We start from the raw sequence: 55,656 nt of genomic DNA on the forward strand, positions 1-55,656 counted from the left end.
GCGCGTCAGGTCGGTGGTGTAGAGCGTCACCGGCCCGCTGCGGGCGATGGCCGGGGGCAGGCCGGGGGGCAGGGTGCCCGGCGGCACCACGTCCGGCACCGTGTTGCCGGACCAGCCGAACCACAAGCCGCCGCTGTGGCGCAGTGCGTCCATCACGCCGGCGGCGAGGCCGCCCGCGGTGGCTTCGCCCTCGGTGATCGGGGCGACACGGTTGGAAACCACGACCAGTCGCGACATGCGCGTGCCTCGTCCCTCAGACCGCGGGCAGCTCCGGCAGGAGGCCGGCCTGCTGCCGCCGCAGCAATTCCTGATAGGGACCGGGCCGGCTGGCCAGCTCCTGGGGAGCGCCGTCCTGCTCGATCCTGCCGGCATTCATCACGATGATTCTGTCGAAATTTTGCAGGGTCGAGAGGCGGTGGGCGACGGCGATGACGGTCCGGCCCCGCATCAGCCGGTCCAGAGCCGCCTGGACGGCCCGCTCGGATTCGCTGTCCAGCGCGCTGGTCGCCTCGTCGAGCAGCAGGATCGGCGCGTCCTTCAGCAGCGCCCGGGCGATGGCCAGGCGCTGGCGCTGCCCGCCCGACAGCCGGACGCCGCGATTGCCGACCAGCGTGTCGAAGCCCTGCGGCAGCGCCTCGATGAAGCCGAGGCATTGCGCCGCCTCGGCCGCCTGCCGCACCGCCACCTCGTCCGCGCCAGGCCGGCCATAGCGGATGTTCTCCAGCACCGAGCGGTGGAACAGCGCCGTGTCCTGCGGCACCACCGCCAGGGCGGCGTGCAGGCTGTCCAGCGTCACACCGCGCAGATCCTGCCCGTCGATCATGACACGGCCCGCGGCCGGGTCGTGGAAGCGTTGCAGCAGGGCGAGCAGGGTGGACTTGCCCGCGCCCGAATAGCCCACCAGCCCGACGCGCTGACCGGCGGGGATGGCGAGGCTGAGCCCGTCCAGCACGGCGGGCCGCCCGGGATAGGCGAAGCGCACCGCCTCGAAGGCGACAGCGCCAGGGACAGCGCCAGGGAGGGCATCCGGGAGAGCGTGACGGCGCAGCGGCACCGCGTCCGGCCGCTCGGCCAGGGCATGCGGGATCAGCAGCGTCTCGGTGGCCTCGGCCAGCCGCGCCATCTGCTGGGTGAGATCGACCGCCGCCACGGCGATGTCGCGCGTGCCGTTGAGGATGGTCAGCGACAGGGTGGCGAGCAGCGCGACGTCGCCGATGCTGGCGCGGCCCTGCTGCCAGAGGGCGAGCGCGGCGGCGAGCACGGCGGCGGTCAGCAGGGCGGTGAGCAGCGCATGAACCAGCCGCAGCCTCTCCATGTTGTAGAGGCTGGCCCGGTGCGCGGCGATCTCGGCGCCGATGAAGCCGGTCAGGCGCGCCTTCTCCCGCCCCAGCGCGCCGAAGGCGCGCACGGTGCCGATGTTGCCCACGACATCCACGAGTTCCCCGTCCACCATGGCGCTGCGCGTGGCGAGGCGGCGGTGCAGCGGCATGCCACGCCGCGCCAGGCGGTACATCAGCGCGGCGATCAGCCCGGCCAGCAGCCCGAGGGCGAGGGCCAGGGGCGGATGGACCGTCGCGGTGAAGCCGATGGCGATGAGAATCGCGCCGAGCGGTGGAACCACGTTCCAGGCCAGGGTGTTCTCCACCGTGAAGGCGGCCTGGGCGGTGGCGGAGACGCGCGCCGCCAGGGCGCCGGGAAGCCGGTCGGCGAAGTAGCCGGGGTCCTGGCCGGCCAGATGGCCGAACAAGTCACGGCGGATATCGCCGCCGACGGCGGTGAAGCTGCGCGCGGCCGCCCAGCCGGCCAGGCGCCAGAGCAGGCTGTCGGCCAGGATCAGGGCGCAGAGGAACAGGAAGGCGGGCCAGATTCCATCCAGGGACCCGACGGGCCCGGCGGCCAGCCGGTCGATGAGGTGCTTGAGCCCATACTGCGTCGAAACCGCGCAGAGGATGGCGGCCAGGACCGTCCCGAACACCAGGGCATGTCCCGCCTTCCGGCGGGCCACATAGTCGAGGAGGAAGGCCGTGGCCGAGCGCCGCAGGGGTGGGATCGCAGTCAAGACAGCCCACTTTTCGCCATATTGGATTTGTAGTTTACCGGCTGAGTACAGGTAGTCTCCCGTTCGGTCAAGTCAAACGGCGCCTGTTTCAAGTAACGGTAGTCTCCGTGCTGAGAAAAAGGGATCGCTAGATGCGTATCGCTCAAATCGCGCCGCTGTTCGAGGCCGTTCCGCCCAAGTTGTACGGCGGCACCGAGCGGGTGGTGTCCTCGCTGACGGAAGAGTTGGTGGCCATGGGCCACGACGTCACCCTCTTCGCCAGCGGGGATTCCGTGACGGCGGCCAGGTTTGCCGCCATGCGCGGCGAGGCGCTGCGTCTCGACCCGACGGTGAAGGACTGGGTGGCGCATTACATGCGCATGGTCGAGCAGGTGGCGCAGCGCGCCGGCGAGTTCGACGTCATCCACTCCCATATCGACTACTTCCCGCTGGGCCTGCTCGACCGTCAGCGCACGCCCTTCCTGACGACGCTGCACGGCCGGCTCGATCTGCCCGAGTTCAAGATGATCTACGAGACCTACGGCCACACGCCCTATGTCTCCATCTCCGATCACCAGCGCCTGCCGATCCCCGATCTGAACTGGGTGCGCACCGTGCTGCACGGCATGCCGAAGGACCGGCTGACGCCGCAGCCGGTCGACCAGAGCTACTTCGCCTTTCTCGGCCGCGTCTCGCCGGAGAAGGGGCTGGACAAGGCCATCCGCATCGCCGCCCGCGCCGGGGTGACGCTGAAGGTCGCCGCCAAGATCGACAGCGCCGACCGCGCCTATTACGAGCGGGAGATCGCGCCGCTGCTGGGCCAGGGCCATGTCGAGTTCATCGGCGAGATCAGCGACTGCCAGAAGCCCGATTTCCTCTCCGGCGCCCATGCCCTGCTGTTCCCGATCGACTGGCCGGAGCCCTTCGGGCTGGTGATGATCGAGGCCATGGCCTGCGGCACGCCGGTCATCGCCATGCGTCGGGGCTCGGTGCCCGAGGTGATGGAGGACGGGCTGACCGGCTTCATCGTCGAGAACGAGGACGAGGCGGTGGCGGCGGTCGCCCGCATCCCCTCGCTGGACCGCGGCCAGGTGCGGGCCCGCTTCGAGCAGCGCTTCACCGCCCGCCGCATGGCCGAGGACTATGTCTCCGTCTATGAGGAGTTGATCGAGGCCAGCCGCAAGCCGAGGCTGCGCGCCATCGGCGCCTGAGCCGCCCCTCCAAGGGGGGAGGAGGGGGCCAGGCTTGACCGTCCGGTGTGCGGCGCAGCATACCGGGCGGCCCGACCTTCGGACGTTGGATGCCCTCATGACCCCTTGCCTGAGCCGCGTGTCCCGTGCCGCCTCGGCCCCGCGCTGAGGCGCCGTCCTCTTGAGACAGGGCGGTCTCCCCAGCCTTCGCGGTCTTCCCCTGGTGGGGCAGTGGGCCGTGCTGCTCCTGGTCTCGGTGCCGGTGGTGCTGATGCTGGAGCTGCTGGGGCTGCCGGCCGCGATGCTGCTGGGCTGCATGGGCGCCGCCATCCTGGTCGCCATGGGGGATACCGGGCTGCGCCTCGGCCCCTGGCCCTTCGCCCTGGCCCAGGGGGTGATCGGCTGCCTGATCGCCCGTGCCATCACGCCGGACATCCTGAGGGAGATCGCGGCCGACTGGCCGGTTTTCCTGCTGGGCGTGTTCTCGGCCATCGGCGCCAGCAGCTTCCTCGGCTGGCTCCTGGCGCGGCGGCAGGTCCTGCCGGGCACCGCCGCCGTCTGGGGTTCGGCGCCCGGCGCGGCCTCCGCCATGATGGTGATGGCGGAGGCGCATGGCGCCGATGTCCGCCTGGTGGCGGTGATGATCTATCTGCGGGTCGTGCTGGTCGCTCTGGCGGCCACCCTGGTGGCGCGGTTCTGGGCCCTGCCGGTGCCCGATGTGGCGGCGGTGCCCTGGTTCCCCGCGGTCGACCCGGCGGACCTCGCCGCCGTCCTGGCGGTCGGGCTGGGCAGCGCCGCGCTGGGGAAGGTGCTGCCGATTCCTGCCGGCCCGGTGCTGCTGCCGATGGCGCTGGCGGCGGCGCTGCAATCGGCCGGGATGCTGACCATCGTCCTGCCCCCCTGGCTGCTGGCGATCAGCTATGCCGCCATCGGCTGGAGCATCGGGCTGCGCTTCACGCGGCAGATCCTGCTGCATGTCGCGCGGGCCCTGCCGCGCATCGCAGCGTCCATGCTGGCGCTCATCGCCTTCTGCGGCGCCTTCGGCCTGCTGCTCAGCGCCGTCATGGGGATCGACCCGCTCACCGCCTATCTCGCCACCAGCCCGGGCGGACTGGATTCGGTGGCCATCATCGCCGCCGCCAGCGGCGCCGACCTCGCCTTCGTCATGGCGATGCAGACGGCCCGCTTTCTCATCGTCATGCTGGTCAGCCCGGCCATCGCGCGCTTCGTCGCCGCGCGCCTGCCGGCGGCGACGAAGCGCGGGCCCTGAGGGGCGGCGCGCCGGGGGGCGGCTTCAGCCCTTGCCGGCCTTCCTCTCCTGCCACTGGGCAAAGCTGACGCGCGGGATATCGATCCTGTCGGTGGTGCGGGCATACCAGCCACGGCCGTGCATGCGGCCCAGCAGCTCCAGCTTCGGCGTGTCGATATAGTACTTCTCGGGGTTGGAGACGCAGTCGTCCCGCACATGCAGCGCCCGCACCCGGCCGAGGATCAGCCGGTGATGGCCGACCGGGACGATCTGGAAGGTCTCGCATTCCATCGCCACGGGACTTTCGCCGATGCGCGGCGGCGCCACCCGCGTGCTCGGCACGGCGGTGAGGCCGACCTCGGCCAGCTCGTCCAGCTCGGGCGGGAAATCGGCGGCCGTCGCGCTCATCGCCTCGCCCATGGCCTCGTTCACCAGGCAGACCACGAACTGGCCGGTCGCCTCGATATTGCTCAGCGTATCCTTGGCCGCCGGCCCGTCGGGGCGCGGGCCGCAGGAGAAGCCGACCACCGGCGGATCGTCGCCGAAGGCGTTGAAGAAGGAGAAGGGGGCGGCGTTCACCACCCCGGCCTTGTCCTGGCTGACGACCCAGGCGATCGGGCGCGGTACCACGGTCGAGACCATGAGCTTGTAGGCCTCGCGGGTCGGGATCCTGTCGAAGTCGAAGAGCATGCGGGCGTCCTGTTCAGGGAGGGGAGGGGGCCGTCAGGCGGGGTGCAGCGGCGCCGCGCCGCGCCGCAGCACGGCGTCCAGATTGTCGAGGCAGCGGAAGCCCATGGCGTCGCGGGTCTCGATGGTGGCGCTGCCCAGATGCGGCAGCAGCACCAGGTTGGGCGTGGTGTGGTAGCCCTCGAAGATGTGCGGCTCGCCGGCGAAGACATCGAGCCCGGCGGCGCGCAGATGCCCCGCTTCCAGCGCGGCGCAGAGGGCGGCGTCATCGACGGTGGTGCCACGGCCGGTGTTCACCACGATGGCGCCGCGCTTCAGCCGTGTGATGCGTTCCGCGTTCAGCCAGTGCCGCGTCGCCGCGCCGCCCGGGATGTGCATCGACAGCACGTCGATGGCGCCGAGGAAGCCCTCGTCGCTGTCGTGATAGACCGCGCCCTGCTCCTCCTGCGGGGAGAGGCGCCTGCGGTTGCGGTAGTGCACCGCCATGCCGAAGCCGCGCGCCATCCGGGCCAGGGCCTGGCCGATGCGCCCCATGCCGAGGATGCCGAGCGTCTTGCCCTCCAGCGTCACGCCCATGAGCTGCGTCGGCGCCCAGCCCGTCCATTCCCGCGCGCGCAGCATCCGCTCCGCTTCGCCGCCGCGCCGGGCAGCGGTCAGGATCAGCAGCATGGCGATCTCGGCGGTGGCGACGCTCAGCACGTCCGGCGTGTTGGTGACATGGATGCCGCGCGCCTTCGCCGCCGCCAGGTCGATATGGTCGGTGCCGACACTGAAGGTGGCGATGATCCTGACGCTGTCCGGCAGCGCCTGGATGGTCTCGGCCGAAAGCGGGTCGCCGGCGGCGCAGAGGATGCCCTCCGCCGCGCCGTCACGCGCCGCGGCCAGGATGGCGGGGCCGTCCATCACCGTGTCGGCCGGATTGGGGATGGTGGTGTAGTCGCGCTGGGCACGGGCCTCGACGGCCTCCGGGAAGCGCCGGGTCAGAAGCAGGACGGGCTTGCTCATGCGGGGTCAGCTCCAGAGCGGGTCGATGGCGGGATGGTCGGCGAGCACGGCGGCGATGTTGTCGAGGCAGCGGAAACCCATGGCGTCCCGCGTCTCCACCGTGCCGCTGCCGATATGCGGCGCCAGCGCGACATTGGGCAGGTCGATGAAGCGCCGGTCGAAGCGCGGCTCGCCCTCGAAGACATCGAGCCCGGCGGCGGCGAGGCGGCCCTCGCGCAGCGCCTCGATCAGCGCCGCCTCCTCGATCAGCCCGCCACGCGCGGCATTCACCACGATGGCGCCGGGTGGCAGCAGGGCGAGGGTCTCCCGGTTCAGGAGATGCCGGGTCGAGGGGAGCAGCGGGCAGTGCAGCGAGACGAACTGGCTGCGGCGCAGCAGCTCGGCGAGGTCGGGCACGTGATGCGCCCCCTCCTCCAGCGCCGGGGGCAGGGGGGCGACGTCATGATAGAGCACGCGCAGGTCGAAGCCGCGCGCCCGCCGCGCCACGGCCCGGCCGATGCGCCCCATGCCGATGATGCCGAGCGTCTTGCCCCAGACGCGGGTGCCCAGGAAGTCGCCCATCGAGCGGGGGCCCCAGGCGTCCTGCCGCATCATCCGGTCGGCCTCGGGCAGGCGGCGGGCGGCGGCGAGCAGCAGGGAGAAGGCGAGGTCGGCGGTGCAGCCGGTCAGCACGTCGGGGGTGTTGGTGACGACGAGGCCGCGCGCCTTCGCCGCTGCCACGTCGACATGGTCGAAGCCGACCGAGCAGGTGGCGGCGACCCGCACGCTGTCGGGCAGGGCGGCGATATAGGCGGCGTCCAGCGCGAAGCCGGAGCTGAACAGCAGCGCCTCCGCGCCCCGGCCGGCGAGCAGCTCCAGCGACTCCTCCCGCCCAATGTCGCGATCGTCGAACAGCACGGCGTCGTATTCCGCGCGTGCCCTGGCGGCCACGGCGGGCGGCAGGCGGCGGACGCAGACCAGCCGGTGTCGCGGCATGGCGGTGGCTCCCATGGTCTCTCTTTCCTCCCGAGGCTTGTCGTCCAGCTTACCCGCCGGCCGGCATCTGGCCAGAGGCGTTGGGACGGGAGGGCGCGGGACCGGAGAGGATTGTAAACGAAGGGGAGTTGTCAGGTGGCGGCGAAGCGTCCAGGGTCCGGCGCGAAACACGCGATGAGGAGCGGGACCATGGATCTGGGTCTGCAGGGGCGGCGCGCCCTGGTGATGGGGGCCTCGAAGGGGCTGGGCCGGTCGATTGCCGACGCGCTGGCGGCGGAAGGCGTGGCGGTCGCCGTCTCGGGCCGCAGCCAGGAAAGCCTGGATCGCGTGGCCGCGGAGCTGATGGCGCTGGGCGCGCCGCAGGCCGTCGGCATTCCGGCCGATGTCGCCGAGGGCGCGCAGATGGACCGGCTGGCCGATGCGGCCGTGGCGGCGCTGGGCGGCGTCGATATCCTGGTGCTCAACCATGGCGGCCCGCCAACCTGCTCGGCGCTGGAGATGAAGCAGGAGGACCTCGTCACCTGGTTCCAGCGCATCGTCCTCTCGCCGATCCGCATCGCCAACCGGCTGCTCCCCGCCATGCGCGAGCGGAAGTGGGGCCGCATCCTGGCCGTGGGCTCGACCGGCATGGTGCAGCCGCTGCCGGGTCTCGCACTGTCCAACACGCTGCGCGCCGCCATCGTCGGCTGGAACAAGACGCTCTCGGCCGAGCTGGCCGGCGAGGGCATCACCTGCAACATCCTGGCCCCCGGCGCATTCGCCACGGACCGCACGCGCGAGACCCTGGCGGCGGCGGCGCAGAAGACGGGCAAGAGCATCGAGGCCCTGGTCGCCGAGCGTTCCGCCGCCATTCCCGTGGGACGCTACGGCGAGCCCCGGGAGTTCGGCCCGATGGGCGCCTTCCTGGCCTCGGACCGCGCCGCCTACACCACCGGCCGCGTCCATATCATCGACGGCGGAGCCGTGCGCTGTGTCTGAACGGCTGAACCTGGTGCCGGATGTCGGCCTCGCCGCGCGGCTCTTCGACGAGCTGCGCGAGCGGAGCTTCGACGGCATCGGCATCACCCGCGAGGCCTATGGCCCCGGCGAGCGCATGGCGCATGAGGTGCTGCGGCGCGAGGCCGGGGCCCTGGGGCTGGAGGTCTCGGCGGATCCGGTCGGCAACCTGCACATGACGCTGCCGGGCGCCGATCGCGCGGCGAAGCGCCTGCTGCTCGGCAGCCATATGGATTCCGTGCCGAATGGCGGCAATTTCGACGGCGCGGCGGGGGTGCTCTCGGCGCTCGCCGCCGTCGCCGGGCTGAAGCGGGGCGGCTTCCGGCCGGCGCGCGACATCACCGTGATCGCGCTGCGGGCGGAGGAGGCGGGGGCCTGGTTCCCGACCTCCTATCCCGGCAGCCGTGGCGCGCTTGGGCGGCTGAAGGCGGCCGAGCTCGAGCTGAAGCGCCAGGACAGCGGCCGCAGCCTGGCCGAGCACATGCGTGAGGAAGGCTTCGATCCCGGCTTCGCCGCGCGCGGCGAGGCGGTGATCACGCCCGAGAACACCGCCGCCTTCCTGGAGCTGCATATCGAGCAGGGCCCGGTGCTGGAGGGCGAGGGCGTGCCGCTCGGCATCGTCACCGGCATTCCGGGCAGCCGGCGGCTGCGCCAGGGCCGTGTGCTGGGCGAGTACAACCATTCGGGCGCCACGCCCCGCCGCTACCGCCGCGACGCCGCCATCGCGCTGGCCGAGCTGGCCGTGGCGCTGGACGACCGCTGGGCCGCGCTGGAGACGGAGGGCCACCGGCTGGTCTGCACCTTCTGCACCCTGGCCACCACCGCCGAGGCGGGCTTCACCAAGATCCCCGGCGAGGCGACCTTCATGCTGGATGTGCGCAGCGTGAACCCGGCCAGTGTCGATGCCATCTTCGACGAGCTGGCCCGGCAGGTGACGGCGATCGCGGCGCGGCGCGGCGTGCGCTTCGAGCTTGGCCCCGAGACCGGCTCCGTGGCGGCGCCGATGGATGCGGATCTGCGCGCCGCCCTGGCCCGGGCGGCCGGCGCAGCGGGGGTGGCGAGCCTGGAGATGGCCTCGGGCGCCGGACATGACGCGGCCGCTTTCGCCGCGGCCGGCATTCCGGCGGCCATGCTGTTCGTCCGCAACCAGAACGGCAGCCACAATCCGCACGAGGCGATGCGGATGGAGGACTTCTCCGCCGCCTGCGGGGTGATGACGGAGTGGCTGCGCGAGGCCGCGGCCTGAGACGGGCCGGGGGGCGGCGGTGGCCGCCCTCCGGCGCCGGCTTCAGCGGATGGGCGGCGCGTACATCAGCCCTCCCTTGTTCCAGAGCGCGTTGAGCCCGCGCTCCAGCCCGAGCGGCGAATCCTGGCCGAGGTGCCGCTCGAAGATCTCGCCGTAATTCCCGACGGCCTTGATGGCGTGGTAGGCCCAGCGCCGGTCCAGCCCCATGGCCGGCCCGTGATCCCCCGCCACGCCGAGCAGGCGCCGCACCTCCGGGTTCTGGCTGTCCAGCATGGCATCCACATTGGCGCGGGTGATGCCGTGCTCCTCGGCCAGGATGAGGGCGAAGACGGTCCAGCGGACGATGTCGTACCACTGCCCGTCGCCCTTGCGCACCGCCGGGGTCAGTGGCTCCTTCGAGATGATGTCGGGCAGGATGACGTGCTCGTCGCGCGGCAGGCTGGTGATGAAGCCGGCGAGCTGGCTCGCATCCAGCGTATAGGCGTCGCAACGGCTGTTGGTGTAGGCGGAGCGGGTGTCGGTGGGGTTCTCGAAGACCACGGGGTTGACGCGCACCCCGTTGGTGCGTGCCCAGTCGGCCAGGTTCAGCTCGTTGGTCGAGCCGGCGCTGACGCAGATCGAGGCGCCGTCCAGTTCCACGGCGCGCTTCACGCCGCTGCGCTTCGGCACGATGAAGCCCTGGCCGTCATAGAAGGTCACGGGGCCGAATTGCAGCCCGGCGCTGATCTCCCGCGCATGGGTCCAGGTGAAGGTACGGGCGACGAGGTCCACCTGCCCCGATTGCAGGGCGGTGACGCGGGTCGCGCTGGTCAGCACCGTCCAGCGGATGCGGGCGTCGGGGCCGAGGACGGCCGCGGCGACGGCGCGGCAGATGTCGGGGTCCAGCCCCTGCTGCTCTCCCCGGCTGTCCGGCACGCCGAAGCCTTGCGAACCCTGGTTGGCGCTGCAATCCAGCAGCCCCTTGGCCCGCACGGCGGCCAGGGTTGATCCGGCGGGGGCAGGCTGTGCCTGGATCGGGGGAGCCAGCGCCATGGTGGCGAGGAGAGGCAGCGCCGCGAGGGCAGGCAGACGCAGTCGGAACATGAGGGCATCCCTGATGGAGAGCCCGTGTGGGTGGCGTCGGTTGATGAAGGCCAAGCAATGATCGGGCCAGATACACCCCGGATCCGCCCGCTTGGCCCGCGGCGGCTCCTCGTCTATGCCTGCGGGTCATGAATGCGGATCGGGAAGGCCCGGAGATCTGGGTGGACGGCGACGCCTGCCCGGTCCGGGAGGAAGTCTTTCGCGTGGCCGGGCGGCTCGGCCGCGTGGTGCACGTCGTCTCCAACGGCTCGCGCGGCATCCGCCTGCCGGACGTGCCCTGGGTGCGTCGGGTCATCGTGGCCGAAGGGGCCGATGCGGCGGACGACTGGATCGCGGAGCATATTGCCGCCCAGGATGTCTGCGTCACCGCCGACATTCCGCTGGCCTCGCGCTGCCTGGCGCGGCAGGCGCGCGCGCTCGCCCCGAACGGCCGCGTCTGGACACGCGACAACATCGGCAGCGCCCTGGCGGGGCGGGAGGTGGCGCGCCACCTGCGCGAGATCGGCGCCGCCACGCGCGGGCCCGCGCCGATGGCCGGATCGGACCGCTCGCGCTTTCTCGCCGCCCTGGAGACCGAGGTGCAGGCGGCGATCCGCGAGGCCGCCGCGCCGCCGATCACCCTTTGGCGCCCCCTGACGGACTGGGACTAGGCCATCCTCAGCCCGGCGTGGGTGCATCCTCCGGCAGCAGCCCCTTGGCCTTCAGCGCCGCCCAGAAGGCGGAGGGAATGCGGGCCCGCATCAGCGCCGCGTTCTGCCGCACGCGGTCCGGGTGCTTGGCGCCGGGGATGACCGCCGCCACCACCGGATGCGCGGCGCAGAACTGCAAGGCCGCGGCCCGCAGATCGACGCCAAGCTCCTGGCAGACGGCGGCGATGCGGTTGCGCGCCTCGACCTCTGCCGGCGCGGCCTCGACATAGTTGAAGGTGGTGCCGCCGGCGAGCAGCCCGGAATTGTAGGGCCCGCCGACGACGATATGGGCGCCGCGCCCGGCGCAGAGCGGGAAGAGCTCGTCAAGCCCGGCCAGGTCGATGAGGCTGTAGCGCCCGGCCAGCAGGAAGACGTCGGGGTCGGACTCCTTCAGCGCGCGGATGCAGGGCTCGGTGAGGTTGACGCCCATCCCCCAGGCCTTGATGAGTCCCTCCTCGCGCATGCGGATCAGTTCCCTGAAGGCTCCTTCGCGCGCGGTGGCGAAAGCCTCCTCCCAGGCATCGCCCAGATGGTCGGCGGCCAGGTCATGGACGTAGACGATGTCGATCCGCCCGATGCCCATGCGCTGCAGGCTGTCCTCCACCGAGCGGCGGGCGCCGGCGGCGGAGTAGTCCTGCACGCGGCGGAAGGCCATGGCGGAGCGGAAGGGATGCGCGATCTCGCCCTCGACGTCCGGCACCAGAAGGCGCCCCACCTTGGTCGAGAGCACATACTCGTCCCGCGGGCGCTGCCGCAGCATCTGCCCGAAGCGGAACTCGGACAGGCCGGCGCCGTAATGCGGCGCGGTGTCGTAGTAGCGGATGCCGCTGTCCCAGGCCGCCTCCAGCGTGGCCTGGGCGGTGGCCTCGTCCACCTTGTCGAACATGTCGCCCAGCGGGGCGCCGCCGAAGCCGAGCGGGCCCGGGGGTGCGAAGCGTGTCGTGGCCATGGGGTGACTCCTCTGCGGGACTTCCTGCGGTGCAGACACCCAGGCCGGCCCCCGGGTTGCGTCGCGGAGCGTCAGTCCGGACCGGCCGGCTCCAGGTGAATGCAGCGCATCACCATGTGGTCCACCGCCTCGCGCGTATAAAGCAGGGGCACGTACTCCCCGCGCGCCCAGTGCGGCGCCAGGTCGGCGTAATGCGGCGAGGCCGGGTCGCCCGACTGGCCGGGCGCGTTGATGCAGAGGCTGTTGTCCCAGGCGCCGACATCCATCACCAGCCGCACCGAGGCGCCGTAGTTGCAGCGGAAGTCGGAGGCCCGGTAGCCGGTGTGCATCGGCGTCTGCGCGCTGCCGCCGACGGGGTAGGGGCCGACATCGAGCCCGGCGAGGGAGCCCGCCCTCTCGCTGGCCAGCCCGGTCAGGGCATGGCTGAAATAGCCATGGTGGAGCCGCCCCCATTGCCACGTCTCCGGCGAGAGGCCCATGCGGCTCTCGCAATCGCGGAAGGCGGCGATCAGGCATTCGGCCAGCAGCGCGTCCCGCGCCCGGGCGGGATCGGGGCCGAAACGGTCATCGGGCTGCTCCAGCGCGCGCAGCAGGCTCTCCATGTCCTGCGGCACCAGCAGGGGGTGCAGCGACTCGTCCGGGACCAGCGCGGCCAGCAGGCGCGGCTTCAGGTGCCGGGTCAGCAGGACCTCGAAGAGCGCGGCGGCGGGGCTGTCGGCGTCCAGCCGGTGATCCCAGTCCTCCAGCAGGGTCTGCGCCGCCCAGAGCTCCGGCGCCCCGCCGCGGGGCAGCGAGAGCAGCTGGGCGCAGAGGCGGCGGGCCGGCAGCGAGGTCACGTCGGTCTGCAGCGCCGCCGAATCCTCCAGCGTCAGCAGCGGGCCGCGCGTCAGCGCCTCGCGGATGCGCCGGGCACGGGAGGCCTCGGTCCATTCATAGCCATAGGTCTTCTCGGCATGCGGCCAGTGCGGCGGCAGGTTCTGCTCATTGGCGCTGTGCACGAAGCCCTCCAGCGGATCGACGCGCCAGGGGTGCTCCGCCGGGTCGAGCAGGCCGGACCATTCGTAGCGGCCATCGCCCGGCACCGGCAGCAGCCCGTCCCAGTTCGGCCGCTGCGGCGCGTAGCCGGCCGGCGACCAGGCGATGGTGCCGCCGGTATCGGCGTAGACCATGTTCACCGAGGGCGTGCCCCAGCGACGCAGCGCGGCGCGGAACTCCTCGAGGCTGCGCGACCGCATGGCGGTGAGGCTGGCGAGATAGGGGGCCGAGCCGGGCAGGGACCAGACGCTGCGGATGGCGACCGCGCGCCGCGCCGCGCGGTCCTCGGCGATGACGGGCCCGTGCCGGGTGAAGCGGAGGGACAACTCCTGGTCGGGATGATGCTTCACGGCGAAGCGCTCGCGCAGCACCGTCATCGCCTCCTGGCCGTCGCCGTAGCGGTAGAGGTCAGGGTCCTCCGCCGCGGTCTCGTAGACGTAGACATCCTCCTGGTCGGCGCCGTGGATGGTCAGGGCGAAGGCGGCCGTGCCGTTATGGCCGATCGAGATGCCGGGCACCGCCGGCTCGCCGGCGCCGATGGCGTTGAAGCCCGGGCTCTCCAGATGAACGATGTAGCGCAGCGAGGGCGCGGCATGGGCGCGGTGCGGGTCGGAGGCCAGGATCGGCCGGCCGCTCTCGGTGCGGCTGCCATGGATCGCCCAGTTGTTGGAGCCCTCCATCTCGGCGCCCTGCACGACCTCGCCGAGATCGGTGATGCCGGTCCAGCGGCGCCACGCCTCGAGCGGCGCCGCCAGCCGCTCCGGGGAGAAGGTGACGGCGGCGGTGGCGAGCCTGAACTGCGTCAGCACCTCGGTGCCGAGGGCAGAGAGGTCGAGGCCCTCGGCGCGGACCGGCTCGCGCATCGGCTCGAGATCCTTGCGCAGCAGGTCGGTCGCCAGGTCGGCGCGCGACAGCACGATGGCGCGCAGCACCTCGGAGATCGCGTTGCGCGTCAGGCTGTGGCTGCGGATGCGCACGACATCCTCCGCCGCCCAGCGCGCCGGCCGCGTGCCCATGGCGACGAACTCGACGGGCAGGCGGTGCGGCTCGGCCTCGGTCAGCGCCACATAGGCGTTGATGCCGGCGGCGAAGGCCTCGCAGATGGCGCGGGCATCGGGAGCATAGGCGGTGAACTCCGCCTCCATGTCGCCGCGATAGAGAAAGAGGCGCGCGGCGCGGTCCTGCGCCAGGTAGCCGGGACCGAAATCCGCGGCGAGCAGCCCGAGGCCGCGCTTGCGCCAGAGGTCGATCTGCCAGAGCCGGTCGCGCGCCGCGTTGAAGCCCTGCAGCATGAAGAGGTCATGCTCGTTCTCGGCGCGCAGATGCGCGACGCCCCAGCGGTCGATATGGATGGAGGCCGGCTGCCGCAATCCTTCCAGCGCGATGGTCTCGTCCTGGCTGGCGGAATCGATCATGCTCCGGCACGTCCCTCACTGGTCGCGGAAGCCGGGGAGGCTAGAAGCCGTGGGCGCCGCGCGCAATCCACGCCGGCACAGATCGGCCGGGGTGGTATCGCATCGCGATGTCAGCGCAGGCCGCTCAGCGCGCGGGCGGCCTCGACCGCCAGCGGCGCGAAGCGGGGAACGAAGCGCGCCGCCGGCCATTCCGCGAGCGAACCGGCGAGGTGTATGGCGCCCACCGGCCGGCCGGCATGGTCGACGATCGCGGCGCCGACGACGATCTCGCCGATGAGCATCTCCTCCAGCACGATGGCGAAGCCCTCGCGCCGGGCCTGGTCTATGCGCGCCATGATGATATCGGGGTCGAGGATGGTCTTGGGCGTATGCGGGCGCAACGTGGTGCGCTGCAACAAGGATGCCACCGCGTCGCGCGGCAGCTGCGCCAGGCAGGCACGGCCCCCGGTGGTGCTGAAACTCGGCAGGCGACGGCCGACCAGCGTGGCATAGAAGGTCTCGCGCTTGCTCTGCCGCCGCAGCGCATAGACGATGGTGTCGTCATCGAACAGGCTCAGATCCACCCGTTCGCCGGTGTTGCGCTGCAACTCGTTGATCACCGGGCTGGCGCGCTCGATCAGCGGGCGGCTGCGCAGGAAATCGAAGCCACGGTCCAGGATCCGGCGGCCGGGCGTGTAGCCGCGGCCATTGGCACCGCGCTCCAGGTAGCCGAGCTTGAGCAGGGTGTGCGCCATGCGCTGCGCCGAGCTGCGGTCGATGCCGGAGAGATGCGCCAGCTCGTTCAGGCTGAGTTCCCCCGGCTGGCGCCCGAAGGCCTCCAGCAAGGCCAGCCCCTTCTGCAGCGATTGCACGAACAGCCGGTCCTCCGCCATGGCGCAGCCTCCTCCTGGCAGGGTCTTGAGGCTGGCGCGGGCCGGGCGCAAGGCCGGAGCATGGCAAATCCGCCGGCGGCGGCTGGATCGGAGGGCCGGGACGGGGCATGATCCCTGTCCTCTCCCCTGCACCGGTGAAGGATTGCCCGCATGGCGCTCCGCTGCGACCTCATCATCCGCGACGCGACGATCTTCGATGGCACGGGCGGCCCGCGACGGCTCGGCGATGTCGGCGTCAGCGGGGACCGCATCGTGGGCGTCGGCGACCTCGGCGGCGCCAGCGCCGATCGCGAGGTGATCGCCACCGGCAAGGCCATCGCGCCCGGCTTCATCGATGCGCACACGCATGACGACCGCGCCGTGCTCTGCGGGCCGCAATGCATGCTCTGCAAGGTCAGCCAGGGGGTGACCACCGTCGTCGTCGGCAATTGCGGCATCAGCCTCTCGCCGGCGCGCATGAGCCGGCGCCCGCCGCCGCCGCTCGACCTGCTGGGCGACGAGAGCTGGTGGACCTTCGACAGCTTCGGCGACTATGCCCGGACCCTGAAGAGTCAGGGCTGCGAGGTGAACACCTATGCCCTGATCGGCCATCAGACGCTGCGCATGGAGGCGATGGGCGGCGATGTCTACCGCCCGGCCAAGGATGCCGAGATCCTGCGCATGCAGACGCGGCTGAAGCAGGCGCTGGCCGAGGGCGGCTCCGGCTTCTCGACCGGCCTCTACTACCCGCCGAACGCCCAGGCCACGACCGAGGAGGTGATCGCGGTCGGCGAGGCGCTGCGCGCCTCGGGTGGCATGTACGTCACGCACATGCGCGACGAGGCCGACAAGGTCTGCGCCTCGATCGAGGAGACGCTGAAGATCGGCCGCCGGATCGGCGTACCGGTGCATATCAGCCACCACAAGTGCTCGATGCCGGAGAATTACGGCCGCAGCACCCAGACGCTGGCGCTGATCGGCGCGGCTGCGGCGATGCAGGAGGTGGCCTTCGACGTCTATCCCTATCCCGCCGGCTCCACCGTGCTGATGCCGGAGAAGGTGCGCGACGAAACCCGTGTCATCATCACCTGGTCGGTGCCCTATCCGGAGATGGCGGGGCGTGACCTCTCGGAGATCGCGCGGGGCTGGAACACCGATCTGCGTGCCGCCGCCGAGCGGCTGACGCCCGCCGGCGCCGTCACCTTCCAGATGGACGAGGAGGATGTGCGCCGCATCATGCGCCATCCGCTCTCGATGATCGGCTCGGACGGGCTGCCGCATGACGAGAAGCCGCATCCGCGCCTCTGGGGCACCTTCCCGCGCGTGCTCGGCCTCTACACCCGCCAGCTCGGCCTGTTCGACATGGAGACGGCGATCCACAAGATGACCGGTCGGGCGGCGCAGGTCTTCGGCATGGTGGACCGCGGCGAACTGCGCGAGGGCGCCTATGCCGATCTGGTGCTCTTCGACCCGGCGACGGTGATGGACAATGCCACCTTCGAGAATCCGGTGCAGATGAGCGTCGGCATCGAGGAGGTCTGGACCAATGGCGTGGCGACCTTCGCCAGGGGCCGGGAGACAGGGGAGAAGCCGGGGCGGGTGGTGACGCGCGGGCGCTGAGCCACCGGCTCCGGGCCCGCCGCGTCCTCAGGCAAGGGGGCCCGCCACTTCCTGCCCGCCCTGCCACACCGCGCGAATGCGGCGCGTCGCGCGGATATCCCGCGTCGGGTCGGCGGCCAGCACCACCAGATCCGCCCGCAGGCCGGGCCGCAGGGCGCCGCGATCCTCCAGCCCGAGCAGGGCCGCCGCCTCCTGGGTGGCGATGCGCAGAGCCTGGGCCGGCGTCAGTCCCGCCTCGACCATCAGTTCGAGTTCGCGGTGCTCGGCGAAGCCCTGGACCCGCAGCGGCGTCGCGCCGGAATCGGTGCCGTAGCCGATGCGGATGCCGGCCTCGTGCAGAAGCTTCAGGTTGCGCTGGTTCATCCGCACCGCGGCCCGGCGCGGGCCGGCCTTCTCCAGCTGGCTCCGCCGCCAGTCGGGGTCCTGCAGGCGGGCCATCAGAGCGGGATTGGCGGCGGCGCGGAAGAAGGGATCCTCCAGCAGCTCCGGCCGATCGGCGTAGATGTATTCGGCCTCGTCGATCTGGATGGTCGGAATGTACCATGTGCCCTGACGGCGCATCGCCTCGATCAGCGGCGGGTCGGCCTCGCGGTCGCGGATGCCGTGGCCCAGGATATCGACGCCGTTCTCGACCGCCAGCCGCGCCTGCGACAGGTCGTGGATATGCGCCACCACCTTGAGCCCGCGCGCATGGGCGGCGGTGACGGCGGCGCGCACCATCTCGGGCGGCATCTGCGGCAGGGTGCCGCCCAGACCGTCCACCCAGATCTTGATGAGATCCACACCCTGCTCCGCCATGGCATCGACGGCGCGGCGCATCGCCTCCACGCTGTCCGGCCGCGCCACCTGGTCCTCCGACAGCTGCATCGGCCCGGAGGGCGGGGCACCGTCGGGGACACCGATGCCGGGCCCGGCGCCCAGGAAGCGGGCGCCCGGCAGGCGTCCCTCCCGGCTCTCCTGCCGCAGCGCATGGAAGGGCGGCGGGTTGAGCCCGAGGGCGGCGACGTTGGTGACGCCGAAATTGCGGTACAGCTCCAGCTGGGCCTGCACGTTCTCCCGCGTGTAGAAGCGCCGGCCCGAGGCCCCGCCGGCCGTGTGGCCGATGTGGATGTGATCCGCCGTCATGCCGGGGAGCAGGCAATGCCCTGTGAGGTCGACGCGCCGCGAGCCCTCGGGAGGCGCCTCGCGGCCGATGGCGCGGATCAGCCCGTCCTGGATGAGGACGGTCGCCGGCTCCCCCAGGCGCTCGCCATCGAAAGGCCGCGCGCCCGTCAGGGCGGTGGGCGGCATGGGCTGGGACCGCGCGGGGCGGGACGAGGCCAGGCACAGCCCCGTCAATGCCAGCATGGAGGCGCGTCGGCTCAGATGCATGGGAGTTGCCTTCCTGTTGAATGAACCGCGGTTCATAATAGCCGGCAGGACGCTGGGTTGCGGATGGGGCGTAGCCCGGCGGGGCAGGCTCGGTCTATTCTGGCCGGCCAGAAACTCTAGTGAGGACGCTCAGTGTCATGACGGTGCGCGGGTGGCAGCCCGGAAGCTGGCGGGAGATGCCGATCCGGCAGGTCCCGGACTATCCGGACCAGGCCAGGTTGAATGCCATGGAATCCCGTCTGGCGAGCTTTCCCCCTCTGGTTTTTGCCGGTGAGGCCCGCAGGCTGCAGCAGTCCCTGGCCCTGGCCGGGCAGGGGCGGGCCTTCGTGCTGCAGGGCGGCGATTGCGCCGAGAGCTTCAACGATTTCCGCGCCAATACCATCCGCGACACCTTCCGCGTGCTGCTGCAGATGGCTGTGGTGCTGACCTTCGGCGGCTCGCTGCCGGTGGTGAAGCTCGGGCGCATGGCCGGCCAGTTCGCCAAGCCGCGCTCCTCGGACACCGAGACGGTCGATGGCGTGACGCTGCCCTCCTATCGGGGCGACATCATCAACGGGCCGGAATTCACCGCCGAGGCGCGGGTGCCCGATCCGGGGCGGATGGAATTCGCCTATATGCAGTCGGCCGGCACGCTGAACCTGCTGCGTGCCTTCGCGACGGGCGGCTACGCCGACCTGCACGAGGTGCACCGCTGGAACCTCGGCTTCGTCGCCCGCTCGCCGCTGGCCGAGCGCTACCAGGACCTTGCCGCCCGCATCGACGAGACGCTGCGCTTCATGGGCGCCTGCGGCATGTCGAACGCGCCGCAGGTGCGCGAGACGGAGTTCTATACCAGCCATGAGGCGCTGCTGCTGCCCTATGAGCAGGCGCTGACCCGGGTCGATTCCACCAGTGGCGACTGGTATGCCTGCTCCGCCCACTTCCTCTGGATCGGCGACCGCACGCGGCAGCCGGACGGCGCGCATGTCGAGTTCCTGCGCGGCGTGCGCAACCCGCTCGGCCTGAAGGTGGGCCCGACCACCGACGCGGCGGAGCTGGTGCGCCTGACCGAGATCCTGAACCCCGAGAACCGCCCCGGCCGGCTGACGCTGATCAGCCGCATGGGGGCGCAGAAGGTGATGGAGAAGCTGCCGCCGCTGCTGCGCGCGGTGAAGCGGGCCGGGCGCGAGGTGGTCTGGATCTGCGACCCGATGCACGGCAACACCCACACCGCCGGCGGCTACAAGACCCGCTCCTTCGACGCCATCCTGGCGGAGCTGCGCGGCTTCTTCGACGCGCACCAGGCCGAGGGCACCTGGGCCGGCGGCGTGCATGTCGAGATGACCGGCAGCGAGGTCACCGAATGCGTCGGTGGCGCGCACCGGCTGACCGAGGCCGACCTCTCCGCCAACTACGCCACCTTCTGCGACCCCCGCCTCAATGCCGAGCAGGCGCTGGAGCTGGCCTTCCTGGTCGCCGAGGAGCTGAAGGCGCGGCGGCCGGAGGGGGTGGCCTTCCCCTCCATCGCGGCGCAGTGAGCGAGGCCTCATGACCAAGCCCCCCGGGGCCGGGCCGTTGCACGGCTCGATGACGTCGGATGAGGCCATCGCCGGCCTCACCGACGCCTATTTCAACCGCACCAAGGCCATCGTCGCCCGCTTCGGCGATGCCCGCGTCACCTATGCCGTCTTCATGCGCCGGCCGGTGGTCTCGGCGCCGCGGCTGATGGTCGAATGGCTGGAGCGCGTGGCGGCGGCGCGCGGCATCGAGATCGGCATCGAGCTGATGCATAAGGAAGGTGAGTGGATCGGCGCTGGCGATCCGATCCTCTACCTGACCGGCTCCCTGGTGCAGCTGGGTGACCTCGAGACGCTCTACCTGCAGAAGCTCGGCCCGCCCTGCGTCGCGGCGCACAACGCCTATCAGATGTGCCTGGAACTGCCCGGCGCCGCCTTCCTGGCCATGGAGGCCCGGCACTGCGCCGGGGCCGAGATGCAGGAGATGATGGCCTATGCCGCCTCAGTCGGCAGCCGCGCGGCGCAGCGGGAGGGGGCCAAGGGCTTCATCGGCAATGCCAATGACGCCACGGCGCACTGGTTCGGTCAGGGGCGGGGCTATGGCACCATGCCGCATGCCCTGATCGGCTATGCCCGCAGCACCGTGCGCGCCGCCGAGATGTTCCACGAGACCTTCCCCGACGAGCCGCTCACCGTGCTGGTCGACTATTTCGGCCGCGAGGTGACCGACACGCTGGCGCTCTGCCAGCGCTTTCCGGATCTGGCGGCGGAGGGGCGGCTCTCGGTGCGGATCGACACCCATGGCGGCCGCTTCCTCGAAGGGCTGGACCCGGCGGCCTCCTACGCGGTGCTGGAGCGGCACGCGCCCGGCGCCATCCGCCGCTACCGCTCGGAGACCGAGCTGCGCCACCTGGTCGGCACCGGCGTCTCGGCGGCGGCGATCTGGCGCATGCGCGAGGCCTTGGACGAGGCGGGCTTCCCCCGCGTGCGGATCGTCGCCTCCTCCGGCTTCGGCGTCGGCAAGTGCCGGGTGATGCAGCAGGCCCGGGCGCCGATCGACGTGGTCGGCACCGGCAGCTTCATCCCCGATACCTGGAGCGAGACCTACGCCACCGCCGATATCGTCGCCTATGACGGCGTGGCGCGGGTCAAGCTGGGGCGCGAGTTCCTGCTGCACCGCCATGGGGAGCGGCAGCGGAACTCGGGAGGCTGAGGCCTCACGCGGCCAGGGTGTCCTCGCCCTGGCCCGCGGGCGCGCGCAGCAGCGCCTCGGCCCCGGCCAGCAGCCGCGCCTTCACCTCGGGCATGAAGGGGTTCTCCTCGGTGATGGTGCGGAACAGCGCCTCGCTGTCCTGCGAGACCATGCCGAGCGCGTCCATCAACCGATCGAAGCTGCGGGTCCGGTGTGGCAGTTCGGGCATGTCCAGCCCCTGTACCAGCCGGGCCAGCAGATGGGTCAGCCCCTGCACCCAGGCCATCTGCCGGTCATGCTCCTCGGCCGTCATCCAGACCACGGCGAGGCCGAGGCGGTGCAGCAGCCGCGCGGCGAGGCGGGCGGCGGCGCCGCCGGAGGGATCGACCACCACGCGCAGCCCGACGATCCCGTCCCGCGCGCTTTGCGGCCCGAAGAGGGGGTGCAACCCCAGGACGCGGACATGGCGCGGCAGCAGGGCGCGCAGCGTCGCCAGGGGGCGCGTCTTCAGCGAGCAGAGTTCGACCACCACGGCGCCCGGCCGCAGATGCGGCGCGATGGCACGGGCCGCCTCGGCCAGCCGGGCGACGGGAACGGCCAGCACCACGATATCCCGGCTCGCGGCCTCGGCCAGGGAGTCCGAGCCGGGCCAGGCGGGATCATGCCCGGCGACGGGGCCGAGACGTTCCAGATGCGGCCGGCAGAAGGCGCCGAAGGCACCGAGGCCGATCAGGCCGAAGCGGAGGCGGGGAAGGCGGGACATTGGCATCCTCGGCGGGCTGGCGCCGCCACCGGAAAGGCCAGGGGTCCGAAATGACACTGCCGCCCGGTGGGCGGCAGGGTGTCTCGTTCAAGGCAGGGACGACCGGGCCGCTCTCTATGCGGAGAGCCGGTAATAGGATCGCAGCGCGAGCGCGGCCGGGGTCATGGCCGCATCAAAGCCGCCGCGGGAAGGACCGTCAAGGGCAGGCGCGCCGGAGGCCTTCCGCCTGTGCAACGGCCTTGACGTGGCCGCCCGCCATGCGAGGCTTCGCGCCATGCGCATCCACGTCCAGAATCCCGCCGGCGAAACCCTGTTCCCGATCACGGAGGCGCAGTGGCGCCAGGCGCTGACCCGCCATCCGGACATGACCGGCCTGACCGTCAGCTTCGCCGATGACGATGCCGGCTTCGCCGCCGGCCTGGGCGAGGCGGACATCCTTCTCACCTGGGTTTCCGAGGTGGACCGGCGCCTGAAGGGCCAGCTGCCGCCGGAGCGCGCGCCCGGGCTGAAGGCGATCTTCTGCACCTCCGCCGGGGTGGACCGGCTGCTGCCGCTGGACTGGCTGCCGGCGCGGACGGCGCTGCTGAACAACCGCGGCACGCATGGGGCCAAGGCCGGTGAATACGGCATCATGGCCCTGCTGATGCTGGCCAACCATATCCCGACCTTCGCCCAGGCGCAGCAGCGGGGCGAGTGGCGCCCGCGCTTCGCCACCCTGCTGGCGGGGCGCACCGTCTGCGTCGTCGGCCTCGGCACGCTGGGCGGCGCCGTGGCGGGCTGGGCGAAGCGCTTCGGCATGACCGTAATCGGGGTCCGCAGCCGCGCGACGCCGCACGAGTCGTGCGACGAGGTCGTGGCGCAGGGCGATATGGACAGCGTGCTGCCGCGCGCCGACTACCTCGTGCTGGCCTGCCCGCTGACGCCCGAGACGCGCGGCCTGATGGATCGCCGCCGCCTCGCGCTGCTGCCCGCGGGCGCGCGGCTGGTGAATATCGGCCGTGGCGCGTTGTGGGACCAGGACGCGCTGTGCGACCTTCTGGAGAGCGGCCATCTCGGTGGGGCGGTGACCGACGTGGCCACGCCGGAACCCCTGCCGCCGGAGCACCGACTCTGGCGGACGCCCAACCTGCTGGTTACGCCGCATATGTCCTCGGACAATCCGGACACCTACAACGACATCAGCCTGGACATCCTGTTCGAGAACATCCGGGCGCATCGCGCCGGCCAGGGCTGGCCGAACCAGGTGCGGCCGGACCGCGGCTACTAGAGCATTTGTTTTTGCGGGCAGCTTCACCCGATCAGGCGCTTCCACCTGATCAGGATCTGCTCCGGGTGCCGCGCCGGGGACCGCCGGCCCCCGGTCGCCTCACTGCGGCGGGGCCGAGCGCGCGATCGGCGCCACGAATTGCGGCTCGGTGTCCCAGGGAAAGAGGATCCAGGTGTCCTGGCTGACCTCGGTGATGAAGGTATCGACCAGGGGATTGCCGGCCGGCTTGGCGTAGACCGTGGCGTAATGCGCCTTCGGCAGCAGCCCGCGCACGACCCTGAGGGTGGTGCCGGTGTCCACCAGATCGTCCAGCACCAGCCAACCCTCGCCATCCCCGGCGGCGGCGGGCGCCTTGGCCACCACCGGCTCGCCGCGCGTCTCCTCGTCGTAGGTGACGATGGAGACGCTCTCGATCAGCCGGCAGTCCAGCTCGCGCGCCACGATGGCGGCCGGGATCAGCCCGCCGCGCGTGATGGCGACGATACCCTTCCAGGGCCCCTTGGCGATGAGCCGCCAGGCCAGCGCCTTGCCGTCGCGGTGCAGCTGGTCCCAGGTGACGGTGTAGTAGCGCGGTGCCATGCTCAGAACATCCTGCCGCCGTTGGGCACGGCGATATCGGGCCTGAGCAGGACGACGGCGCCCTCGGTGTCAGGCAGGCCAAGGGTCAGCACCTGGCTCTCGAAGCCGGCGATGCGGCGGGGCGGGAAGTTCACCACGCAGAGCACCTGCCGGCCGATCAACTGGTCGGGCTTGTAATGCGCCGTGATCTGGGCCGAGGAACGGCGGAGGCCGAGCTCCGGGCCGAGATCGATCTCCAGCCGGTAGGCCGGCTTGCGCGCCCCCTCCAGGAGCTGCGCGTCGACCACCGTGCCGACACGGATGTCGAGGCGGTCGAAATCTTCGATCGTTGCGGTGGCTGCCATGGTCTCCGGATAGCGCGGCGGGCTGGGCGAGGGAAGTGGCAAGCCATCCCCCGCCGTGCCGGCGCGCAGGTGGTGGTGGCCGGCGGGGCGCGGTAAGCTGCTGTGCCTCAACGTCCGACGCGAAAGAGAACAATGCGCGACTACCCGACCCGCGATTTCCATGCCCCTGGCCGCAGCCCGGTCCTGGCGACCCATGGCATGGCGGCCACCTCCATGCCCGCGGCGACGCTGACGGCGATCGACATTCTCCGCCGCGGCGGCAACGCCATGGACGCCGCCATCGCCGCCGCCGCCGTGCTGGCGGTGATCGAGCCGCAGTCCACCGGCATCGGCGGCGACTGCTTCTGCCTGTATGCCCCGGCGGGCGGCGGCAAGGTCGTGGCCATGAACGGCTCCGGCCGCGCCCCGGCCGGCGCCACGCCGGAGAAGCTGCGCGCCGACGGCCTGACCGCCATGGTCAACACCTCGGCCCATTCGGTCACGGTGCCGGGGGCCGTCTCGGCCTGGGCCAAGCTCAACGCGGCGCACGGCCGGCTGTCGCTCGCCGAGATCCTGGAGCCGGCGGCGAAGCTCGCCGAGGAGGGCCACCCGGTGCACGCGCGCGTCGCCTCGGACTGGGAGGCGGCGGTGGGCAAGCTGGCGAAGCATCCGGCGGCCGCGCAGCACTTCCTGAAGGACGGCAAGCCCTTCCGCATCGGTGACATCTTCGCCCAGCCGGCGCTGGCCCGCACCCTCCGCGCCATCGGCCAGCAGGGCGCGAAGGCGTTCTACGAGGGCGAGGTCGCGGCCGACATGGTTGCGACCCTGCGCGCCGCCGGTGGCACCCACACCGAGGCCGACTTCGCCCGCGGCCTCGACGTCGCGGAGTTCGTCGAGCCGATTCAGACGCGCTGGCGTGGGCTCGACGTCTATCAGTGCCCGCCGAACGGTTCGGGCCTGCTGGTGCTGCAGATGCTCGGCGTGCTCGGTCAGTTCGAGACGCCCGAGCAGGGGCCGCTCTCCACCGAGCGCCTGCACCGCCACGTCGAGGCGGCGCGCCTCGCCTATCGCGACCGGGACGGCTTCCTGGCCGATCCCTCGCAGGTCGAGGTGCCGGTGGCGAAGCTGACCGGCGAGGACTACACCCGCAAGCTGCGCGCGCTGATCAGCGACGATGTCGCGATGCGCGAGCTGCCACCGGCCGGCATGGCGGAGATGCTGCCGAAGCACCGCGACACGGTCTATCTCTGCGTCGTCGATGTCGAGGGCAATGCCTGCTCCTTCATCAACTCGCTCTTCGAGAGCTTCGGCTCCGGCATCCTGGCCGAGAAGAGCGGCGTCATGCTGCAGAACCGCGGCTTCGGTTTCCGCCTGCAGGAGGGCCACCCGAACTGCATCGCGCCGAACAAGCGGCCGATGCACACCATCATCCCCGGCATGGTGATGGAGAACGGCCGCGCACTGATGCCCTATGGCGTCATGGGCGGGCATTTCCAGCCGATGGGCCAGACGCTTTTCCTCTCCAACCACTTCGAGTTCGGCCTCGACGTGCAGGCGGCGCTCGACCTGCCGCGGCTCTTCCCCTACCAGGGCAAGGTGCAGGTGGAGCGCGGCATCCCGGCCGCGGTGATCGACCGGCTGAACCGCATGGGTCACCAGTGCGAGTTCATCAACAAGCCGCATGGCGGCGGCCAGGCGATCCTGATCGATCACCGGCGCGGCGTGCTGATCGGCGGATCCGACCCGCGCAAGGATGGCTGCGCGCTCGGCTACTGAACTCCGGCGGGGCGCCCGGCGCGCCCCGCTTCCCGACCCGCTTTGCCCGAAGGACGTTCCGCGTGACCGAAGCCTGCGACCTCTCCGCCGTCACCGCCCGCCGCCTGATCGGCGAGAAGAAGCTCTCCCCCGTCGAACTGCTGGAATCCTGCATCGCCCGCATCGGCGCGGTGAACCATGCCGTGAACGCCATGGTGGCGATGGATGAGGACCGCGCGCGGCGCGAGGCCAAGGCGGCGGAGGCCGCGGTCATGCGGGGCGAGGCGCTCGGTCTGCTGCACGGCCTGCCGCTCGGCATCAAGGATCTCGACGATACCGAGGGGCTGGCCACCACCTTCGGCAGCCCGATCTTTCGCGACAACGTGCCGAAGCGCGATTCCACGATGGTGGCGGATCTGCGCCAGGCCGGCGGCATCGTCCTCGGCAAGACCAACACGCCGGAGTTCGGCGCCGGGGCCAATACCCGCAACGCCGTCTATGGCGCGACGGGCAATCCCTTCGACCCGGCCCGCTCGGCGGCCGGCTCCTCGGGCGGATCGGGCGTGGCGCTGGCCTGCGGCATGGTGCCGCTGGCCAGTGGCTCGGACACCGGCGGCTCCCTGCGCAATCCGGCGGCCTTCAACGGCATCGTCGGCTTCCGCCCGAGCCCCGGCGTGGTGCCGGCCGAGCGGCGGGCCCTGGGCTGGTCGGCCCTCTCGGTGCTCGGCCCGATGGCGCGCGACACCGGCGATCTGGCGCTGATGCTCTCCGCCATGGCGGCCGACCACGGCGTCGACCCGCTGGCCTACACGCTGCCCGACATCGACGTGCGGCGCGGCATGGCGCTGCATGAGGCGATCGACCTCTCGACGATCCGCGTCGCCGCCACGCCGGATTTCGGCTTCGCGCCGACGGAGCGGCATATCCGCGAGGTCTTCGCCGAGCGCGTGAAGGCGCTCGGCCCGCTCTTCGCGGGGGTCGAGGAGAAGCACCCGCAATGCGGCGGTTACGACGAGGCCTTCGCCATCCTGCGGGCCCTGAGCTTCCTGGCCGGACATGAGGAGAAGGTGCGCGCGCGCCCGCAGGATGTGGGCCCGAACGTGCGCGCCAATGTCGAGGAAGGCTGGGGCTACAGCGCCAGCGACGTGGCGCGCGCCTCGGTGTTGCAGACCCGGATCTACCGCGCCTGGCAGGCCTTCTTCGAGACCGGCGTGGATGTCATCCTCTCGCCGGCCATCACCCTCTCGCCGCGCCCGTGGAGCGAGCTCTATCCGGCCGAGATCGACGGCCAGCCGACCAAGAGCTACTTCCACTGGCTGGCCCTGGCCTATGCCGTGACCCTTCCGGCGCATCCGGCGATCAGCCTGCCGCTGGGCGTCGACCGCGCCGGCATGCCCTTCGGGCTGCAGATCGTCGGCGCGCGCGGGGCGGATGCGCAGGTCATCGCCGTGGCGGCGGCCATCGAGGCGGCCGTGAGCGGCGACGCCACCCTCGCGCGGCCGGTGCCCGATCTGGCGAAGCTGAAGGCGGCCCGGCCGATCCGCGAGATGCCGGGCTTCCTGAGCTTCGACTGAGGGGAGGGTGGGCGGGGCGCACGGCCCACCCTCAACCTCCGGAGGGTCAGGCGGCCTCGATGTTGCCGCGCCTCACCACATCGGTCCAGCGCGCGATCTCCTTGCGCTGGAACGCCTGGAACTCCTCCGGGCTGTTGCCCACGACGCTGAAGCCGATACGGTCCATCTGCTTCACGGTCTCGGGGTGCTTCAGCCCGGCGACGATGGCGGCATGCACGCGCTGGATCAGCGCCGGTTCCATCTTCGGCGGCCCGGCCATGGCCTGCCAGGAATAGACGACGAAGTCCTCGAGCCCGGCCTCCGCGGCGGTCGGGACGTCCGGCAGCAGCGGGTGCCGCTTCTCGGAGGTCACCAGGATCGGCTTGACCTGCCTGTCCTGGATGAAGGGCGTGATGAAGCCCAGGTTCTGGAAGGACAGCTGGACATTGCCGGCGATCAGGTCGGTCGTCGCGGGCGAGCCGCCGGCGTAGGGGATATGCGCGACATGGGTGCCGGTGAGCTGCTTGAACAGCTCCATGGTGAGATGATCGGACGAGCCGACGCCGCTGGTCGAGTAGGAATCCTGCGCCCCCGCGCGCTTCAGCCAGGCGATCAGGGCCTTCAGGTCGTTGGCCTGAACCTGCTTCGGATTGACCACCAGAACGTTCGGCGTGGTCACGGAGAGCGTCAGGTTGGTGAAATCCGTCTCCGGATCGTAGCCGAGCTTGGGCCGCAGCGCCTTATTGATGGCGAAGGTGCTGATCGGCGCTGCCAGCAGCGTGTGGCCATCCGGCGTGGCGCGGGCAAGCTGCCGCGCGCCAACCTCTCCGGCCGCGCCCGGGCGGTTCTCCACCACGACCGGCTGGCCCAGCGCCTCGGTCATGCGCTGCGCCACGGCCCGGCCGATGATGTCGGAGGAGCCGCCGGGGGCGAAAGGCACGATCATGGTGGTGGGCCGGTTCGGCCAGGCCTGGGCGTGAGCCTGGCGGCCCAGGATCAGGGCCGGCAGCGCGAGCGAGCCGGCCCGCAGCAGGGTGCGACGGTGCATTCTTCTTGATCTCCTCGGACGTGGAAGCGGGAGGCGGCGGCTAGCGCCCCTTCTCCTTCCTCCAGGCGGCGAAATCGGCGAGCGACTGCTCGTCGGTCGGCGGATAGAGGCCGAGGATGGAGCGGCCGCCGCGCACTTGCTCGGTGACGAAGTCCTCGAAGGCCGTCATCTCCGTCGCTTCCTGGGCAAGCTCGTCGGCCAGCTCGGCGGGGATGACGATGACGCCGTCATTGTCGCCGACGATGACATCGCCCGGGAAGACCGGCGCGTCGCCGCAGCCGATCGGCACGTTGATGTCGATCGCCTGGTGCAGCGTCAGATTGGTCGGCGCCGAGGGGCGGGTGTGGAAGGCCGGCATCTCGAGCGAGGCGATCTCGGCGCTGTCGCGGAAGCCGCCATCGGTGACGACGCCGGCGACGCCGCGCTTCATCAGCCGCGTCACCAGGATGCCGCCGGCCGAGGCGGCGCGCGGGTCCTTGCGACTGTCCATCACCATCACGGCGCCGGGCGGGCACTCCTCCACCGCCTTGCGCTGCGGGTGGGCGCGGTCGCGGAAGACGTCGATCCTGTTGAGATCCTCGCGCGCCGGCATGTAGCGGAGGGTGAAGGCCTCGCCCACCATGCTCTCCGCCATCGGGCGCAGCGGCTGCACCCCCTGGATCATCTGGTTGCGCAGCCCGCGCTTGAACAGCGCCGTGGCCAGGGTCGCGGTGCTGACCTGCTTCAGCTTGTCGCGGGTCTCGGGCTTGAGTTTGCTCATCGTTGGTTGCTCCGGGCGAAAGGGGGCGTCGCGGTCAGAAGATCGCCGGCTCGGGGACCGGCGGGCCGAACTCGGTCTTCAGGAAGTCGAAGTCGCAGCCCTCGTCGGCCTGGCGGATATGCTTCGAGAACATCCAGCCATAGCCGCGGCCGTAGCGCTCCGGCGGCGGCACCCATTCGGCGCGGCGGCGGGCCAGTTCCTCGTCCGGGACCCGCATGTTGATGCTGCGCGCATCGACATCCACCTCGACGATGTCGCCGGTGCGGAGCAGCGCGAGCGGGCCGCCGATATAGGATTCGGGCGCGACATGCAGCACGCAGGCGCCATAGCTGGTGCCGGACATGCGCGCGTCCGACAGGCGCAGCATGTCGCGCAGCCCCATCTTCAGCAGCTTCTTCGGCATCGGCAGCATGCCCCATTCCGGCATGCCGGGGCCGCCCTGCGGGCCGGCGTTGCGCAGCACCATCACCGTATCGGGCGTGAAGGGGAAGCTCTCGTCCTCCACCGCCTTCTTCATCGAGGGATAGTCGTCGAAGACCACCGCCGGCCCGGAATGCTTCAGGAACTTCTGGTCCATCGCGGCCGGCTTGATGACGCAGCCGGAGGGAGCGAGGTTGCCCTTCAGCACCGCCAGAGACCCCTCGCCATAGATCGGATTGGCGGTGCCGCGGATGACATCGTCGTTGTAGACGCGCGCGCCCTCGATGTTCTCGCCGAGGCTGCGGCCGGTCACGGTCAGGCAGTCGAGATGCAGGTGCTCGCGGATATTGTCCATCAGCGCCCTGATGCCGCCGGCATAGAAGAAGTCCTCCATCAGGTAGGCATTGCCGGAGGGGCGCACATTGCCGATGACCGGAACCTTGCGGCTGAAGCGCTCGAAGTCGTCGAGGCCGATCTCCTGGCCGGCGCGGCGCGCCATGGCGATCAGGTGGATGATGGCGTTGGTCGAGCAGCCCATGGCCATGGCGACGGCGATGGCGTTCTCGAAGGCCTCCCGCGTCTGGATCCTCTGCGGCGTCAGGTCCTCCCAGACCATCTCGACGATGCGCCGCCCGCTCTCGCTGGCCAGGCGGATATGCCCGGCGTCGGCGGCGGGGACGGAGGAGCCGCCCGGCAGCACCATGCCCACCGCCTCGGCGATGGCGGTCATGGTCGAGGCGGTGCCCATGGTCATGCAGGTGCCATAGCTGCGGGCGATGCCGCCCTCGACGCCCAGCCAGTCCTGGTCGGTGATCTTGCCGGCGCGCAGCTCGTCCCAGTACTTCCAGGAATCCGAGCCCGAGCCCAGCACCTTGCCCTGCCAGTTGCCGCGCAGCATCGGGCCGGCCGGCAGGAAGATCGCCGGGATGTTCATGCTGGTGGCGCCCAGCAGCAGGGCGGGGGTCGACTTGTCGCAGCCGCCCATCAGCACCACGCCGTCGACGGGGTGCGAGCGCAGCAGCTCCTCCGTCTCCATGGCCAGCATGTTGCGGTAGAGCATGGTGGTCGGCTTGACGAAGCTCTCGGAAACCGAGATGGCCGGCAGCTCGACCGGGAAGCCGCCAGCCATCAGGATGCCGCGCTTCACGTCATCGACGCGGGTCTTGAAGTGCGCGTGGCAGGGCTGCAGGTCGGACCAGGTGTTGACGATGGCGATGACCGGCTTGCCGGTCCATTCCTCGGGCGCGTAGCCCATCTGCATGGCGCGGGAGCGGTGGCCGAAGCTGCGCAGGTCGGCCGGGCCGAACCAGCGGCGGCTGCGGAACTCCTCGACGGTTTTGACGCGGGGCAGGGGAGACTGGCTCATGGGTTGGATCCCGGCTTCAGACAGGGTCGATCGGGGCGCGGCCGGCGGTGACAGCGGCGATGTTGTCGAGGGCGCGGAAGCCCATGGCGTCGCGTGTCTCGATCGTGGCGCTGGCCACATGGGGCGCCAGCAGGACATTGGGCAACTCGGCGAAGCGCGTGTCGTAGTCGGGTTCGCTGCGGAACACGTCGAGCCCGGCGGCGAAGAGCTGGCCGCTCGTCAGGGCCTCCAGCAGCGCCTCCTCATCGACCAGCGAGCCGCGCGCGGTGTTGACGAAGACGGCGCCGCGGGGAAGCAGGGCGAAGGTCTCGCGCGTCATGATCGTTCCACTGGGGGCGCCGCCCGGCAGGTGCAGCGACAGGATCTGGCAATGCGGCAGCATCTCCCGCAGGTCGGCGAAGTACCGCGCGCCCTGCTCCAGTTCCGGGGGGAGGCGGTTGCGGTTGTGGTAGAGCACCGTCATGCCGAAGCCGCGCGCGCGCTGGGCCATGGCGCGGCCGATGCGCCCCATGCCGACGATGCCCAGCGCCTTGCCCGAGGGCTTCACTCCGAGCATGTCGGGCAGGCCCAGCTTCTTGCGCCAGCCGGCCCGCATGAGGGCGTCGTATTCATGCGCCCGGCGGCAGGCGCCGAGCAGCAGCATGAAGGCGAGATCGGCGGTGCAGTCGGTCAACACGTCCGGCGTGTTGGTGACCAGGATGCCACGCGCCTTGGCCGCCGCGGCGTCCATGTGGTCGTAGCCGACGCTGCTGTTGGCGATCAGCCGGACATGATCGGGCAGTTGCGCGATGGCGGCGGCGTCCAGCTTCGAGGTGCCGCCGATGAGGATGGCCTCGGCGCGGTGCGCCGCCGCCGCAGCGATGGTTTCCGCGGCGTCCATGTCGTGCTCGGCCATCAGGGCGTCGAAGTCCTGGCGGGCACGGGCGGCGGCGGCTTCGGTGATACGGCGGGCGACGACGATGCGGGGCAGGGGCATGGCGGACTCCTCGGCGCAGGGCAGGGGTGCCAGTGGGCCCGCGAGACCGTCCTGACGTCCATCCCCCAATGATCGGCCCTTGGCAGCAGGGCCTTGCCGTTCCTGATACCGGACATCAGCTTGTCAGGCAAGCAGCCGATATTTCGGATTTCGGTAAAGAACGATATAAAGGGCCATGGACCAGAACGCGCCTCTGCCGATCGCCGCCCTGCAACCCTTCGGCCGGCCGCCCTCGGCGGGAGAGTTCGCCTACCGCGCACTCCGCGAGGCGATCCTGGTCCTCACCCTGGCGCCCGGCGCGGTGCTGTCGCGCGCCGCCCTCGCCGCGCAGCTCGGCCTCAGCCAGACCCCGGTGCGCGAGGCGCTGATGCGGCTGCAGGCCGAGGGGCTGGTGGAGGTGGTGCCCAGCGCCTCGACGCGGGTGGCGCGGATCGATCTCGCCAGCGCCCGCGAGGCCCTCTTCCTGCGCCGCGCGATCGAGCTGGAGACGGTCCGGCACCTGGCGGAGGCTCCCCCGGCCGGACTGCGGGCCGGCCTGCAGGAGCATCTGCGGGAGCAGCGGAGGCTGCTCGAGGGGGGCGATCACGATGCCTTCGCGGCCGCCGACGACGCCTTCCATGCCGAGCTGCATGCCGCCGCCGGCGTCGCGGGGCTCTGGGATCTGGCGCAGGCCCGGAGCGGCCACCTGCGCCGGCTGCGCCGCCTCCATCTGCCGGCTCCGGGGAAGGCCGCCGCGATCCTCGCGGAGCACGAGGCGCTGGCCGACGCGATCCTGGCGGGGCGGGTGGAGGCGGCGGTGGCCGGCCTGCGCCGCCACCTCTCGGACACGCTGGGCCGGATCGCGGAGATCCAGGCCCGGCATGCCGGCTATTTCACCGAGGCCAGCGAGGCGCCCCTCAGCCGCTGAAGCTGAGCGCCAGGCCGCCGGTCTCCGCGGCGGGCAGCAACAGGCGGCCTTCCTTCTCACGGGGCCGGAAGCCGGACCGCCGCAGCAGGTCGCGGCTGTCCTCGAGGCGGGCGCTGCGCAGGCCGAGGGCCACCATGCGTTCCCGGCCGTCCGATGGCAGCCGGGGCAGGGCCCGGCCCCAGCGGGCCCGCGCGGCCTCCGGTGTCAGGATCAACACCCGCGCCCCCGCCGCGGCGATCGCCACGCCGCCGGGGATCTCGGCCACGGCCTTGCCGAACAGCGCGCGGTAGGGCGCCGCCGTCCGTGCCGGCTCGCCGCTGGTCACGCCGAACTCGGCCACGCCGGTCACGGCGTTGTCGTGGCGCTGCCATTCCTGCCGCCAGACCAGCTCGGGCGTGTGGTGGTGGCAGAAGAAGACGCGGCCGCCCAGGCTGGCCCCGGCCGCGAGGTGGGTGACGCGGAAGCGCGCTTCCCGCGCGCCGCCGCCGGGCAGCGCGACGGGGCGCGCGAAGTCGCGGGACTCGCCGACCGGCACGCCGGCCTCGGCGATCCGCCTGGCGAAGTCCTCCGTCGGCAGCGGCTTGAAGACCAGACCGCCGAGGCCATCGGGCATCTGCCAGGGCGGCGCGGCGCCCTGCAGCCGGGCCGGCTCGTGGCCGAGCAGTTCCAGATAGTCCGTGCCGAAGACCGCCAGGTGGTTGCTGGAGCCGAGGCTGTGGTGCCCGCGTTCGGTGAGCGTGAAGCCCAGGCGGCGATAGGTCTCGGCCGCCTCGTCCAGACGGTCCCCGACGGAGACGACCACATGATCGATGACAGGCGTCAGCACGGCACTCAAGGCGAGGCTCCTTCGCGCGGCAGGCGCCCCAGCTATGGACGGCTTTTCCGGTGCCGCGAAGCCCCCTCCGGCGATGCCCGGCGTCAAACCGGGCGCAGCACGCCCTCCTCCAGGCGCAACACGCGGTCGTGATGCCGCGCGACGGCGGGGCGATGCGCGATGGACAGGATCCCCGTCTCCGGCAGTTCCCGCCGCAACAGGGCGTAGAGCGCCTCCTCCGCCTCGGGGTCGAGGCTGGCCGTGGCCTCGTCGAGGAACAGCCAGCGCGGGCGCAGCAGCAGGGCGCGGGCGATCGCCAGGCGCTGCTGCTCGCCGCCCGAGAGCCGCTTGTCCCAGGTCTCGGCTTCGTCCAGCCGGGGCAGCAGCCGCCCCAGCCCGACCTGCTCCAGCACCGCGCGCAGCCGCGCCTCCGGCACTTCCGCCGGGTCGCGCGGATAGGTCACGGCGGCGCGCAGCGTGCCGAGCGGCAGGTAGGGCCGCTGCGGCAGGAACAGCGCCTCGCCGGACGGGGTGGCGATCTCGCCCGAACCGAAGGGCCAGATGCCGGACAGCGCGCGGAACACGGTGGACTTGCCGCTGCCCGAGGCGCCGGTGATCAGCACCGCCTCGCCCGGCCGCACCGAGAGCCGTGCCTGCCGCGTCAGGCTGCGGCCATCGGGGAGATGGATGTCGAGCTGCTCGGCGCGCAGCTCCGGCCCCGGCGTCGCCACGCGGCGCGGCCCTTCCCCGGCGGCGGCGTGGGCGAGGGCGATGGCCCGGCTGAAGCCGGTCAGCCGCTCCACCGTGGCGCGCCATCCGGTCAGCTGGCCGTAGTTGTTGATCGCCCAGGAGAGCGAGCCCTGCACCTCCTGGAAGGCCGAGGAGGTCTGGATCAGCCCGCCGAGGTCGAGGCGCCCGGCGAAGAAGGCCGGGGCGGCGACGAGGATGGGAAAGACGATGGCGACCTGCGTGAAGCCGGCGGTGAAGAAGGTGAGGTGCTTGGTGACGCGCATGATGCCCCACCAGTTCTCCAGCACCGCGTGGAAATGCGCCAGCAGCCCCTGCCGCTCCCGCGCCTCGCCGCCCTGGAGGGCGATGCCCTCCATGTTCTCGCGGAAGCGCACCAGGGCGAAGCGCAGATCCGCCTCGACCCGCTGCTGCAGGAAGTTCAGCCGGATCAGCCGTCGCCCCACCAGATGGGCCAGCCAGGTGCCGATGACGGAATAGAGCAGCGCCACCCAAACCATGTAGCCGGGGATGCTGACGCCCAGGATCTCCATCGACCCCGACAGGCTCCAGAGCACGAAGACGAAGGAGACCAGCGTCACCACCGCGTTCATCAGGCCGAGGCCGAGGCTCAGCGTGTCATCGACAAAGAGGCGGGTGTCCTCGGCGATGCGCTGGTCGGGATTGTCGGTGCCGCGATCGGTCAGGGCGATGCGGTAATAGGCGCGGTGCTCCAGCCAGCCCTCGATCAGCTTCTCGGTCATCCAGCGGCGCCAGCGGATCTGCAGGGCCATCTGCAGGTAGAGCGCATAGACCGCGACCAGGATGTACAGCGGGGCGATCACCGCGAATCCCGGCATGAAGCCGCCGGCGCCGCGGTGGCCGAGGAGCAGCAGGGCGCCGAAGGCCTCGGCGTCCCGGGCCTCCAGCACGTTGTAGAACTGGCGGTTCCAGAAGGTGAGCAGCACGCCCATGCCGACCAGCGCCAGGTTCAGCGCGACGACGACGGCCAGCAGCAGGCGCGCCCGCCAGCGTTCCTCGCTGCTCCAGTAGGGCCGGGCGAGGGCCCAGGCGTCGCGCAGGAAGGGGAAGCGGGGGATGGCCATCGGCGGGGGCCTTCTTCGCGCGGCAGGGGATGGGGGCGGCGTCAGCCGGGGAGCGCGCGCAGGCGGATGACGCCGCGCACCGCCTCGGGCGGTACCGGCTTGCCCTTGCGCAGGATCTCGATGCGCCCCGCCTCGGCCAGCGCGATGGCGGCGCGCCGCACCGGCCCCATCAGGCCGCGCCACGCCTCGCCCGGCGCCAGGGCGCGGGCGACCTCGCTGGGACAGACGGATTTCTCCAGCCCGCGCGCCGTCGTCTGGCGCAGGATCTCGGCCGCCAGGAGTTCGGGAGAAGGCTGCGGGGTATCAGAGGACATGGGCAGGGATCCGTTGCAGAGGCGGGAGGGGTTCAGCCGGCGCGCAGGCGGCTGAAGCTGATCAGGGCCGCGGCCGCGGCGATGCCGCCGGCCACGGTGAGCGCCGTGCCGGTGCCGTCGGTGCCCGAGAGGCGCAGCACCAGCGCCGCCAGCGCGGCGCCGGTGGTCTGCCCGATCAGGCGCGAGGTCGAGAGCATGCCGCTGGCGCCGCCGCTGCGCTCGCGCGGGGCGGAGGAGAGCAGGGCGCGGTTGTTCGGGCTCTGGAACAGGCCGAAGCCGAGGCCGCAGAGGGCCATCCGCCAGCCGATGTCGAGCGCGGTCGGCGCGGGCGGCAGCCCGGCCAGCAGGAACAGGCCGCAGGCCATCACGGCCAGCCCGATGCCGCCGAGAAGGCCGGCGGAGATGCGGTCCGACAGGCGTCCGGCGAGGGGGGAGATGATGACCAGCATGACCGGCCAGGGCGTCATCAGCAGCCCCGTCTCGACCTGGTTCCGCCCCAGCCCGTGCTGCAGGAAGAAGGGCAGGGCGACGAAGGCCAGCATCTGCGCCGCGAAGGAACTGATCGAGGTCAGGACGGACAGGGCGAAGATGGGGATTCGCAGCAGGTCCACGGGCAGCAGCGGCGCCGGCCGCCCCGCCTGCCGCCGGACCAGCAGGAAGCCGGCCAGGATGCCGCCGCCCAGCAGCGGCAGCGCGGACAGCCAGCCGCCGCCGCGCGTCCCCTGTTCCACCCCGGTCATGAAGAGGCCGAAGGTGGCGGCGCTGAGCAGGGCGCTGGCGGCATCGAAGCGCCGGCTGGCCCGCGGCGTCTGCGGCAGGAAGCGCCAGGCCAGCGCCAGGGCGACCAGCCCGATGGGGATGTTCACCGCGAAGATCCAGGGCCAGTGCGCCACGCTCAGGATGCCGGCCGCGACCGTCGGCCCGAGCGCCGAGGACAGCGCGACCACCAGCCCGTTGACCCCCATGCCCTGGCCGAGCAGGCGCTGCGGATAGATGAAGCGCACCAGCGCGGTGTTGACGCTCATCAACCCAGCGGCGCCGAGCCCCTGGGCCGCGCGGGCGATGGTCAGCCCGGTCAGCGACTCCGACAGGGCGCAGGCGCAGGAGGCGCCGATGAACAGCACCAGGCCGGCGCGATAGACCCGCTGGTAGCCGAGCAGCTCGCCCAGGGAGGCCAGCGGCAGCAGGGACATGACCACGGCGATCTGGTAGGCGTTCACCACGAGGATGGCATCGGCGGGCGCCACCCCGAGGTCGGCGGCGATCGCGGGAAGGGCCACGTTGGCGATGGAACTGTCCATCACCGAGAGGGCGATCGAGGCCGCCAGCGCCAGCACCGCCCAGAACCGCTCCGGCTGCGGCAGCCCGTCCGTGTCCCGCTCCATTCCGCCCCTGAGTCCCTTGTCGTCCAGGCGGAAAACTGCGCCGGGGCACGGCGGCGCGCCAGGGGGGGTGAGGGCAGGGCAGCCATCCGCCGCCGCGTCAGGCGGTGGCGCGCTCCACCAGGGGGGCCGGCGCCGGGCGGGCGGCGATCTCGCGGATGATCTTGCGCCGGACGGCGCCCTCGAAGGCCTGGAAGCCCTCGGCCACCATCAGGAAGGCGCCGGGCCCGCCGATCACCTGGTCGCGGTAGTACTCGTCCAGCGGCGGCTGCAGCGCGGCGAACTGCGGCGAGGGCGGGGTGTGGTCCAGCACCGCCAGGCCGTTGAGCACGATGCCCTTCCGCAGGGCCTCGGCACGCGCCAGATCGAGCGGGCGGCCCGAGTTGTTGACGCCGTCGCCGGAGATGTCGACCACCTGCCGGGTGCCCTCATAGCCCTGACCGAAGAGACCGGAGGCGTAGTCGATGGCGGCGGAGATCGAGGTGTAGAGGTGGGTCCGCCGGGGCGCGGCCTCGATGGCGCGGGCGAAGTCCTCCGCGCTGGCCGGGCCGTCGATCCGCCGCCAGGGCACCAGCAGCTCCTGCACGTTCCAGTCGGACCAAGTGAAGAAGCAGACGGCGATGGCGCCGATCGCGCCATGGGCGATGCCGTCGATCAGGCGGGCGTCGCGGAAGGCCCGGGCATAGCCCTGGAACTGAATCTCCTGCTCCTCGCTGTCCATCGACCGGCTGACATCGACGGCCAGGACCAGCTCGACATCCACCGGCTCCGCCGCGCGGGCACGGCCGCCGGGGAGAAGGGCCGGGGCGGCCAGCAGCCCGGCCGAGACGTGACACAGGAGACTTCGTCGTCGCATGGGAACCTCCGCTTGCGGAGCCGCGGACGGGTTCCTCCCTTTTCAACTCTATGACGAAGCGGATTGTGCATTGCAACAAAAACTGGCGCATCGCAGGGAGTGGGGACGCCTTGGCAACTTCACGGGCCCTGCCCCTCTTCTCCCTTCGAGACGAAGAAGGAGAGGGCATGCCATGACCGCGCCGGCCGACACCGCCCCTGACGCCCTGCGGGCGCAGATCCCCATTCCGCCGAGCGATCCGCCCAGCCCGGTGCCGCCCATGCCGCCGGAGCCTCCCGGCCCGGACCTGCCGGAGCCGCCCATCCAGGACCCGCCGGGCCCCGACGAACCGACGCCCGACGCGCCGGACATCCCCCCGGTGGGCGATCCTCCGCTGGAGCCGCCGATCCGGGTCTGACCTCCCGCGCGCACCGGGAGCCCGGACCTAGAGGCCCAGGGCCTCCCAGACGCCGCAGCGGTGCGTCTGCCAGAGATCCGGCCCGATCAGCCCGATGCCGGCCGGCCGAAGCGCCAGGGTGGTGTCCTCATCCTCCCGATAGGGGGGCCAGGCCGGCAGGTCACCGCCATTGGGGTCGCCGCTCCGGGCGAACCGCCCCCAGGCCGCCTGCATCCTCTCCGCCAGGGCGTGCTGCGCGGGCGAGAACTCCGATGGATCGGCCAGGATCCAGCGGGTCCGGAAGATGAAGGGGATCTCCGAGGCGTGATACGCCCCGAGCGGCGGCAGGAAGGGCAGGGCCGGGAGGCTGGAGACCGGGCTGGGATCGGCGAACTGATAGGCACGCAGTGGCAGGCGGGCCGCCAGCAGGCGGTTCAGGCGCAAGGCCGGGCAGGCGAATATGCCGTCCGTCACCAACTGGGCGAAGGCGAGCGCCGGCCCGCCCGAGGGTGACGAAGGGTAGGCCCGCAGCGCCGCCACGGCGCGGTCGCCGAGCAGGCGGGTCACGGCGGCCTCGTAGCTGGCCTCGGTGAAAAGCGCGCCGGTCATTCGATACAAGGCGGCGAAGAGCCGGCCCTCATCCCGCGTGGTGCCGTTGATGACGGGGGGGCCATGGAAGTCCGGCCGGGCGAAGGCCTCGCCGGGTGCGAGGGGCAACACGGCATCGCCGTGCGCCGGCCCCCAACTGCTGACCCCCAGCATGCCAGGCGTGCGCGCCGCCGCCGCCGCCAACTCCGCCGCCGGCTTGCGGCGCAGGCAGGCCACGCCCGCCTCGCCCTCGCCGCACCCCAGCTCCCGCGCCAGGGCCGCGCCGGCGGCTTCGGCGCGGGCCAGGGGAACGGTCGAGATCGGCAGGGTGCAGACGCCGCTCTGCAGGATGACGCGGTGGAAGAGCCCGGCGGCACCGGGCGAGGCCATCTGGAAGCAGGCGCTCCAGCTTCCGGCGGATTCGCCGAAGAGCGTGACATTTCCCGGATCGCCGCCGAAGCCGGCGATGTTGTCGCGAACCCAGCGGAGCGCCGCCTGCTGGTCCAGCAGCCCGGCATTGGCCGTGCCGTTCTCCCCACGCAGCCCGGGATGCGCCAGGAAGCCCAGCGTGCCGAGCCGGTAATTGGGCGCCACGACGATAACCCGCTGCGCCTGGGCCAGGTGGCTTGGATCGTATTGCCTGTTGCTGCCCAGCACCAGCCCGCCGCCATAGAGCCAGACCATGACCGGCAGGCGGTCGCCGGGCCGAGCGGAGGCGGGGGCGTAGACATTGAGGTTCAGACAGTCCTCATCGCCCCGGATCAGCCATCGCGAGGAGCCGCCCCGCTGATAGGCCGGGCTGTAGTTCTCCAGGCAACCGGGGCCGAGCTGCGTCGCGTCGCGCTCCGCCGTCCAGGGCTCGGCCGGACCGGGTGCGCGCCAGCGCCGCTCTCCGGTGGGCGGGGCGGCGAAGGGAATGCCGAGGTAGGCCTGCCCCTCCGGGGTGGCGACGCCGCGCACGGGTCCCTGCCGGGTCGGGACCACATGGGGCCGGGCGTCGGCGGCCTGGGTGAGATGAGGCACGGCGGCCGGGTCCGGACCGCAGGCGGCGAGCAGCAGCAGGCCGGCCAGGCCGGCCAGGCGGCCCCGGATGAGGGCACGGGGTCCGGCGGAAGGACGCGAAGGCATGCCTCGCCTTTATCCGGAGAGGGCGCATGAAAAAAGGGAAGCGCCGCGTGGCGCTTCCCTCCAGCTCCGATCGAAGCGTGCTGCTTAGCGCAGCACGATCTCGACGCGGCGGTTCTGCGGCTCGCGCACGCCATCGGCGGTCGGCACCAGCGGACGGCTCTCGCCGAAGGCCTCGACCATGATGGAGGAGCGGTTCACGCCCAGGCGGACCAGCTCGGCCGCCACGGCGTCGGCGCGACGCTGCGACAGGCGCTGGTTGTACTGCGGCGAGCCCGAGCGGTCGGCGTGGCCGGCCACCTCGATGCGGGTGCTCTGCACGCGGCCGGCGTTCTGCGCTGCCTCGGCGATGATCTGGCGGGCGCGCTCCGTCAGGTTGTACCGATCCCAGTCGAAGAAGACGAGATAGGTGCGGGCCGGGGCCGGGGCGGCGGCGGGAGCCGGAGCGACCGGAACCGGGGCCGGCGGGACCGGCTGGTTGAAGGCGTAGCGCAGGCCGACGAAGACCGAGTGGTTGTAGTTGTCGACCTTGGCGTCGCGGTTGCTGGTCACGGCGCCCGCGGTGTTGCGGGTCACGGTGCTCAGCTCGGGGCGCAGCGTGCCGAGGAAGCGGTACTCGGCGGTCAGCGCCAGGCCGGGAACGGCGGCGATCGGGAAGGCCGCGCCGGCGATGCCCTGATAGGCGAACTGACCCTCGTTGTCGTCGGTCGTCACGCTGGACAGACCCGGGCCGCGGCTGCGGACGGTGTCGTAATCGGTCCAGGCATAACCCACGCCACCGCCGACATAGGGAACGACCGGCAGGCCGAGGTTGAAGTCATACAGCACGTTGGCCATCGCGCCGTAGGTGCGGGCGGTGCCGCCGATCCGGGGCAGGGTCGTGCTGCCGAGCGTCAGCTTGCCGACGTCGTTCTGACGGTAGTTGCCCTCGATCTCGGCGCGCAGGCCGTTGCCGAAGCCGTAACCGATGCTCAGAACACCGCCGAAGCCCTCGTCGAACTCCGCCTTCAGGTCCTGGGCGACGCCGCCGGTCCCGATATCCGTGTCCTGCAGATGGTTCCAGCCAGCACCCGCACCGATGTAAACACCCGTGACCGGCGTCTGCGCCTGAGCCGCGAGCGGCAGCGCCAGAACGGTCGCCGCCAGAAGCGCCTTCTTGAGGCTCATTAGAAATCTCCTCGATCCACCAGAGGCATGCTCGCTGCGCGCATCCGCGAAGAAGTCCTTCGAGTCCGGCGCCGCGTGACCATGACTTAGCATCACCTTGAGCGCTGCACAGCGGGTTGCAACCAGATTGCAGCCACATGTGTCCTTCAAGACACAGTACCCCTGGGGCTTTTTGGTCACAGCCGCGCGAGCAGCTTCCCCTCATCCTGCGCGGACAGGCTGCCGCGTGGCAGGAGGCAATTGGCGTGGCCCATCTTCCGGCCGGCCCGGGCGGCCTGCTTTCCATAGAGATGTACGGAAACGTCAGGCTGCGGCAGCAGCGCGGGCAGCCGGGCCATGCCTTCGGGCCCGATCAGATTGCGCATCACCGCATCCGAATGCCGTTCGGCGCTGCCGAGTGGCATTCCTGCAACAGCCCGGATGTGTTGATGGAACTGCCCGGCCTGGCAGGCATCCATGGTCCAATGCCCGGAATTGTGCGGCCGGGGCGCGATCTCGTTGCCCAGTAGCCGGCCGTCCGGCAGCAGGAAGAACTCGACCGCCAGCACGCCCACCAGCTCCAGCGCCGCGGCCACCTCCGCGACATGGCGCCGGGCCTGTCCGGCCACCGCCTCCGGCACCCGGGCCGGTGCGAAGGAGAGGTCCAGGATGTGGTGGCTGTGGCGATTCTCCACCGCGTCATAGACGGCGACGCTCCCGTCCAGACCACGCGCCGCCACGGCGGAGATCTCCTGGGTGAAGGGGACGAAGGCCTCCAGGATCAGCGGCCTGGGCTCGAGCCGCGCGAAGGCCTCCGCCGCCTCCTCCGGCCGGCGGAGCACGGCCTGTCCGCGCCCGTCATAGCCGAGCCGCGTGGTCTTCAGCACGGCCGGCAGGCCGATCTCGGCCACCGCCGCCTCCAGCCCGGCGAGGTCGTGCACCGCGCGCCAGGGCGCCACCGGCACGCCGGCCCGCTCCAGGAAGGCCTTCTCCTGCAGCCGGTCCTGGCAGACGGCGAGCGCCTTCCGGCCCGGGCGGCAGGGCACTCGCGGCGCCAGGATCTCCAGCGTGCGGGCGGGCACGTTCTCGAACTCGAAGGTCACGACATCGACGGCGGCGGCGAAGGCGGCCAGAGCCTCCGGGTCCTCGTAGTCCGCCACGGTGCGGGCAGCCGCGACCTGCATGCCGGGCGAATCGGCGTCCGGCGCATAGACGTGGCAGCGATAGCCCAGCTCGGCGGCGGCCAGCGCCGACATGCGGCCAAGCTGCCCGCCGCCCAGGATGCCGATGGTGCTGTTGGGGGGCAGCGGCGTGGCCGGGGCGCCGCTCATGCCGGCTCCTCCACCACGGCGGCGGTCTGCTCCGCCCGCCAGGCCTCCAGCCGCTCCGCCAGCCCGGCATCGGTGGTGGCCAGCATGGCGGCGGCCAGCAGCGCGGCGTTGACGGCACCGGCGCGGCCGATGGCGAGCGTGCCCACCGGAATGCCGGCCGGCATCTGGACGATGGAGAGCAGGCTGTCCATGCCCTTCAGGGCGTGGCTCTCGACCGGCACGCCGAGCACGGGCAGCCGGGTCATGGCGGCGGCCATGCCGGGGAGGTGCGCGGCGCCCCCCGCGCCCGCGATGATGACGCGCAGGCCGCGTTCGGCGGCGGTGGCGGCATAGTCGTAGAGGCGCTGCGGCGTGCGGTGCGCCGAGACCACGCGGCACTCATGCGCGATGCCGAGGCGCGTCAGCGTCTCGTCGGCATGGCGCATGGTCTCCCAGTCCGAACGGCTGCCCATGATGATGCCGACAAGCGGCGCGGAAGGAGTATCGGTCACGTGGGGGGATCCCGCGGCAAGGTGGATCAAAGGCGGGGCTGTGCCGCGCGCGCCGCCCGATGTCCACCGCTTTCCGCTCGACCCCGCCCCGCGCCTCCGGCTCACGCCGGCTTGCGGCGCTTCTGCATCCGCGCCAACCCGGCCAGGCGGCGGTCCAGGAAGGCGAGCGTCGCCTCGGGGTCGGGGTCCTGCAGCCAGAAGGTCAGGGTGGCGGCATAGATCCCGGCCAGGGTGGCGCGGCGGGTGTAGAAGGAGAGGTCCGTGGAGGCGTCCCCGGCCGCCTGCCAGACGGCATCGACGGTGCGGGCGGTGATGCGGCTGGCGGCGCCGAGGTTCCAGGGCAGGGCCAGCAGCGCCAGGGCACGGCGCACCGCCTCCTTGTGCGGGGCCTGCTGGCGCAGCCGGATCGCCAGCAGGGTGCGGATGCGCTGCGGAATGCGCATCCCCTCCACCCCCGCCTCGGCGCCGGCCGCCGCCATGTCGCGGTCGGCCAGATCGGCCCAGGCCTCCACCATGCCGACCGGCCCCTCGGGGAACAGCCAGGCCGCCGCCTCGGCCTCCTGCCCCGCATCCCGCAGGGCCACCCGGAGCGCGGCCTCGTTCCAGCCGAGACGCGGCACCTGCGGCAACAGAAGGCGGAGCGCGGCGTCCCGCTCGGCGCTGCGGTGCAGGCTCATCGTGCCGGCCCGGCCATGGCGGGCGCCGCCTCGGCCTGCTGCCGGACGGCGGCGCGGGCCAGCTCGTCGGTGAAGCCGAACAGCGCCATGTCGCTCATGCGGGAGGGGTAGAGGATGCCGTTCAGGTGGTCGAACTCATGCTGCATCACCCGCGCCAGCAGGCCCTCCGCCTCGCCCTCCACCGTCCGCCCCTCGATGTCGAGGCCGCGGAACGCGACCTTCCCGGCGCGCTCCACATTGCCGCGCAGGCCGGGGATCGACAGGCAACCCTCCCAACCGCTCTGATCGGGCGGGCCGAGCAGCTCGATCTCCGGGTTGATCAGGGCGGCGACATTCTCGCCGTTGCGCCAGACGAAGAGACGGAGCGGCTCGTGCACCTGGGGCGCCGCCAGGCCGAGGCCCGAGGCGTCCAGCATGGTCTCCGCCATGTCGCGCACCAGGCGGCCGATCTCCGGCGCGGTGGGGTCCGGCACGGGCTCCGCGACCTGCAGCAGGACGGGATGTCCCATGCGGGCGATCTTCAGGATGGCCATGCGTCCTCTCCTCGGCTGGGGCCCGCCTAGAATTGGGGCGCCGGACGACTCCGGGAAGGGGCTTTCATTCCCGCGCGGAGACATGCTAAGGGGCTCGCCACCTTGCAGGAAGGCGCCGGCATGACCGGCGCTTCGTGCGTTTCGCATCCGCAAACCTGGTCGGCCAGAATCCTGGTTGCCGGGCCCTGACCAGAAAGAGGAGACCGCACAGCGTGCAGGTCGTCGTTCGGGATAACAATATCGACCAGGCCCTCAAGGCCCTGAAGAAGAAGCTGCAGCGCGAAGGCGTCTTTCGCGAGATGAAGCTGCGCCGCCACTACGAGAAGCCCTCCGAGCGCCGCGCCCGCGAGGCCGCCGAGGCCGTTCGCCGCGCCCGCAAGGTGGAGCGCAAGCGCCTGGAGCGCGAAGGCTTCTGAGCCTTCCCCGTCCGCCGGATCATCCCGGTCCCGGACGGAACAAGCGGATCTGTCGTGACCGTGGGGTGGGCCGAGAGGCCTTCCAGCCCGCGGTTTTCGGCTTTTGTCCGCTTGTCAGGTCAGGTTGCGGCAGGCTGCACGACGTTTAATGTAACGCCGTGTAACGGTGGCTATGCTGCCCTCCGACAACACTTTATGGCGATAGCCATGAAGGCATCGCGGTCGCCCAGCCCTGCGCCGGCTCTTCCCGCCGGCGTGCCCCTCATGCTGCCCTGGCGGCGCCGTGGGGCACTTCGCCATGTCCTGGCGGCACTCGCCCTCGGGGTGGCGGCCGTATCGCCCGCCGCCGCCCAGGCCCCCGCCATCCCCGTCCTCGTCAGCCCGGTCGAGCGGGGCCCGATCCCGCTGGAGATCGCCGCCAACGGCAATGTGGTCGCCGAGGCGACGGTGACGGTGCGCAGCCGCGTCGAGGGGCAGATCCGTCAGGTGCATGTCGCCGAGGGGCAGCGGGTGAAGGAGGGGGATGTGCTCTTCACCCTCGACTCGCGCATGACCGAGGCGCTGCTGGCGCAGCAGGAAGCGCAGCTCGCCCGGGACAAGGCCCTGGCGGTCCGCGCCCGCGCCGATGCCAGCCGCTACAGCGCCCTGCGCGGCGAGGGCTTCGCCGCCGTGCAGCGCTACGAGCAGGCCCAGGCGGACGCCGCCAGCGCCGAGGCCACGGTGAAGGCCGGGGAGGCGCTGATTGCCCAGACGCGCATCACCCTCGGCTACGCCACCATCCGCGCCCAGATCGACGGCCGCCTCGGCGCCCTGCCGATCACCGAGGGCAACCTGGTCCGCCAGGGCGACAGCGCGACGCTCGCCACCATCACCCAGACCGACCCGATCCAGGTGCAGTTCGCCGTGCCGGAACGCTGGTTGCCCGAGATCCGCACGGCGATGCGCGAGGGCGGCCCGCCCCGCGTCACCGCGCATCCGCCGGGCGACAGCCACCCGCCCGTCGAGGGCGCGCTGCATTTTGTGGACAGCCAGGTGGACACCGCCTCCGGCACGGTGCAGCTCAAGGCCCGCTTCGCCAATCCGGACGACGCCCTCTGGCCCGGCCAGTACGTCAACGTGGTGCTGGTGCCGCGCGTCGAGCCGGACGCGCTGTCGATCCCGGTGCAGGCGGTGCTGACCGGCAGCCAGGGCGGGCGTTATGTCTATGTCGTCGATGCCGGGAGCCAGGCGCACCGCCGCCCGATCGAGCTGCAACGCGTGGTCGCGGGGCGCGCCGTGGTGAAGGCCGAGTTGCAGGCCGGCGACCGGGTGGTGACCGACGGCGCGCAACTGCTCTCCGACGGCGCCCGGGTCGCGGTGCGCGGCGCGCCGCAGGCGGCCCGGACGCCGGCCGGCCCGAGCTGAGCCGCCAGTTGAGATGACCGCCCGCCTGCCCTGACCCGCCGCCTGGCCGAGGAACCGCCCCGATGCACCTGTCCGAGCTCTGCATCCGCCGCCCGGTGATGACCTTCCTGCTGGCCGTGGCGGCGGTGGTGGCCGGGGCGGTGGCCTATTTCCAGCTTCCCGTGGCCGCCATGCCGCGGGTCGATTTCCCGGTCATCTCGGTCAGCGCCCAGCTTCCCGGCGCCAGCCCGGAGACCATGGCGAATTCCGTCGCGCTGCCGCTGGAGCGGGAGTTCTCGACCATCGCGGGCATCGACCAGATGTCCTCGACCAGCGGCCAGGGCACCACCTCGATCACCCTGCAATTCGTGCTCGGGCGGGACATCGACGCCGCGGCGCTCGATGTGCAGTCGGCCATCTCCCGGGCCCAGCGCCGCCTGCCGCAGGAGATGACCAACCCGCCCAGCTTCCGCAAATCCAACCCTGCGGACGCGCCGGTGGTGCTGCTGAACCTGCGCGGCGGCGACGTGCCGCTCTACCGGCTGAACGAGGTGGCGGCGGTGCTGATCTCCCCCGCCCTCTCGCGCATCCCCGGCGTGGCGCAGGTGCTGACCTATGGCGAGCAGAAATACGCCGTGCGCGTGCAGCTCGACCCGGACCGGCTGGCGGCGCTCGGCCTGGGCTTCGACGAGGCGCAGCGGGCCATCGCCGCCGCCAACACCAACACGCCGGTCGGCGCGCTGAACGGCCCGCGCCAGCAGCTCACCCTGCGCGCCAACGATCAGTTGCAGAATGCCGAGGAATTCGGGCGCCTCGTCATCGGCGGCCGGCCCAATGCGCCGATCCGGGTGCAGGACGTGGCGCGCGTCGAGGATGGCGTCGAGAACAACCGGGTCGCTTCCTGGATCAACGGCGCGCGCGGCCTGACGCTCGCCGTGCAGCGCCAGCCGGACGCCAATACGGTCGATGTGGTGGACGGGGTGAAGGCCGCCCTGCCCGGCCTGCAGGCCGCGCTGCCGCCCGGCGCCGAGCTTTCCGTCATGCTCGACCGCTCGGTCTCAATCCGCGAGGCGGTGCATGACGTGCAGCACCACCTGATGATCGCCGTCGGCCTCGTCGTGATGGTCATCTTCCTCTTCCTGCGCCGGGTCTCGGCCACGCTGATCCCGGGCATCGCCGTGCCGATCTCGCTGGCCGGCACCTTCGGGCTGATGCACGCGCTGGGCTATGGCATCGACAACATCACCCTGCTCGGCCTGACGCTCGCCGTCGGCCTGGTGGTGGACGACGCCATCGTCATGCTGGAGGCCATCGTCCGCCATATCGAGGAGGGGATGCATCCGCTGGCCGCCGCCATCCGCGGCGCGCGCGAGATCGGCTTCACCATCATCTCGATCACCCTCTCGCTGATCGCCGTCTTCATCCCGATCCTGCTGATGGGCGGCGTGGTCGGGCGGGTGTTCAACGCCTTCGCCGCCACCGTCTCGCTCGCCGTCATCGTCTCCTGCATCGTCTCCCTGACCCTGACGCCGCTGATGGCCAGCCGCCTGCCGGCGCATGGCCGGCCCTCGCGCTTCGAGGCGGTGCTGGAGCGCGGGTTCCAGGGGGTGGAGCGCGGCTATGCCTGGCTGCTGGACCGCTCGTTGCGCTTCCGCCCGGCCGTCTGGCTGGTCTTCCTGGCCTCCATCGGCGCCTCGGTCTGGCTCGCCGTGGCTATCCCGAAGGGCTTCTTCCCGATCGAGGATACGGGGCTGCTCAGCGTCAACACCGAGGGTCCGCAGGATGTCTCCTTCGACGACATGGCCGCGCGGCAGCAGCGGCTGGTGGAGATCGTCCGCGCCCATCCGGCGGTGGAGCGGGTCAATTCCGTGGTCGGTATCGGCGGCACCGCCTATTCGCTGAACCAGGGCCGCATGTTCGTCCAGCTCAAGCCGCGCGCGGAGCGGGCGCCGATCGGCCGGATCATCCAGGAGCTGCGGCGCCAGACCACCGCCGTGCCGGGCACCAAGGCCTTCATCAACCCGATCCAGAACATCAACTTCGGCGCCCGCGCCTCCCGCACCCTCTACCAGTACACGCTCCAGGGCCTGCGGGCCGATGAGCTCTACGACTGGTCCGAGCGGCTGCAGGCGGCCATGCAGGGCCTGCCGGAGCTGCAGGACGTGAACACCGACCTGCAGCTCGCCGCGCCCATCCTGTCCGTCAATGTGGACCGCGACCGCGCCGCCTCGGTCGGCGTCACCGTCGATCAGGTGCGGCAGGCGCTCTACTCGGCCTATGGCGCGCGGCAGATCAGCACCATCTTCGGCGCCTCGGACAGCTATGCGGTGATCCTCGAGGCCCTGCCGCGCGACCAGCGGGACGAGAGCGGCCTGTCCAAGATCTATCTGCGCAGCAGCTCGGGCCGGCTGGTGCCGCTGGATGGCATCGCCCGGCTGGAGCGGCGCGTCGGCCCCCTCACCGTCGCCCATCAGGGTCAGCTTCCGGCGGTGACCATCGGCTTCAACACGGCGCCGGGCGTGGCGCTGGGCCAGGCCACGGATGCCATCGCCGCGCTGGAGCGGCAGGCGGGCCTGCCGCCCACCATCGTCACCGGCTATGCCGGCACGGCGCAGATCTTCCAGCAGGCCCTGGCCGGCCAGGGAATGCTGCTGCTGGCCGCGGTGCTGATCATGTATGTGGTGCTGGGCGTGCTCTATGAGAGTCTGGTCCACCCGCTGACCATCCTCTCCGGCCTGCCGCCGGCGGCGCTGGGCGCGCTGGCCACGCTCTGGCTCTTTGGGCTCGACCTCTCGGTCATCGCCGTCATCGGCGTGCTGCTGCTGATCGGGCTGGTGAAGAAGAACGCCATCATGGTGGTCGATGTGGCGCTCGCCCGCCTGAAGGCGGGGGACGACCCGCTGACCGCCGTGCGCGAGGCCAGCATCATCCGCTTCCGCCCGATCATGATGACCACCCTCGCCGCCGCTGCCGGCGCGGTGCCGATCGCCGCCGGCTGGGGCGCCGCGGCCGAGCTCCGCCAGCCGCTGGGCCTCGCCGTGGTGGGCGGGCTCGCCGTCTCCCAGGCGCTCACCCTGTTCGTGACGCCGGTGCTCTTCCTGGCCTTCGAGGGCGTGGCGCGGCGCTTCTCGCGCGGCCCGGGCACCGCCCCCAGCGCCGCGCCGGCGGAATAGAGCGCCGCCTCAGGCGCGGCCAGCGCCGCTCCCGGCCAGAACGGCAGAGGCCGGGGATGGCCGGAGCGGCGTGCCGTTGAACAGGAAGGTCAGCAGCGGGCTCAGGGCGACCAGGCGATAGACCAGATAGGAGCCCAGGCCCGTGAGCAGGACGATGATCAGGATCTCCAGCTCCGCCGGCAGCGGCACGGCGAGAAAGAGCACGGACAGCCAGAGCACGAAGACGACGTGGACCAGGTACATGGTCATGGCGGCATCCACCATGAGCCGCGTGAAGCCGGTCGGCCGGTCGAGCCAGCGCCGGGCCGCCGAGAGCAGGACATGCGAGAAGAGGATGCCGACCACCGGCATCAGGAGATAGGTCAGGGCCTTGTTCAGGGTGCCCTCCTCGCTCTGCACCGCCGCCATGGCGATGGCCGCGAGGAAGGCCAGCACCCAGACGGCCGGCTTCGGCCGGCGGAAGCCCTCGAGCCAGGCCGGCCGCAGAACCAGCAGGGCGCCGGTCAGGAACATCAGCCCGTTGGCCACGAAGTCGGCGGGAACGAAGATGCCGCCGATCAGGTAGCTCGCCTCCACCAGGCTGGCCGCCGTGGCGACGGCGAGCGTCGTCAGCCCCGCCGCCGCCAGGGCGATCCAGGCCAGGGCCGGGCGGCGAGCCAGCCCCTCGCCCAGCAAGGCCGCGCCCCGCTCCATCCGCTCGACCCCGATCAGGCCGCAAAGCCCGGCGAAGAGGCCGCAATAGAGCAGCAGGTAGATCAGGAACCAGAGATGCACCGTCCAGGTAGAGGAGATCTGGCGCAGCTCCGCCAGCAGGCCGGGGGCGATGTTCTCCATGCCGCCCAGCGAGGCGGCGCTGGCCATGACCATCAGCGGGCTGATCAGCACCAGGGAGGTGGCGAGCGGGATGCCGATGCGCCGCAGCCGACCCGCGAGCCAGGGGCCGCTGCCCCGCCGCCGGATCAGCAGCATGGCGAAGAGGCCGGCGATCAGGAAGAAGGCGGGCATGCGGAAGGTATGGCTGAACTGGAGCCACCAGGTCATGACCTGGGACCGATCCGGCGAGGCGACGATCCAGGTGGCATGCGCCGCGTAGACCAGGCCGACATGGTAGGGAATGCCGGCCAGCATGAGGATGGCCCGCAGCTGGTCGAGGTCATGCCAGCGCTGTCGGACGACGCTTCCCGCAGCGGTCTCTGGCCTCTGGTTCATGCTGCCATCCATCCTGCGATGCCTTCCGGACTATGCCCCCGGTCCCGCGTGACGCGGAGGTCGACGGCACCTTAGCAAGGTCGGAGACGTCGCAGTTTGCGTTTATTGTCACAATTGGCGTGACAAAGGCATGAAACGGTCTGGACGCCGCTTCATCTGCCCGTCATGGCGGCCTGGCTCAGCGCCGGCGGCCCTCGACGATGCCCTCCCCCGCATCGCGCGGCAGGCCGGCCGCCAGGGGCGCTGCCAGCAGGGTCAGCAGGGCCGCGGTCAGGAACCCCGCCGTGAAATCGGGCATCGCCACCGCGCTCCGGCCGCTCAGGGCCACGCTGGCCTGCAGCACCGCGGAGGCGAGCGCCACGCCCAGTGCCAGCGGCAGCTGCTGGGCGGTGCTGTAGAGGCTGGTCGCCGCCGAGAGCTTCTCCTGCGGCACCTCGGCATAGGCCAAAGTGTTCAGCGTGGTGAAATGCAGGCTGCGGAACAGCCCGCCCAGCAGCAGTACCGCGAAGACCGCCGCCATGGGCCAGCCGGGGCGGAAGGCCGCGCAGGCCGCGATGCTGAGCGCCGTCAGCACGGCGTTCCAGATCAGCACGCCGCGGAAGCCGAAGGCGCGCAGCGCGAACCGGGCCATGGGCTTCATGGCGAAGGCGCCGAGCGCGGTGGCGAAGCTCACCATGCCGCTCTGCGCCGCGCTGGCGCCGAAGCCGAGTTGCAGCGCCAGCGGCACCAGGAGGGGCACCGCCCCGGCCCCGATGCGGAACACCGTGCCGGCCAGGTTCGGCACCCGGAAGCTCGGGATCGACAACAGGCTGAAATCGAGTGCCGGATGGGGCGCGCGCAGGCAGTGGCGCACCGCCAGCAGGCTCACCAGCAGGCCGAGGCCCAGCATCACTTCGGCCAGCAGCGGCGGCACCAGGCCGCGGCCCAACGTCTCGAAGGCGAACATCAGCAGCGCCAGGGCGAGGCCCACCAGGGTCAGGCCCCGCAGATCGGGCGGCGGCGGCAGACTGGCCGGCAGGGCGGGGATGACGCGCCAGACCAGCAGCAGGCCCAGCAGCCCGACCGGCACGTTGATCCAGAAGACGGCGCGCCAGGAGATCAGGTCGGTCAGCAGGCCGCCGACGGGCGGGCCCAGCAGCGGGCCGAGCAGGCCGGGCATGGTCAGCCAGGTGGTGACCGAGAGCAGCTCCTCCTTGCGGACCCGGCGCAGCAGCAGCAGGCGCCCGACCGGCACCATCATCGCCCCGCCCAGGCCCTGCAGCACGCGCGCCGCCACCAGCTCCGCCAGCCCGCCCGACAGGCCGCAGAAGGCCGAGGCCAGGGTGAAGGTGGCGATGGCGGTCATGAAGACCTGCTTGGCGCCGAAGCGGTCGGCCACCCAGCCACTCAGCGGGATGAAGACGGTCAGCGCCACCAGATAGGAGGTGATGGCGACGCCCATCACCAGGGGGTCCTCCCCCATGGAGCGGGCCATGGCCGGCAGCGCCGTGGCCACCACGGTGCTGTCGAGGTTCTGCATGAACAGGGCGCTGGCGACGATGGCCGCCATCAGCCGGGGATCGGGGGTCTTGGAGTCGTCGGGAACGGGCACGCGGACAGGCTAGCCGTTTCATCCCGTCCTGGAAGGAGGCGGGGCGGGCCGCCGGCGAGGCCCGCCGGCGCCATCCCTCAGAACAGGAAGTAGCGTTGCGCCATGGGCAGCACATCGGCCGGCTCGCAGGTGATCGGCGCCCCGTCCACGCGCACCTGGTAGGTCTGCGGATCGACCTCGATCCGGGGCGTGAGGTTGTTGTGGATCATGTCCTTCTTGCGGATGCCACGGATGCCCTTCACGGCCACCAGCTGCTTCCGAAGCTTCAGCAGGCCGCCGATGTCGCCCTCGAGCGCCGCCTGGGAGACGAAAGTCACTCCCGTGCTCGCCCGCGCGCGGCCCAGCATCCCGTACATTGGCCGGTAATGGACGGGCTGCGGCGTCGAGATCGAGGCGTTCGGGTCGCCCATCGGCGCCATGGCGATCATGCCGCCCAGGATGACCAGCGAGGGCTTGACGCCGAAGAAGGCCGACTTCCACAGCACGAGATCGGCGCGCTTGCCGACCTCGACCGAGCCGATCTCATGGGCGAAGCCATGGGTGATGGCGGGGTTGATGGTGTACTTGGCGACGTAGCGCTTGCAGCGGAAATTGTCGTTGCGCGCGCTGTCCTCGGGCAGGGGCCCGCGCTGGACCTTCATCTTGTGCGCCGTCTGCCAGCAGCGCAGCGTCGTCTCGCCGATGCGCCCCATGGCCTGCGAATCCGACGACATCATCGAGAAGGCGCCGAGATCGTGCAGGATGTCCTCCGCCGCGATCGTCTCCTTGCGGATGCGCGATTCCGCGAAGGCGACATCCTCCGGGACTTCCGGATTGAGGTGATGACAGACCATCAGCATGTCGAGATGTTCGTCGATGGTATTGATCGTGTAGGGCCGCGTCGGATTGGTCGAGGAGGGCAGGATGTTCTCCTGGCCCGCGGCGGTGATGATGTCCGGCGCATGGCCGCCGCCCGCGCCTTCCGTGTGGAAGGAATGGATGGAGCGGCCCTTCATCGCCGCGAAGGTGTTGGCGACGAAGCCGCTCTCGTTCAGCGTGTCGGTGTGCAGCGCGACCTGGACATCCATCTCCTCGGCAACGCTCAGGCAGTTGTCGATCGCGGCGGGAGTCGTGCCCCAGTCCTCGTGCAGCTTGAGGCCGATGACCCCGGCGCGGACCTGTTCGCGCAGCGGTTCCGGCAGGCTGGCATTGCCCTTGCCGAGCAGGCCGACATTGACCGGCAGATCCTCGACCGCCTCGAGCATGCGGTGGATATACCAGGGGCCGGGGGTCACGGTCGTCGCCAGCGTGCCGACGGAGGGGCCGGTGCCGCCGCCCACCAGCGTGGTGGTGCCGCTGGCCAGGGCCTCGTCCGCCTGCTGCGGCGCGATGAAGTGGATATGCGTGTCGATGCCGCCGGCGGTGAGGATCTGGCCCTCGCCGCCGACGACATCCGTGCCCGGCCCGATGACGATGGTGACGCCGGGCTGGATGTCGGGATTGCCCGCCTTGCCGATGCCCGAGATGCGGCCGCCCTTAATGCCGACATCGGCCTTCACGATGCCCCAATGGTCGAGGATGACCACATTGGTGATGACGAGGTCGGCGACCTCGGCGGCATTGCGCTGGCTCTGCCCCATGCCGTCGCGGATCACCTTCCCGCCGCCGAAGGTGACCTCGTCGCCATAGACGGTGTGGTCCCGCTCAATCTCGATCACCAGCTCGGTGTCGGCGAGCCGGATCCGGTCCCCCTTCGTCGGGCCGTAGAGCGATGCATAGGTCTCCCGGGTGATACGGCGCATCTCAGCTCTCCAGCTTTCCCATGATCCTGGCATTGAAGCCGTAGACGGCGCGCTCGCCGGCCAGCGCCACCAGCTCGACCCTGCGGGACTGGCCGGGCTCGAAGCGGACGGCCGTTCCCGCCGGGATGTTCAGGCGGAAGCCGCGCGCCTGGTCGCGGTCGAAGTGGAGCGCCGGGTTGGTCTCGTGGAAATGGTAATGCGAGCCGACCTGGATCGGCCGATCGCCCGAATTCGCCACGTCGATCGAACGCGTCTCACGGCCGGCGTTGATCTCGATCTCGCCGTCCTCGATGAAGAACTCACCCGGGATCATGGCCTGGACCTCATGGAATGGGGCTGTGGACGGTCACCAGCTTGGTTCCGTCGGGAAAGGTCGCCTCGACCTGGACGCTGCCGATCATCTCGGGGACGCCGGGCATGACATCCTCGCGCGTCAGCAGGGTCGCGCCGAAGGACATGAGATCGGCCACCGTGCGGCCTTCCCGCGCGCCCTCCAGGACCGCCGCCGAGATATAGGCGACCGCCTCGGGATAGTTCAGCTTGATGCCGCGTGCCTTCCGTCTCTCCGCCAGCAGGGCCGCCGTGAAAAGCAGGAGCTTGTCTTTCTCGCGCGGAAGAAGTTCCATTGCCTTTGTCCTCTGCTGGGCGACCCGGCCTCAGGTCGACCAGATCCGTGGCTGATGGGCCGCCTTGCCCTGGCACGCCGCCCGCAGGACGTCCCAGGCGCGGGCGAAGAGTGCCTTGCCGTCCGCGACCCTGGTCCCGAGATAGCGGCAGACCACGACCTGATCGACCTGGCTGGCGGAGAAGATCCCGTCGCCATCCCCGCCGATGGCCGCCCGCACGCGCTCCGCGGCATCGTCGACGGTGGCGCCGGCATAGACCATCGTGCCCCAGCTCGGCTTTCCGGCCAGCGCGAAGGCCGCGCCGAGAAGCGGCGACCCGCCCGAGAGGGCGACGCGCTCGAACCAGATGGGCCGGCCATCCCGCATGATCTCGATGCGTTGGGTGAACCGCCCCCTGCCGAAGCCCTCGCCCGCGGCGGGCCTGCCGAGGCACAGGAAGTCCCACCCGACATAGGTGGCGCCGGCGGCAAGCGATATCCGGGTGTCGAGCCGCGCATCGGCGCCGTCGAAGAGGATCGTCTCCTGCGGCAGATACTCGCACACCGCATCGGCCCCGATCTCGAAGCACGCTGACTGCATGGAGACATTGTGCTCACTGCGGTAGAATTTGGTGGCGGCGGGCGTAGTCAACACCACGCGGGCGCCGGCATCAAGGCGGCAGCGCAGGCTCAGCCTGTCACCGCCCGCCACGCCGCCCGGCGGATGCAGGAGATAGACATGGCAGGTGCCGTCACGCTCCGGATGGAACGGGCGTTGCACGGCCAGGGGTCCGACATGGCGCCGGCGCGCCAACCGGGTCCTGTCCGCGATCCGCGCGAACCACAGATCCATCTCCGCCGGCCAGGTGTCCGGCGGGGCGACAGGGCGGGCATGGCCGGCCGGAGCGGCGGGCGGCAGGGGTGTGGCCGGGGATCGGCGTGGTCCCACCGCGACCGGGGGCGGAGTCTCGGCCATTGAACGCAGGGATTCCCAATCGAATCAATCTGATCCTGGCGGCAGTCTGAAGGTCCTCCCGGATGCTTTCAATGGCGAAGTCATCGGCGCGCACCCTGCCCTGGCGGCCGGCCGGTCCCTGGTGTGCGCCCCCGTGTGGCCCCCCCGTGTGGCCCCCCTGGTGCGGCCCCCTGGTGCGGCCCCCTGGTGCGGCCTGGGTCTTTCCGATAGCGTTCGTACGGCCTTCGCCACGGAATCCTGACGCAGCGGAGCCG

At 71.4% G+C, this 55,656-nt stretch carries 50 protein-coding genes (1 of these 50 running past the window's edge); 16 read left to right on the plus strand and 34 right to left on the minus strand.

What is annotated here, in order from left to right; genetic code table 11:
* Positions 1-237, minus strand: partial view of an alpha,alpha-trehalose-phosphate synthase (UDP-forming) gene (locus ACVMLK_RS00555; RefSeq protein WP_457485303.1) — the 5' portion only. 1,176 nt of this gene lie to the left of the window's left edge; the window shows 237 of its 1,413 coding nt (coding positions 1-237); its start codon is at positions 235-237; its stop codon lies beyond the left edge, outside the window.
* 16 nt (positions 238-253) lie between these two features.
* Entirely contained in the window at positions 254-2,059 is a 1,806-nt protein-coding gene (locus ACVMLK_RS00560; protein WP_457485304.1) for an ABC transporter ATP-binding protein, read from the minus strand.
* A 131-nt stretch (positions 2,060-2,190) separates the two neighbouring features.
* Here ACVMLK_RS00560 and ACVMLK_RS00565 point away from each other — a divergent pair, with 131 nt between their 5' ends.
* Positions 2,191-3,249, plus strand: a complete 1,059-nt coding sequence (locus ACVMLK_RS00565; RefSeq protein WP_457485305.1) for a glycosyltransferase family 4 protein — start codon at positions 2,191-2,193, stop codon at positions 3,247-3,249.
* 202 nt (positions 3,250-3,451) lie between these two features.
* A complete protein-coding gene (locus ACVMLK_RS00570) occupies positions 3,452-4,498 on the plus strand; it encodes an AbrB family transcriptional regulator (RefSeq protein WP_457485306.1) in 1,047 nt (348 codons plus the stop codon).
* Positions 4,499-4,522: 24 nt separating this feature from the next.
* Here the strand turns inward: ACVMLK_RS00570 and ACVMLK_RS00575 are convergent, their stop codons facing one another.
* The 3 genes from ACVMLK_RS00575 to ACVMLK_RS00585 are packed head-to-tail and all read right to left on the minus strand — an operon-like array spanning position 4,523 to position 7,159.
* Positions 4,523-5,167 carry a flavin reductase family protein gene (locus ACVMLK_RS00575; protein ID WP_422923774.1) on the minus strand — a complete coding sequence of 215 codons (645 nt, stop codon included), beginning with the start codon at positions 5,165-5,167 and terminating at the stop codon, positions 4,523-4,525.
* A gap of 33 nt (positions 5,168-5,200) precedes the next feature.
* Positions 5,201-6,169: a 2-hydroxyacid dehydrogenase gene (locus tag ACVMLK_RS00580; RefSeq protein WP_457485307.1), complete on the minus strand. Its 969-nt coding sequence runs from the start codon at positions 6,167-6,169 to the stop codon at positions 5,201-5,203.
* A gap of 6 nt (positions 6,170-6,175) precedes the next feature.
* Positions 6,176-7,159: a 2-hydroxyacid dehydrogenase gene (locus tag ACVMLK_RS00585; protein WP_457485308.1), complete on the minus strand. Its 984-nt coding sequence runs from the start codon at positions 7,157-7,159 to the stop codon at positions 6,176-6,178.
* Between the two features lie 174 nt (positions 7,160-7,333).
* On the opposite strand from ACVMLK_RS00585, the gene ACVMLK_RS00590 reads away from it, so the two are divergent.
* Together ACVMLK_RS00590 and ACVMLK_RS00595 are read left to right on the plus strand one after the other, a co-directional pair.
* A complete protein-coding gene (locus ACVMLK_RS00590) occupies positions 7,334-8,122 on the plus strand; it encodes an SDR family oxidoreductase (protein ID WP_198367998.1) in 789 nt (262 codons plus the stop codon).
* Positions 8,115-9,386 carry a hydantoinase/carbamoylase family amidase gene (locus tag ACVMLK_RS00595; RefSeq protein WP_457485309.1) on the plus strand — a complete coding sequence of 424 codons (1,272 nt, stop codon included), beginning with the start codon at positions 8,115-8,117 and terminating at the stop codon, positions 9,384-9,386. The genes ACVMLK_RS00590 and ACVMLK_RS00595 overlap by 8 nt, the downstream gene beginning before the upstream one ends.
* 42 nt (positions 9,387-9,428) lie before the next feature.
* Here the strand turns inward: ACVMLK_RS00595 and ACVMLK_RS00600 are convergent, their stop codons facing one another.
* Positions 9,429-10,469, minus strand: coding sequence for an amino acid ABC transporter substrate-binding protein (locus ACVMLK_RS00600; RefSeq protein ID WP_457485310.1), 1,041 nt, complete (start codon positions 10,467-10,469; stop codon positions 9,429-9,431).
* 128 nt (positions 10,470-10,597) lie between these two features.
* Here ACVMLK_RS00600 and ACVMLK_RS00605 point away from each other — a divergent pair, with 128 nt between their 5' ends.
* On the plus strand, positions 10,598-11,119 hold the full coding sequence (locus tag ACVMLK_RS00605) for a YaiI/YqxD family protein (protein ID WP_457485311.1): 522 nt from the start codon (positions 10,598-10,600) through the stop codon (positions 11,117-11,119).
* Between the two features lie 7 nt (positions 11,120-11,126).
* Here ACVMLK_RS00605 and ACVMLK_RS00610 read toward each other — a convergent pair whose 3' ends face one another.
* From ACVMLK_RS00610 to ACVMLK_RS00620, 3 genes are all read right to left on the minus strand, one after another.
* On the minus strand, positions 11,127-12,107 hold the full coding sequence (locus tag ACVMLK_RS00610; protein ID WP_457485312.1) for an aldo/keto reductase: 981 nt from the start codon (positions 12,105-12,107) through the stop codon (positions 11,127-11,129).
* A 71-nt stretch (positions 12,108-12,178) separates the two neighbouring features.
* Positions 12,179-14,557 carry a penicillin acylase family protein gene (locus tag ACVMLK_RS00615; RefSeq protein ID WP_457485313.1) on the minus strand — a complete coding sequence of 793 codons (2,379 nt, stop codon included), beginning with the start codon at positions 14,555-14,557 and terminating at the stop codon, positions 12,179-12,181.
* Between the two features lie 110 nt (positions 14,558-14,667).
* Positions 14,668-15,429, minus strand: coding sequence for an IclR family transcriptional regulator (locus ACVMLK_RS00620; protein ID WP_198367992.1), 762 nt, complete (start codon positions 15,427-15,429; stop codon positions 14,668-14,670).
* Between the two features lie 150 nt (positions 15,430-15,579).
* On the opposite strand from ACVMLK_RS00620, the gene ACVMLK_RS00625 reads away from it, so the two are divergent.
* The gene (locus ACVMLK_RS00625; RefSeq protein WP_198367991.1) at positions 15,580-17,028 is read left to right on the plus strand and encodes an N-acyl-D-amino-acid deacylase family protein; all 1,449 of its coding nucleotides are present in this window, start codon (positions 15,580-15,582) and stop codon (positions 17,026-17,028) included.
* 27 nt (positions 17,029-17,055) lie between these two features.
* On the opposite strand, the gene ACVMLK_RS00630 is transcribed toward ACVMLK_RS00625, so the two are convergent.
* On the minus strand, positions 17,056-18,399 hold the full coding sequence (locus ACVMLK_RS00630) for an amidohydrolase family protein (protein WP_457485314.1): 1,344 nt from the start codon (positions 18,397-18,399) through the stop codon (positions 17,056-17,058).
* Positions 18,400-18,536: 137 nt separating this feature from the next.
* Here ACVMLK_RS00630 and ACVMLK_RS00635 point away from each other — a divergent pair, with 137 nt between their 5' ends.
* Together ACVMLK_RS00635 and ACVMLK_RS00640 are read left to right on the plus strand one after the other, a co-directional pair.
* Entirely contained in the window at positions 18,537-19,916 is a 1,380-nt protein-coding gene (locus ACVMLK_RS00635; protein WP_198367989.1) for a class II 3-deoxy-7-phosphoheptulonate synthase, read from the plus strand.
* A gap of 10 nt (positions 19,917-19,926) precedes the next feature.
* Positions 19,927-21,108 (plus strand): beta/alpha barrel domain-containing protein, encoded by a 1,182-nt coding sequence (locus tag ACVMLK_RS00640; RefSeq protein ID WP_370592079.1) that lies wholly within the window; start codon positions 19,927-19,929, stop codon positions 21,106-21,108.
* A gap of 4 nt (positions 21,109-21,112) precedes the next feature.
* Here ACVMLK_RS00640 and ACVMLK_RS00645 read toward each other — a convergent pair whose 3' ends face one another.
* The gene (locus ACVMLK_RS00645; RefSeq protein WP_457485315.1) at positions 21,113-21,850 is read right to left on the minus strand and encodes a prephenate dehydrogenase/arogenate dehydrogenase family protein; all 738 of its coding nucleotides are present in this window, start codon (positions 21,848-21,850) and stop codon (positions 21,113-21,115) included.
* A gap of 274 nt (positions 21,851-22,124) precedes the next feature.
* Between ACVMLK_RS00645 and ACVMLK_RS00650 the strand changes: the two genes are divergently transcribed.
* A complete protein-coding gene (locus ACVMLK_RS00650; RefSeq protein ID WP_457485316.1) occupies positions 22,125-23,117 on the plus strand; it encodes a D-2-hydroxyacid dehydrogenase in 993 nt (330 codons plus the stop codon).
* Between the two features lie 99 nt (positions 23,118-23,216).
* Here the strand turns inward: ACVMLK_RS00650 and gpt are convergent, their stop codons facing one another.
* Together gpt and ACVMLK_RS00660 are read right to left on the minus strand one after the other, a co-directional pair.
* Positions 23,217-23,696, minus strand: a complete 480-nt coding sequence (gene gpt / locus ACVMLK_RS00655) for a xanthine phosphoribosyltransferase (RefSeq protein ID WP_198367986.1) — start codon at positions 23,694-23,696, stop codon at positions 23,217-23,219.
* 2 nt (positions 23,697-23,698) lie between these two features.
* Positions 23,699-24,040 carry a tRNA-binding protein gene (locus tag ACVMLK_RS00660; RefSeq protein WP_198367985.1) on the minus strand — a complete coding sequence of 114 codons (342 nt, stop codon included), beginning with the start codon at positions 24,038-24,040 and terminating at the stop codon, positions 23,699-23,701.
* 132 nt (positions 24,041-24,172) lie between these two features.
* On the opposite strand from ACVMLK_RS00660, the gene ggt reads away from it, so the two are divergent.
* Complete coding sequence (gene ggt, locus ACVMLK_RS00665; protein WP_457485317.1) at positions 24,173-25,795, plus strand: gamma-glutamyltransferase; 1,623 nt, start codon at positions 24,173-24,175, stop codon at positions 25,793-25,795.
* Positions 25,796-25,857: 62 nt separating this feature from the next.
* On the plus strand, positions 25,858-27,348 hold the full coding sequence (locus ACVMLK_RS00670) for an amidase (RefSeq protein WP_457485318.1): 1,491 nt from the start codon (positions 25,858-25,860) through the stop codon (positions 27,346-27,348).
* Between the two features lie 46 nt (positions 27,349-27,394).
* Here ACVMLK_RS00670 and ACVMLK_RS00675 read toward each other — a convergent pair whose 3' ends face one another.
* The 4 genes from ACVMLK_RS00675 to ACVMLK_RS00690 are packed head-to-tail and all read right to left on the minus strand — an operon-like array spanning position 27,395 to position 31,897.
* Positions 27,395-28,375 (minus strand): Bug family tripartite tricarboxylate transporter substrate binding protein, encoded by a 981-nt coding sequence (locus ACVMLK_RS00675; RefSeq protein WP_422923799.1) that lies wholly within the window; start codon positions 28,373-28,375, stop codon positions 27,395-27,397.
* A 40-nt stretch (positions 28,376-28,415) separates the two neighbouring features.
* On the minus strand, positions 28,416-29,135 hold the full coding sequence (locus ACVMLK_RS00680; RefSeq protein ID WP_422923801.1) for a ribonuclease activity regulator RraA: 720 nt from the start codon (positions 29,133-29,135) through the stop codon (positions 28,416-28,418).
* Positions 29,136-29,169: 34 nt separating this feature from the next.
* Positions 29,170-30,921: an L-arabinonate dehydratase gene (gene araD / locus ACVMLK_RS00685; RefSeq protein WP_457485319.1), complete on the minus strand. Its 1,752-nt coding sequence runs from the start codon at positions 30,919-30,921 to the stop codon at positions 29,170-29,172.
* A gap of 16 nt (positions 30,922-30,937) precedes the next feature.
* Positions 30,938-31,897: a 2-hydroxyacid dehydrogenase gene (locus ACVMLK_RS00690; protein WP_422923805.1), complete on the minus strand. Its 960-nt coding sequence runs from the start codon at positions 31,895-31,897 to the stop codon at positions 30,938-30,940.
* Between the two features lie 175 nt (positions 31,898-32,072).
* On the opposite strand from ACVMLK_RS00690, the gene ACVMLK_RS00695 reads away from it, so the two are divergent.
* Positions 32,073-32,804: a GntR family transcriptional regulator gene (locus ACVMLK_RS00695; RefSeq protein WP_457485320.1), complete on the plus strand. Its 732-nt coding sequence runs from the start codon at positions 32,073-32,075 to the stop codon at positions 32,802-32,804.
* Here ACVMLK_RS00695 and ACVMLK_RS00700 read toward each other — a convergent pair.
* The 5 genes from ACVMLK_RS00700 to ACVMLK_RS00720 all read right to left on the minus strand — a co-directional run bounded on the left by ACVMLK_RS00700 (position 32,794) and on the right by ACVMLK_RS00720 (position 38,002).
* Positions 32,794-33,630, minus strand: a complete 837-nt coding sequence (locus ACVMLK_RS00700) for a VOC family protein (protein ID WP_370592083.1) — start codon at positions 33,628-33,630, stop codon at positions 32,794-32,796. The two genes, ACVMLK_RS00695 and ACVMLK_RS00700, sit on opposite strands and share 11 nt — an antisense overlap.
* A 92-nt stretch (positions 33,631-33,722) precedes the next feature.
* Positions 33,723-35,450, minus strand: a complete 1,728-nt coding sequence (locus ACVMLK_RS00705) for an ABC transporter ATP-binding protein/permease (protein ID WP_457485321.1) — start codon at positions 35,448-35,450, stop codon at positions 33,723-33,725.
* Between the two features lie 41 nt (positions 35,451-35,491).
* A complete protein-coding gene (locus ACVMLK_RS00710) occupies positions 35,492-35,764 on the minus strand; it encodes a DUF3253 domain-containing protein (protein WP_198367976.1) in 273 nt (90 codons plus the stop codon).
* 32 nt (positions 35,765-35,796) lie between these two features.
* Positions 35,797-37,149 carry an MFS transporter gene (locus tag ACVMLK_RS00715; RefSeq protein WP_198367975.1) on the minus strand — a complete coding sequence of 451 codons (1,353 nt, stop codon included), beginning with the start codon at positions 37,147-37,149 and terminating at the stop codon, positions 35,797-35,799.
* Between the two features lie 97 nt (positions 37,150-37,246).
* Positions 37,247-38,002 (minus strand): DUF1194 domain-containing protein, encoded by a 756-nt coding sequence (locus tag ACVMLK_RS00720; RefSeq protein WP_457485322.1) that lies wholly within the window; start codon positions 38,000-38,002, stop codon positions 37,247-37,249.
* Between the two features lie 172 nt (positions 38,003-38,174).
* Here ACVMLK_RS00720 and ACVMLK_RS00725 point away from each other — a divergent pair, with 172 nt between their 5' ends.
* The gene (locus ACVMLK_RS00725) at positions 38,175-38,399 is read left to right on the plus strand and encodes a hypothetical protein (protein ID WP_198367973.1); all 225 of its coding nucleotides are present in this window, start codon (positions 38,175-38,177) and stop codon (positions 38,397-38,399) included.
* A gap of 27 nt (positions 38,400-38,426) precedes the next feature.
* Here the strand turns inward: ACVMLK_RS00725 and ACVMLK_RS00730 are convergent, their stop codons facing one another.
* The 6 genes from ACVMLK_RS00730 to def form a co-directional block, all read right to left on the minus strand.
* Positions 38,427-40,094 carry a carboxylesterase/lipase family protein gene (locus ACVMLK_RS00730; protein WP_457485323.1) on the minus strand — a complete coding sequence of 556 codons (1,668 nt, stop codon included), beginning with the start codon at positions 40,092-40,094 and terminating at the stop codon, positions 38,427-38,429.
* Between the two features lie 84 nt (positions 40,095-40,178).
* Entirely contained in the window at positions 40,179-41,258 is a 1,080-nt protein-coding gene (locus ACVMLK_RS00735) for an OmpA family protein (RefSeq protein ID WP_457485324.1), read from the minus strand.
* Positions 41,259-41,434: 176 nt separating this feature from the next.
* Positions 41,435-42,568 (minus strand): 5-(carboxyamino)imidazole ribonucleotide synthase, encoded by a 1,134-nt coding sequence (locus ACVMLK_RS00740; RefSeq protein ID WP_457485325.1) that lies wholly within the window; start codon positions 42,566-42,568, stop codon positions 41,435-41,437.
* Complete coding sequence (purE, locus tag ACVMLK_RS00745; protein WP_198364980.1) at positions 42,565-43,020, minus strand: 5-(carboxyamino)imidazole ribonucleotide mutase; 456 nt, start codon at positions 43,018-43,020, stop codon at positions 42,565-42,567. Before purE ends, ACVMLK_RS00740 begins: the two co-directional genes overlap by 4 nt.
* 140 nt (positions 43,021-43,160) lie before the next feature.
* A complete protein-coding gene (locus tag ACVMLK_RS00750) occupies positions 43,161-43,736 on the minus strand; it encodes a COQ9 family protein (protein WP_422921480.1) in 576 nt (191 codons plus the stop codon).
* Positions 43,733-44,269, minus strand: a complete 537-nt coding sequence (gene def / locus ACVMLK_RS00755) for a peptide deformylase (protein WP_198364443.1) — start codon at positions 44,267-44,269, stop codon at positions 43,733-43,735. The genes ACVMLK_RS00750 and def overlap by 4 nt, the downstream gene beginning before the upstream one ends.
* Positions 44,270-44,481: 212 nt before the next feature.
* Here def and rpsU point away from each other — a divergent pair, with 212 nt between their 5' ends.
* The 3 genes from rpsU (at position 44,482) to ACVMLK_RS00770 (ending at position 49,241) form a co-directional block, all read left to right on the plus strand.
* The gene (rpsU, locus tag ACVMLK_RS00760; RefSeq protein ID WP_007006360.1) at positions 44,482-44,685 is read left to right on the plus strand and encodes a 30S ribosomal protein S21; all 204 of its coding nucleotides are present in this window, start codon (positions 44,482-44,484) and stop codon (positions 44,683-44,685) included.
* A 264-nt stretch (positions 44,686-44,949) separates the two neighbouring features.
* Positions 44,950-46,089 (plus strand): efflux RND transporter periplasmic adaptor subunit, encoded by a 1,140-nt coding sequence (locus ACVMLK_RS00765; RefSeq protein ID WP_198364979.1) that lies wholly within the window; start codon positions 44,950-44,952, stop codon positions 46,087-46,089.
* Between the two features lie 62 nt (positions 46,090-46,151).
* Complete coding sequence (locus ACVMLK_RS00770) at positions 46,152-49,241, plus strand: efflux RND transporter permease subunit (protein WP_198364442.1); 3,090 nt, start codon at positions 46,152-46,154, stop codon at positions 49,239-49,241.
* Between the two features lie 9 nt (positions 49,242-49,250).
* Here the strand turns inward: ACVMLK_RS00770 and ACVMLK_RS00775 are convergent, their stop codons facing one another.
* From ACVMLK_RS00775 to ACVMLK_RS00800, 6 genes are all read right to left on the minus strand, one after another.
* Positions 49,251-50,450, minus strand: coding sequence for an acyltransferase family protein (locus ACVMLK_RS00775; RefSeq protein WP_198364441.1), 1,200 nt, complete (start codon positions 50,448-50,450; stop codon positions 49,251-49,253).
* A gap of 178 nt (positions 50,451-50,628) precedes the next feature.
* Positions 50,629-52,041 carry an MFS transporter gene (locus tag ACVMLK_RS00780; RefSeq protein ID WP_457485326.1) on the minus strand — a complete coding sequence of 471 codons (1,413 nt, stop codon included), beginning with the start codon at positions 52,039-52,041 and terminating at the stop codon, positions 50,629-50,631.
* 77 nt (positions 52,042-52,118) lie between these two features.
* Positions 52,119-53,822 (minus strand): urease subunit alpha, encoded by a 1,704-nt coding sequence (gene ureC, locus ACVMLK_RS00785; RefSeq protein ID WP_198364440.1) that lies wholly within the window; start codon positions 53,820-53,822, stop codon positions 52,119-52,121.
* Between the two features lies 1 nt (position 53,823).
* On the minus strand, positions 53,824-54,135 hold the full coding sequence (locus ACVMLK_RS00790) for an urease subunit beta (protein ID WP_422921483.1): 312 nt from the start codon (positions 54,133-54,135) through the stop codon (positions 53,824-53,826).
* 10 nt (positions 54,136-54,145) lie between these two features.
* Positions 54,146-54,448 carry an urease subunit gamma gene (gene ureA, locus ACVMLK_RS00795; RefSeq protein WP_198364438.1) on the minus strand — a complete coding sequence of 101 codons (303 nt, stop codon included), beginning with the start codon at positions 54,446-54,448 and terminating at the stop codon, positions 54,146-54,148.
* A gap of 30 nt (positions 54,449-54,478) precedes the next feature.
* Positions 54,479-55,279 (minus strand): urease accessory protein UreD, encoded by an 801-nt coding sequence (locus ACVMLK_RS00800; protein WP_457485327.1) that lies wholly within the window; start codon positions 55,277-55,279, stop codon positions 54,479-54,481.
* Positions 55,280-55,656 lie beyond the last annotated feature (377 nt).

This window comes from Teichococcus aerofrigidensis (genome assembly GCF_054073225.1).

Coding starts and splice junctions, on each gene's coding strand:
- ACVMLK_RS00565 (WP_457485305.1), top strand. CDS start 2,191: ATGCGTATCGCTCAAATCGCGCCGCTGTTCGAGGCCGTTCCGCCCAAG.
- ACVMLK_RS00575 (WP_422923774.1), bottom strand. CDS start 5,167: ATGCTCTTCGACTTCGACAGGATCCCGACCCGCGAGGCCTACAAGCTC.
- ACVMLK_RS00580 (WP_457485307.1), bottom strand. CDS start 6,169: ATGAGCAAGCCCGTCCTGCTTCTGACCCGGCGCTTCCCGGAGGCCGTC.
- ACVMLK_RS00585 (WP_457485308.1), bottom strand. CDS start 7,159: ATGGGAGCCACCGCCATGCCGCGACACCGGCTGGTCTGCGTCCGCCGC.
- ACVMLK_RS00590 (WP_198367998.1), top strand. CDS start 7,334: ATGGATCTGGGTCTGCAGGGGCGGCGCGCCCTGGTGATGGGGGCCTCG.
- ACVMLK_RS00600 (WP_457485310.1), bottom strand. CDS start 10,469: ATGTTCCGACTGCGTCTGCCTGCCCTCGCGGCGCTGCCTCTCCTCGCC.
- ACVMLK_RS00605 (WP_457485311.1), top strand. CDS start 10,598: ATGAATGCGGATCGGGAAGGCCCGGAGATCTGGGTGGACGGCGACGCC.
- ACVMLK_RS00610 (WP_457485312.1), bottom strand. CDS start 12,107: ATGGCCACGACACGCTTCGCACCCCCGGGCCCGCTCGGCTTCGGCGGC.
- ACVMLK_RS00615 (WP_457485313.1), bottom strand. CDS start 14,557: ATGATCGATTCCGCCAGCCAGGACGAGACCATCGCGCTGGAAGGATTG.
- ACVMLK_RS00620 (WP_198367992.1), bottom strand. CDS start 15,429: ATGGCGGAGGACCGGCTGTTCGTGCAATCGCTGCAGAAGGGGCTGGCC.
- ACVMLK_RS00625 (WP_198367991.1), top strand. CDS start 15,580: ATGGCGCTCCGCTGCGACCTCATCATCCGCGACGCGACGATCTTCGAT.
- ACVMLK_RS00630 (WP_457485314.1), bottom strand. CDS start 18,399: ATGCATCTGAGCCGACGCGCCTCCATGCTGGCATTGACGGGGCTGTGC.
- ACVMLK_RS00635 (WP_198367989.1), top strand. CDS start 18,537: ATGACGGTGCGCGGGTGGCAGCCCGGAAGCTGGCGGGAGATGCCGATC.
- ACVMLK_RS00640 (WP_370592079.1), top strand. CDS start 19,927: ATGACCAAGCCCCCCGGGGCCGGGCCGTTGCACGGCTCGATGACGTCG.
- ACVMLK_RS00645 (WP_457485315.1), bottom strand. CDS start 21,850: ATGTCCCGCCTTCCCCGCCTCCGCTTCGGCCTGATCGGCCTCGGTGCC.
- ACVMLK_RS00650 (WP_457485316.1), top strand. CDS start 22,125: ATGCGCATCCACGTCCAGAATCCCGCCGGCGAAACCCTGTTCCCGATC.
- gpt (WP_198367986.1), bottom strand. CDS start 23,696: ATGGCACCGCGCTACTACACCGTCACCTGGGACCAGCTGCACCGCGAC.
- ACVMLK_RS00660 (WP_198367985.1), bottom strand. CDS start 24,040: ATGGCAGCCACCGCAACGATCGAAGATTTCGACCGCCTCGACATCCGT.
- ggt (WP_457485317.1), top strand. CDS start 24,173: ATGCGCGACTACCCGACCCGCGATTTCCATGCCCCTGGCCGCAGCCCG.
- ACVMLK_RS00675 (WP_422923799.1), bottom strand. CDS start 28,375: ATGCACCGTCGCACCCTGCTGCGGGCCGGCTCGCTCGCGCTGCCGGCC.
- ACVMLK_RS00680 (WP_422923801.1), bottom strand. CDS start 29,135: ATGAGCAAACTCAAGCCCGAGACCCGCGACAAGCTGAAGCAGGTCAGC.
- araD (WP_457485319.1), bottom strand. CDS start 30,921: ATGAGCCAGTCTCCCCTGCCCCGCGTCAAAACCGTCGAGGAGTTCCGC.
- ACVMLK_RS00690 (WP_422923805.1), bottom strand. CDS start 31,897: ATGCCCCTGCCCCGCATCGTCGTCGCCCGCCGTATCACCGAAGCCGCC.
- ACVMLK_RS00695 (WP_457485320.1), top strand. CDS start 32,073: ATGGACCAGAACGCGCCTCTGCCGATCGCCGCCCTGCAACCCTTCGGC.
- ACVMLK_RS00705 (WP_457485321.1), bottom strand. CDS start 35,450: ATGGCCATCCCCCGCTTCCCCTTCCTGCGCGACGCCTGGGCCCTCGCC.
- ACVMLK_RS00710 (WP_198367976.1), bottom strand. CDS start 35,764: ATGTCCTCTGATACCCCGCAGCCTTCTCCCGAACTCCTGGCGGCCGAG.
- ACVMLK_RS00715 (WP_198367975.1), bottom strand. CDS start 37,149: ATGGAGCGGGACACGGACGGGCTGCCGCAGCCGGAGCGGTTCTGGGCG.
- ACVMLK_RS00720 (WP_457485322.1), bottom strand. CDS start 38,002: ATGCGACGACGAAGTCTCCTGTGTCACGTCTCGGCCGGGCTGCTGGCC.
- ACVMLK_RS00725 (WP_198367973.1), top strand. CDS start 38,175: ATGACCGCGCCGGCCGACACCGCCCCTGACGCCCTGCGGGCGCAGATC.
- ACVMLK_RS00730 (WP_457485323.1), bottom strand. CDS start 40,094: ATGCCTTCGCGTCCTTCCGCCGGACCCCGTGCCCTCATCCGGGGCCGC.
- ACVMLK_RS00735 (WP_457485324.1), bottom strand. CDS start 41,258: ATGAGCCTCAAGAAGGCGCTTCTGGCGGCGACCGTTCTGGCGCTGCCG.
- ACVMLK_RS00740 (WP_457485325.1), bottom strand. CDS start 42,568: ATGAGCGGCGCCCCGGCCACGCCGCTGCCCCCCAACAGCACCATCGGC.
- purE (WP_198364980.1), bottom strand. CDS start 43,020: ATGGGCAGCCGTTCGGACTGGGAGACCATGCGCCATGCCGACGAGACG.
- ACVMLK_RS00750 (WP_422921480.1), bottom strand. CDS start 43,736: ATGAGCCTGCACCGCAGCGCCGAGCGGGACGCCGCGCTCCGCCTTCTG.
- def (WP_198364443.1), bottom strand. CDS start 44,269: ATGGCCATCCTGAAGATCGCCCGCATGGGACATCCCGTCCTGCTGCAG.
- ACVMLK_RS00765 (WP_198364979.1), top strand. CDS start 44,950: ATGCTGCCCTGGCGGCGCCGTGGGGCACTTCGCCATGTCCTGGCGGCA.
- ACVMLK_RS00770 (WP_198364442.1), top strand. CDS start 46,152: ATGCACCTGTCCGAGCTCTGCATCCGCCGCCCGGTGATGACCTTCCTG.
- ACVMLK_RS00775 (WP_198364441.1), bottom strand. CDS start 50,450: ATGAACCAGAGGCCAGAGACCGCTGCGGGAAGCGTCGTCCGACAGCGC.
- ureC (WP_198364440.1), bottom strand. CDS start 53,822: ATGCGCCGTATCACCCGGGAGACCTATGCATCGCTCTACGGCCCGACG.
- ACVMLK_RS00790 (WP_422921483.1), bottom strand. CDS start 54,135: ATGATCCCGGGTGAGTTCTTCATCGAGGACGGCGAGATCGAGATCAAC.
- ureA (WP_198364438.1), bottom strand. CDS start 54,448: ATGGAACTTCTTCCGCGCGAGAAAGACAAGCTCCTGCTTTTCACGGCG.
- ACVMLK_RS00800 (WP_457485327.1), bottom strand. CDS start 55,279: ATGGATCTGTGGTTCGCGCGGATCGCGGACAGGACCCGGTTGGCGCGC.